The organism is Bradyrhizobium sp. ISRA464 (assembly GCF_029910095.1).
Lineage (GTDB): Bacteria > Pseudomonadota > Alphaproteobacteria > Rhizobiales > Xanthobacteraceae > Bradyrhizobium.
In genome coordinates, this window is the sequence record NZ_CP094526.1 from 1,027,442 (window position 1) to 1,084,452 (window position 57,011).

Below are 57,011 nucleotides of genomic sequence, written 5' to 3' on the forward strand. Positions count from 1 at the left end.
TCTACGACGAGCTGGTGTCGCCAGAGATTCTGGACCGGATCAGGCGCGATGCCGCGCGCATTCCGGTCGGCCGCCGTGTCGGCAAGCCCGGCATCGGCCAGGACGCCATCAACAAGCTGATGATCGAGGCTGCGAAGTCGGGCCAGCGCGCGGTGCGGCTGAAGGGCGGCGATCCCTTCGTGTTCGGCCGCGGCGGCGAGGAGATCGAGGCGCTGCGCGACGCCGGCATTGCCTTTTCCGTCGTTCCCGGCATCACGGCCGGCCTCGGCGCTGCTGCGCAGTTCGAGGCACCGCTGACCTATCGGCACGAGGCGCTGCGCATCACCTTTCTCACCGCGCACAAGGCGCGCGACGCTGAAGTCGTCGATTGGTCGGTGCTGACCGACAGGAAGATGACTGTCGTCGTCTACATGGGCACGACCGCGGCGCCCTCGATCCGCGCCGGCCTGCTCGCCGCAGGGCGCTCGCCGGAAACGCCGGTCGGCGTGTTCGCGCGCGTGACGCGCCCGGACGCCAAGGCCGCGGTCGGCACGCTCGCGCGGCTGCCCGAGCTGGTCAAGAAAATCGATGGCGGTCCCGCCATCCTCATCATTGGCGACGTGGTCGCGCATTCCGCGCCCTGGCGTCAATCCAACCTCAACCAAGTCATCACAGAACTGCTGGAAGCTGCCCAATGACCTCTCCGCTCGAACAAAAGAAAATCAGGATCACTGGGCCGTCGGTGGTGACCGCCAACCGCACCTGGGACGGCGCCGTGGTGTACCGCACCGCGCAGAAGGGCTGGTCGACCGATCTGCCCGACGCGGCGATCGTGAGCACGTCCGACGATGCACGTGCCCTGCTGGCCGACGCGGTGGCCGACGATGTCGGCGCGGTCGGCGCCTATATCGCGCCGGTCGAGCTCAAGGACGGCGGCAAGATCAAGCCCGGTAATCTCCGCGAACACATCCGCGCCAAGGGCGTCACCATCGACCTCCGGGTGCCGGCGTAAGGTTCATCGATCATGTATGCATATGACGAACTCGACCGCACGCTCATCAACGAGCGCGTTTCGGAATTCCGCGACCAGGTGAAGCGCCGCCTCTCCGGCGAGCTCACCGAGGACGAATTCAAGCTGCTGCGGCTGCAGAACGGCGTGTATTTGCAGCTGCATGCCTACATGTTCCGCGTCGCGATCCCCTACGGCACGCTGTCGTCGAAGCAGCTGCGCCGGCTCGCCCATGTCGCGCGCCGCTATGACCGCGGCTACGGCCACTTCACCACGCGGCAGAACATCCAGTTCAACTGGATCAAGCTCGCCGAGCTGCCGGATGCGCTCGCCGATCTCGCCGAGGTCGGCATCCATGCGATGCAGACCTCCGGCAACAACATGCGCAACGTCACCTCGGATCAGTGGGCCGGCGTCGCGCCGGGCGAGATCGAGGATCCCCGCATCTGGTCGGAGCTCTTGCGCCAGCACACCACGCTGCACCCGGAGTTCTCGTTCCTGCCGCGCAAGTTCAAGATCGCGATCACGGCCTCCGAGCATGACCGCGCCGCGATCAAGATTCACGATATCGGCCTGCGTCTGCACAAGAATGCCGACGGCGAGACCGGCTTCGAGGTGCTGGTCGGCGGCGGCCTCGGCCGCACGCCGTTCATCGCCAAGTCGATCAAGCCGTTCGTGCACGGCCGCGACATTCTGAGCTATGTCGAGGCGATCCTGCGCGTCTACAACCAGTACGGCCGCCGCGACAACATCTACAAGGCGCGCATCAAGATCCTGGTGCACGAGCTCGGCATCGAGAAGTTCGCGCGCGAGGTCGAGGAGGAATGGCAGCAGATGGGCGATGTCGGGCTCGCGCTCGATCGTGCCGCCATCGAGGAAGTCCGCTCCCGCTTCTCCTATCCGACCTACGAGAAGCTGCCGCACATGCCGGACGAGCTGAAGCGGGCCGCGGCTGATCCGCTGTTCGAGCGCTGGCGCAAGAATTCGGTGGCGCCGCACAAGGTGCAGGGCTATTCGATCGTGACGCTGTCGCTGAAGCCGGTCGGCGGCCCGCCCGGCGATGCCACCGCCGAGCAGATGGACGCGATCGCCGACCTCGCCGACAGATATTCGTTCGGAGAAATTCGCGTCGGCCACGAGCAGAACCTGGCGCTGCCGCATGTCGCCAAGCGCGACCTGCCGGCGCTGTTCAAGGCGCTCGACCGGCTCGGCCTCGCCACGCCGAACGTCAACCTCGTCACTGATATCATCGCCTGCCCCGGGCTGGATTACTGCTCGCTGGCGAACGCCCGCTCGATCCCGATCGCGCAGGAGCTGACGCGCCGCTTCGCCAACCATGACACCGCCGACCTGATCGGCCGGCTGCACATCAACATCTCCGGCTGCATCAATGCCTGCGGCCATCACCATGTCGGCCATATCGGCATTCTCGGCGTCGAGAAGAACGGCGAGGAATTCTACCAGATCACGATCGGCGGCCGCGCCGACGAGAACGCGCAGATGGGCACGCTGATCGGCCCGGCCGTTCCGTTCGCTGAAGTGGCTGACGTGATCGAAGACATTGTTGAAGCCTATCTCGCGCTGCGCGACCGTCCCGAGGAATTGTTCGTCGATACGGTGAAGCGTCTGGGCGTCGAGCCTTTCAGGGAGCGCGTCTATGCCACTCGTTAAGAACGGACGGATCACCACCGATCTCTTCGTCCATGTCGCCGACGGCGCCGAGCTGCCGGGCGACGGGGCGATTCTGGTCACGGCGGAGCGGTTCCTCACCGATCCGGAGGCGCTGCTGCGCCGCTCCGGCAAGACCGGCGTGGTCTGGCCGAACAACCGCGATCTCGACGAGCTGGTGCCGTATCTCGATCGTCTCGCGGCGGTCGCGCTGGTGTTCCCGACCTTCCGCGACGGCCGCGCCTACAGCCAGGCGCGCCTGTTGCGCGAGCGTCACGGCTATGACGGCGAGCTGCGCGCCACCGGCCAGGTGCTGCGCGACCAGTTCGTGTTCATGACACGCGCCGGCTTCGACGCCTTCGAGGTGAAGAAGGAGGCGGACGCCGATGCCTTCGCCGAGACCATGAAGCGTTATTCGGTGTTCTACCAGCCGACCGGCGATGGCCGCGTCACCGCGCTCAACCGCCGCATGCAGCTCCGCCACTCGGAGAGTGCTGGCCAGTGAGCATCGTCGCACCAGAGTTGACGTCGCCGCAGCCCGGCACGTTGCCATCAGCCGATGCGCTCAATCAAGCGCTGCGCGCGGCCTCGCCCGCCGAGGTGATCGCCACCGCGCTGAAGACAGTCGGCCGCGAGCACTTAGCGCTGGTGTCGTCGTTCGGCACCGAGTCCGCCGCGCTGCTCAAGGTGATGGCGGATGTCGATCCGTCGATCCCCGTTGTGTTCCTCGATACCGGCTGGCTGTTCGAGGAGACGCTCGCCTACCGCGACACGCTGATCGCAACGCTCGGCCTCACCGATGTGCGCTCGATCAAGCCGCTCGAAGAGACGCTGTCGCGCGAGGATCCCGACCGCGAGCTGTGGTTCACCGATCCCGACGCTTGCTGCCGGATCCGCAAGGTCGAGCCGTTGGCGCGGGCGTTGAAGCCGTTCTCGGCCTGGATCAATGGCCGCAAGCGGTTCCAGGGCGGTGCCCGTGCCGACATCCCGGTCGTCGAGGACGACGGCGCGCGGCTGAAGTTCAACCCGTTCGCCAACGTCTCGCGCGAGGAGATCGAGGCGATCTACACGCTCGGCAAGCTGCCACCGCATCCACTTGTCGCATCGGGTTATCTCTCGGTCGGGTGTATGCCTTGCAGCAGCCGGTCCGCACCCGGTGAGGATGCACGTGCCGGCCGCTGGCGTGGCCGGGCGAAGACGGAATGCGGCATCCATACGGCCAAGATTTCGTAGAGCATGATCCGGACCCGGAGGGCCGCGCTCGCGCAAAGTGTGAAGCGGTTTTGCCTCGCGACAAACACAAAGCGTTTGCGCGGAGATCATGCTCAAACGAAGCGTCACACGACAAAGACTTCGCAGCGCGACGGCTCCGTAGCACAGCTGCGCTGCGCGGCCGCAAACAATGAAAAGCGGTTTCGTTGACTTAGGGCCACTTCACCGCGAGTTATGTCCGGGCGTGTTCCCCGACATTCTCGGGTTGAATGGAGAGAGAAATGATCCGTCGTATCCTGCCGCTGGTTGTGGGATTGTTGTGGGCAAGCTCGGCCTTCGCCGCCGACTATTCGCTGCTCAACGTGTCCTATGATCCGACGCGTGAGCTCTACGTCGATTTCAACAAGGCGTTCGCCGCGGCGTATCACAAGGAAACCGGCAAGACCGTCGAGATCAAGCAGTCGCATGGCGGATCCGGCTCGCAGGCGCGTTCCGTGATCGACGGGTTGCAGGCGGATATCGTCACGCTGGCGCTCGCCTACGACATCGATGCGATTGCATCGAAGGGCCTTCTCGCCGCCGATTGGCAGAAGCGGCTGCCGCTCAACGCCTCACCCTACACCTCGACCATCGTGTTCCTGGTGCGCAAGGGCAATCCCAAAGGGATCAAGGATTGGGATGATTTGATCAAGCCCGGCGTTGCCGTGATTACGCCGAACCCGAAGACATCGGGCGGTGCGCGCTGGAACTATCTGGCCGCCTGGGGCTACGCACAGAAGAAATACGGATCAGTCGAGAAGGCGAAGAAGTTCGTCGCCGATCTCTACCAGAACGTTCCCGTGCTCGACACCGGTGCGCGCGGCTCGACGGTGACCTTCGTCGAGCGCGGCGTCGGCGACGTGCTGCTCGCATGGGAGAACGAAGCCTTCCTGGCGCAACGCGAATTCGGCCAGGACAAGTTCGAGATCGTGGCGCCGCCGCAGTCGATCCTCGCCGAGCCGCCGGTCGCCGTGGTCGATAAGGTTGCCGACAAGAAGGGCACGCGCGCCGTCGCCGAAGCCTATCTGAAGTATTGGTACACCAAGGAAGGCCAGGAGATCGCCGCCCGCAATTCCTATCGGCCGCGCGATCCCGAGATCGCCAAGGAGTACGAAAAATCCTTCGCCAAGGTTGAACTTTTCACCATCGACGACGTTTTCGGCGGTTGGACCAAGGCGCAGAAAGATCACTTCGCCGAGGGCGGCATCTTCGATCAGATCTACAAGAACTGATCGGCTGACCCGAAGCACTGGCCAACAGGGGGATTTGTGAGCATAGCGGTCGCACGGCGCAGCACCTTGCCGGGGTTCGGTCTCACCATGGGACTGACCCTGACATGGCTGTCCGTCATCATCCTGATCCCGCTGGCCGGCCTGTTCCTGAAAACTTTCGAGCTCAGCCTCGATCAGTTCTGGGGCATCATCACTAGCCGCCGCACCCTGAGCGCGTTGAAGATTTCGTTCGGTCTGTCGTTTGCCGCAGCCTGCGTCAATCTGGTGATGGGCACCATCATCGTCTGGGCGCTGGTGCGGTACCGCTTTCCGGGCCGGCGGCTGTTCGATGCCATCGTCGACATTCCGTTCGCTTTGCCGACAGCGGTTGCCGGCGTCGCGCTGACGCAGCTGTTCGCGCAGAAGGGCTGGCTCGGCGCGCCGCTCGCCGAGCTCGGCATCAAGGTCGCCTTCACACCGATCGGCATCTTCGTCGCGATGATCTTCATCGGCATCCCCTTCGTCGTGCGCACGGTGCAGCCGGTCTTGATCGATCTCGATCCCGAGATCGAGGAGGCCGCGGCAAGCCTCGGGGCCAACCGCTGGCACACCGTGTTCCGCGTCATCCTGCCGAGCCTGATCCCGGCGTTGCTCACCGGCTTCGCGCTCGCCTTTGCCCGCGCCATCGGTGAATATGGCTCGGTGATCTTCATCGCCGGCAATCTGCCCAATGTCTCCGAGATCGCGCCGCTTCTGATCGTGATCCGGCTGTCCGAATTCCGCTATGCCGACGCCACCGCGATCGCGGTCGTGATGCTGGTGGCCTCGTTAATGATCATCTTCCTGATCAACTGCCTGCAGCGTTGGGCGCAGGCCCGCATTCCCGTGCATTGAGGGACTCCGCGATGTCGTTGCAAGCGGGACTGGTCTCCTCGACGCCGCAGTTGCGGACCTACGCGCCCGCGACCGACGTCGGCGTGGCGGCTCCGGCGCCGCGCCTGGAGATTGCGCGCGCCCAGCCGGTCACCGCGCCGCGCAATCTGCGCACCGAGCCGGGACCGGTGCGCTTCATCATCATCGCGCTGGCGTTGACCTTCCTCAGCGTGTTCGTCGTGCTACCGCTGGTCGTTGTATTTGCCTCGGCTTTCTCGAAGGGCATCGGCGCCTATCTCGCCGCGCTGGCCGAGCCCGAGGCGCTGGCGGCGATCTGGCTGACGCTGCTGATCGCTGCGATCTCGGTCACGCTCAACCTCGTGTTCGGCGTGATCGCGGCCTGGGCGATCTCGAAATTCGAATTCACCGGCAAGACCTTCCTGATCACACTGATCGACCTGCCGTTCTCGGTCTCTCCCGTGATCTCGGGCCTCGTCTTCGTGCTGCTGTTCGGCGCGCAGGGCTACTTCGGCCCGTGGCTGCAGGCGCACGACGTCCATATCCTGTTCGCGGTGCCCGGCATTGCGCTGGCGACGGTGTTCGTCACCTTCCCGTTCGTGGCGCGCGCGCTGATCCCGCTGATGCAGGAGCAGGGCACGCAGGAAGAGGAGGCGGCGATCTCGCTCGGCGCATCGGGCCTGCAGACCTTCTTCCGTGTCACATTGCCCAACATCAAATGGGGCCTGCTCTACGGCGTCCTGCTCTGCAACGCGCGCGCGATGGGCGAATTCGGTGCGGTGTCGGTGGTCTCGGGTCACATTCGCGGCGAGACCAACACGATGCCGCTCCTGGTCGAGATTCTCTACAACGAATATCAGTTCGTATCGTCGTTCGCGATCGCGTCGCTGCTCGCGATGCTGGCGCTGATCACGCTGGTGGTGAAGACCATCCTCGAGCGGCGGCTGGATGAAGGTGAGGCGCCCGATGGCGATTGAAGTCAGGAACATCGTGAAGAGGTTCGGCAGCTTTGCCGCGCTCGACAATGTCGATCTCAAGGTTGCCGACGGCGAGCTGTTGGCGCTGCTCGGGCCCTCCGGCTCCGGCAAGACGACGCTGCTGCGGATCATCGCCGGGCTGGACTGGCCTGATACCGGCGAGGTCGCGATAGACGGCGAGAATGCGCTGACCCGCGGTGCCAGCGAGCGCCAGGTCGGCTTCGTGTTCCAGCACTACGCGCTGTTCCGCCACATGACGGTGTTCGAGAATGTCGCCTTCGGCTTGCGCGTGCAGCCGCGCGCGATCCGCAAGGACGAGGCGACGATCCGCGCCCGCGTCAAGGAGCTGCTCGATCTGGTGCAGCTCGATTGGCTCGCCAACCGCTATCCCAATCAATTGTCCGGCGGCCAGCGTCAGCGCATTGCACTGGCGCGCGCGCTCGCGATCGAGCCGCGGATCCTGCTGCTCGACGAACCCTTCGGCGCGCTCGATGCCAAGGTGCGCAAGGAGCTCAGGCAATGGCTGCGCTCGCTGCACAACGAGATCCATGTCACCTCGATCTTCGTCACGCACGATCAGGAGGAAGCGCTCGAGGTCGCCAACCGCGTGGTCGTGATGGACAGGGGCCGGATCGAGCAGATCGGCTCGCCCGGCGACGTCTATGACAATCCGGCGACCGCCTTCGTGCACGGCTTCATCGGCGAATCCATCGTGCTCCCGGTCGATGTCAGCGGCGACGCTGTGCGGCTGGATGGCCGCCCGCTGAACCTCCTGGCCCATGGTGTAGCGCCGGGCGCGGCGAGGCTGTTCGTCCGCCGCCATGACATGGCGATCGGTCCGGCGGGAGCCGGCGCGCTGGAAGGCGCCATCCGGCATGTCCGCTCATTCGGCCCGATCCAGCGCGCCGAGGTCACGCTGGCCGGGAGCGAGGGCAAGACCGTGATCGAGATCGACGCCCCCCGCGATCGCGAGCTCCAGGCCGGCGAAATCGTCTCGCTGCAGCCCCGCCGCTACCGGATCTTCGCGGCCCAGGGGTAGCCTCCATCGGACATCCGTAAGCCTGTAGCCCGGATGGAGCGAAGCGAAATCCGGGACGATCCAGCCGCGTGGCGTGGTCCCCGGATTGCGCTTCGCTCCATCCGGGCTACGGGCTTGCTCAAGATGATACACTCGTCATTCCGGGGCGATGCGCCAGCATCGAACCCGGAATCTTGAGATTCCCCGATGCGCAAATGCGCATCTGAGGTTCGCTTCGCGCCCCGGAATGACGGCAGCTCCTGGCTGAAAATGAGCCCCTGTTCACCATTCAGCCACGGTTGGCATGCAACAACGGCCCGCCAACCTTGGGGGGTTCTCAGTGAAACGGACGATCGTCGCCCTTTTCGGGCTTCTGGTGCTTGCCGGCTGCGCCGTTGAGACCAAGATCCCGGAAGAGCCAGCCATGTATATGAACATGGCTCAGCCCGGCGCGGTCCTGGACACCCAGGCAGCGGCTATCATGTTCTCCCAATACCGCCAGAACAACGGGCTCGGCACTGTCGTGGTGGATCCGGACCTGGTCAGGCTCGCGGAGCAGCAGTCGCAGGCGATGGCGGCGCGCAACAAGATGGATCACGACGTGAAGGCCCCGCTCGGCAAGCGGCTGGAGGCCGGGGGGTATCCCGCGACGGTCGCGGTTGAAAACATCTCCGCCGGCTACCACACGCTCGCGGAAGCGTTTTCGGGTTGGCGCGATTCACCGCCGCACAAGGCCAACATGCTGAAGAGCGGTGTCACAAAGATCGGCATTGCGGCGGTCTATGCTCCGAACACCAAATACAAGGTGTTCTGGACGCTCATTCTCGCGGCAACCTGATCTCGATAAATTCCGCGTGATCCAACGTCGCATCTGACCGATTGACGCCGCGGCGAACAGCCGCCACGGTGTGGCCGAAGTCATTCCCTGACCGAACGGTTTCGAATGAGCATATCGGACTCCGCGCCAGCCTCTGCGCCGGCGCATGCGCAGCGCGTGCTGGTTCTCCAGGGCGGCGGTGCGCTCGGCTCCTACCAGGCCGGCGCCTTCCAGGCGCTCTGTCACGCAGGCTTCGAGCCGGAATGGATCGCGGGCATCTCGATCGGCGCCATCAATGCCGCGATCATCGCCGGCAACGAGCCCAACAAGCGGGTGCCGCGCTTGAAGGAATTCTGGGAGATGGTGTCATCGCCGGTGCCCTGGAATCCAGTCTCGAACCATCAGCGCGCCCGCTCGCTGTTCAACGAGACCAGCGCCGCGATCATCGCGACCTTCGGCGTGCCGGGCTTCTTCACGCCGCGCATTCCGCCGGCGCCGCTGTGGCCGCCCGGCAGTTCGCAATCGCTGAGCTATTACGACACCGCGCCGCTGAAGAAGACGCTAGAGCGCCTGGTCGATTTCGATCGCATCAACGATCTGAAGACCCGCCTGTCGGTCGGCGCGGTCGGCGTCACCTCGGGCAACTTCCGCTACTTCGACAATTACGAGTTCAAGAAGCTGGGCAAGAAAATCGGCCCGGAGCACATCATGGCGTCCGGCGCGTTGCCCCCGGGCTTTCCCGCCGTCGTCATCGAAGGCGAGTATTACTGGGACGGCGGCATCGCCTCCAACACGCCGCTCGATTTCGTGCTCGACGAGGAGGTCAACCGCGATCTCCTGATCTTCCAGGTCGACCTGTTCAGCGCGCGGGGCCAGCTGCCGGAGACGTTGCTGGAAGCTGCCGAGCGCGAAAAGGACATCCGCTATTCCAGCCGGACGCGGATGAACACCGACAAGAACAAGCAGATCCACAACGCCCGCATGGCGGTGCGCGACCTGATCAGCAAGTTGCCGGACTACCTGAAGAACGATCCCTCGGTCGAGCTGTTGCGCAAGGCCTCGAAGGAGAACACCGTCACGGTGGTTCACCTGATCTACAAGAGCAAGAACTACGAGACCAATTCCAAGGACTACGACTTCTCCCATGTCGCCATGGTCGAGCACTGGAACGCCGGCGTCCGCGACGTCCATTTGTCGATGCGTCACAAAGAATGGCTAGAACGGCCGCAGTCCGGGGAAACGATGGTGACTTACGACCTCACGGGGGACGAACCCAAGCCCCCCGAAAGCAGATAGGAGCGAACAAGAATGGGTACGCTGACAGGCAAGACCGCCGTTGTGACAGGCTCGACCAGCGGCATCGGATTGGCTTATGCGCGCGCCTTCGCCGGCGCCGGCGCCAACATCGTCCTCAATGGCATGGGCGTTCCGGCCGACATCGAGAAGGAACGCTCCGGCATCGAGACCGATTTCAAGGTGAAGGCCGTGCATTCGCCGGCCGACATGACCAAGCCGGCGGAGATCGCCGAAATGGTCGCGCTCGGCGAGAGGACCTTCGGCTCGGTCGACATTCTCGTCAACAATGCCGGCATCCAGTTCGTCTCGCCGATCGAGGAGTTTCCGCCGGAGAAGTGGGAAGCGATCATCGCGATCAACCTGTCGTCCGCCTTCTACGGCATCCGCGCTGCGGTGCCCGGCATGAAGAAGCGCGGTTGGGGCCGCATCATCAACACCGCCTCGGCGCATTCGCTGGTGGCCTCGCCGTTCAAGTCGGCCTATGTATCGGCGAAACATGGCATCGCCGGCCTCACCAAGACGGTCGCGCTCGAGGTCGCGCAGCACAAGATCACCTGCAACTGCATCAGCCCCGGCTACGTCTGGACGCCGCTGGTCGAGCACCAGATCCCGGACACGATGAAGGCGCGCAACATGACCAAGGAGCAGGTCATCAAGGACGTGCTCTTGGCCGCGCAGCCGACCAAGGAGTTCGTGACCTCCGAGCAGGTCGCAGCCCTCGCGCTGTTCCTGTGCAGCGACGACGCCGCGCAGATCACCGGCGCCAACCTCTCGATCGACGGCGGCTGGACTGCGGAGTAGTCCTGCCGCGCAAATGGACGCGGGATTTGTGAGCTACACGGAGCCGGCTCTGATTGGATCAGGGCCGGCTTTCGCTTGTGGCCGGCGGAAAAGCTATGGCGCTGGCCGCGCCTTGCCGAAGGCCAGCACATGCAGTCCGAGGCGGGAGCGCACGACGTAGAACAGCAGGATTGTCTCGAATGTCAGCGACAGCGAGGTCGACGCCGCTGCGCCCATGCCGCCGTAGCGCGGCACCAGCGCGACGCACAGCCCGACATTCATCAGGAAGGCCACGGCATAGGCGGTCGCGCAGATACGCTGTTGGCCGAGCATGTTGAGCAGCCGCTCCACCGGCCCGATCGCCGAGCGGACGACGAGCCCGATCGCGGCGACCAGCATGATGTCGTAGCCACCCACGAAATTCCGGCCGAACAGCCACAATAGCGGCTTGCCGAACGTCAGGAGTGTGACCGTCGCGAGCAGCGAGGGCCAGAACGTCCAATTGATCGCATGCGCGACATAGGCCGACAGCCGGTCCTTGTCGCCGAGCGCGTGGTATTCGGCAAAGCGGTGCGCCGTCGTCGCCGACATCGCATAATGGATGAAGGAGACCAGCGCGAGCGTCTTCACCACGGCAAAGTAGATGCCGACCTCCTCGGAGGGGCGGAACTGCTGCAGCATCAGCACGTCGGTGTAGGACAGCAGCATATAGAAGCTTTCGACCAGCAGGATCGGCAGCGAGATCGCGAGCCAGCCCCTGACATCATAGGCCTTCTCGCCGGGTTCGATATGCGCGGCGAGGCGGCGGTTCAGCACGATCATCTGGCCGATCGCGGCGATGTACACCGCCGCCGCGCTCGCGGCCATCGCGACGGTTGCGCCGAGGTGGAGGCCGAGCGCCAGCGCCCCGGCGGTGAGGCCGATGATCAGTCCCTGGCGCACGACGAACTGCGGCATCAGGCCGAGCTGCATCCAGTCATGCGCACGCGAGATTCCGTCCTGCGTGTTGGCGACGACGAAGGGCGGCAGCGTCAGGCAGCCGATATAGAGCGGCACGATCGTATTGGCGTCGATCCAGGGCGACAGCAGCCGGATCAGACCCGCGAGCAGCAGCGCCACGACGGTGGACGCGCCAAGGGTCATCCAGCGGCTGCCGGCGAGGAAGCCGCGCAGCAGGGCGTGGTCGCCGCTGGTTCGGTACTCGGGGATGATCTTCTGCGCAGAGGCCGCGATACCGAAATCCATCGTGCTGCCGAGCAACAGCACCCAGGTCCAGACATAGACATAGATGCCGTAGTCCGAGCCGCTCATCCAGCGCGCCAGCAGGATCTGTGCGAGATAGGCAATGGCGGCGCTGATCACGCGGATGATGAAGATGGTTCCGGCAAGCCGCTTGGTGACGGAGGCCTCGTTGGTGCCGCCCAGCATGCGCGAGGTGACGCCGCGCAGACGTGCGATCGGGCCTGACGGCGCAGTGGTTGCGGGCTGGGTATCCATCACGGCCAAAGCAGGAAATTCCTGGAACGCCGCGAGGCGGCGGCAATGGCCCGATCTATCAACGAAACGTTAAGATTGGGTTGGGCGCGGGCACCCCGCGCCGCGGAAGGACCCCTCGGGTCAGTTCAAATTGATGTTGAACTCGTAGCTCTTGTCGCCGCCGACCAGGGTGAGCTTGAGCGCGGCGCCTTCCGGATTGGCGCCGGGGGGCAGGCCGTCGAGCGCGAAGGCAAAGCGCTTCACCCCGGGCGGGGAGTGCTCGACCAGCTTCGGCACCGGCAGTGTCCAGTCGGGCGTCGGCCCCTCGACGAACAGGCTGAGATCCTTGGTCTCGGGGGCCGTGACATCGACCAGCACGTTGTTCCCGTTCCGCTTGACGTCGCGGATCGTGATCGGGTTGGGATCGCCGATATTGGCGGGCTTCGGCACCGCGTTGAGGGCCTCCGACAGCGCGCCGTCCTCGGTGCTGGCGACGCTCGCGAACGCCAGCTCGGCCTTCGCTTCCACGGGTACGCAGAGCTTCTCGCACACCGCATAGTTGATGTCGGCGCGCAGCGTCAGCGGCTTGTCAGGATTCTTGGCGACGATGCGCAGCGGCAGCACCACCTGATGCTTGTAGCCGAGCGAGGTTCCGCCGGCGCCGTCGTCGAATTGCCGCGGTGCCGGCCACATCACGGTCACGGCCTCGACATTGTTCGACTTCGAGAAGTCGAACCTTGGCGGTACCCCGGAATCGCCGGGCGTCCGCCAATAGGTCTTCCAGCCGTCCTGGAGCTGGAAGGCGATGCCGCCGAGCAGCACCGCACCGCTGCGCGATCCCGCCAGCAGCCTGACCGCGGAATGCGCATCCTGCTGCCACGGCGAGGCGTCGTCGGCACGAACCTGCGTTGCCATGCATGCGACGGATAAAATTAAGGCGGCAAAGCCAAATGCGGCCCGTAATGGAACTATGACGATCATGAGACGTCTTTACCTGCAACTTTCGTTGCAAACCATTGAATTGCTTGTGATGCATTGCCGCGCCCGCCGCGGAGGTTGATTGACAGAACCGCCACCCAATATCAGGATGACGGATCAGCAGGAAAGGCCTCTGCCGATGAGCCCTGAAGGCAAAACACGCAAGACCGCCACGGGCAGAAGCGCCGGCATCGGTCACAACGCAGCCGATGATGGCTACCTTGATGGGCAGTTGCTGATCGCGATGCCGGTGATGAGCGACCCGCGCTTCGAACGCTCGGTGATCTACCTGTGCGCCCACTCGTCCGAGGGCGCCATGGGCATCATCGTCAACCGCCCGGCGGGCAGCATCGACTTCCCCGGGCTGTTGGTGCAGCTCGACATCATCAAGAAGGCGGACCAGATCAAGCTGCCCGAGAATGCCGAGATGATGAAGGTGATGAAGGGCGGCCCGGTCGACACCGGCCGCGGCTTCGTGCTCCATTCCAGCGACTTCTACATCCAGGATGCAACGCTGAACATCGACGACGGCATCTCGCTGACAGCGACCGTCGACATCCTCAAGGCGATCGCCAAGGGCGCCGGTCCGAGGCACGCGATCCTCGCGCTCGGCTATGCCGGCTGGGCGCCGGGTCAGCTCGAGAACGAGATCCAGCACAATGGCTGGCTGCACTGCGACGCCGATCCGGATCTGATCTTCGGCGACGATGTCGACGAGAAGTACGCGCGCGCGTTGCGCAAGATCGGCATCGATCTCGGCATGCTCTCGAACGACGCCGGGCACGCGTAGCTCGTACGCCGCTCTCTCCGTGTCATGCCCCGCGAAGGCGGGGCATTCAGTACGCCGCGGCCCGTCCGCAAACCACAAATGTCCTGGAATACTGGATCGCCCGGTCAAGCCGGGCGATGACGGCATGGATATTGCGGCGTCGGCGCGCTTATGCCGCCGCGTCCTGCGCCACCGTCGACGCCGTTCCTGCCACCGTGGCGCGGCGCATGTCGCGGGGTTGCGACTGGTCGTAGCGGCGGACGCGGTGCACGGTCTGCCGGTTGTCCCACATCACGAGGTCATGCACGGTCCATTTGTGCACATAGACGAACTCGGGCTGGGTGGCGTGCTCGGTGAGATCGCGCAGCAGCAGCCGCGCCTCCGGTACGCTCATGCCCTTAATCGCGCCGGCGTGGGATGAGAGGTACAGCGACTTGCGGCCGTGTACCGGATGCGTGCGCACCAGGCGCTGCAGCACCGGCTTGAACATCTCCTTCTCCTCGTCGGAGTAGTCGAGGAAGCCAAGCGAGCCGCGCGAATACATCAGCGAGTGCTCGCAGATCAGGTCCTCGATCTCCGCTTTGGTCTCGTCGTCGAGCGCGTCATAGGCGGCGCGCATGTCGGCGAATTCGGTGTTGCCGCCCTTCGGGTTCACCACGCGCGCTGACAAGAGCGAGAACTTAGCCGGTATGGCGCGGAACGAGCTGTCTGAATGCCACAGGCAGTTGCCGAGGTTAAACAAATGAGTGCGGTGATCCTTCGGCAGCGGCTTGCCGTCCTTGCCGAGATTGGACACGTCGTTGAGCCCGGAGGAGAGGCGATAGTCCTCCTTCTTGGTCACCGTGCCGCCGCGGGATTTTTCCCGCTCGCCGAAATTCAGCGCGAAGGCGAGTTGCTGCTCGTCTGATATGTCCTGGCCGTGGAACACCAGCACCGCGTACTTGTCCATGCCGGCCTCGATGTCGATCGCTTCTTGCTTCGTCAGCGGCTTGCGCAGATCGACGCCGGATACTTCGCCGACGAAATGCTTGTGAAGCTGCCGGATCAGGACCGTCATGGCGTATCTCCCCGTGCGTTGCGGGCGGTTTACCCGCTTTCGTTTGCGGGAAGGCTACTCCCGGCGCGCGGCCTGTCAACGCATCGTACCGCATGCGGGGTTGCGCAGATTTGTGTCTGCGATGCAGCGGAAGTGTCTTCCGGCGTTGAAGCGCCGGGCTCGCGCTCTGAGCTATGGCGCCCGCATCAAGCGTTCCTGGCCATCAGGCCACCGTCCACCGGAATGACCGCGCCGGTCAGGAAGGAGGCGGCGGGCAGGCACAGGCTCAGCGTCATATGCGCGACCTCTTCCGGATCGCCGTAGCGGGCGAGCGCGGTGCGGCGCTTGGCGTAGATCGTCTTGTGCTCCTCGGAGATGCGGTCGGTGATCCCGGTGCGGATCGGTCCTGGGCAGATGCAGTTCACGGTGATGCCTTCGCGCCCGAGCTCCACCGCGAGCGAGCGGGTCAGGCTGGTGACGCCGCCCTTTGCCGCAGAGTAGGGGCTGTGCAGCGCGGTCGCGCCGAGCGCTTCGGTCGAGGCGATGTTGACGATGCGCGGCGAAGCCGACTTGCGCAGATATGGCAGCGCGGCGCGGATGATGCGCGGATGCGCCGTCAGCATCACCGCGATGCCCTTCGCCCAGGCGTCCTCGTAAGCGGGATCGTCGATCGGCACGCGCACCGAGATGCCGGCATTGTTGACGATGATGTCGAGCCCGCCGAAATGCGCGGCAACGTCATTGACAACCTTCGTGATCGCGTCGCGGTCGGCAACGTCGAGCACCCAGGCTTTTGCCGAACCGCCCGCCGCGGTGATCTCGTTGGCCACGGCCTGCGTGCCTTCCGCCGTGAGGTCGGTGACCGCGACATTGGCGCCTTCATCGGCGAACACGCGTGCGGTGGCGCGGCCCATGCCGCTGGCGGCGCCGGTGACGAGGATGGTGAGGCCCTTCACCGAACGGCTGAGCTGCTTGAATTCGGACATGATCGTACTCGCGGAAGGATGCTTGATGCGTTGTGAGACCGACAAGGCTGGCACCGATCCGCAAATACGTCAAACCGGTGATCGGATCCGAGCGCGTCGGCAGCGCATTAACGCAAGTCCGCCGGGGGCTTTTCGAAAAGGATCATACTCAATCAAGAAAACAGCAAACGGGAGAGGAACGCGATGAACGAACTCGATTTCTCAGGCAAGCAGGTGTTGGTGGTCGGCGGCTCCAGCGGGATCGGCAACGGCATCGCGCAGGCGTTCCGCGCCAAGGGCGCGCGCGTCGCCGTCTGCGGCACGCGTGCGCAGGCGAGCGATTATGCCGCCGAGGACGGCTCGCAGCTCGAAGGCCTCGCCTATGCGCAGCTCGATGTCAGCAATCCGCAGGCGATCGACGCGTTCAAGCCGTCCTTCGACCGGCTCGACGTGCTGGTGCTGGCGCAAGGCGCGGTGATTTACCGCCGCGGGGAATTCGCGATGGATGGCTTCCGCAAGGTGATGGAGGTCAACCTGATGAGCCTGATGGCCTGCGCGACCAAATTCCATGACATGCTCAGCGCGAGCAACGGATCGCTGATCATCGTGAGCTCGACCGCGGCCTATCACTCCACCATGGGCAATCCGGCCTACAACGCCTCGAAGACCGGCGCGGTCGGGTTGACGCGCACGCTCGGCGAGGCGTGGGCCGAGGACGGCATCCGCGTCAACGGCATCGCGCCCGGCCTCGTCGACACCAAGATGACCAAGGTGACGACGGCAAATCCGAAGCGTCTCGAAGGTGCGCTCGAGCGCATTCCGCTGAAGCGCCTCGGCACGCCTGCCGACATGGCCGGCGCCGCGCTGTTTCTGGCCTCGCCGCTGGCGTCCTACATCGTCGGTCAGACCATCGTCGTCGACGGCGGGCTGATCCTCTAGAGTGCAATGAATTTGGATCGAATCGGTTCGGCCACCTCTCCCCGACGGGGAGAGGTCGATTTGCGCAGCAAATCGGGTGAGGGGCGCGGCTCCAACGAGAGACCGTAATCCCTCACCCGGCGCTACGCGCCGACCTCTCCCAAGGGAGAGGTGAACCGCCGCCGCTCCATCTCAACCTAATCTCGGGTTGGCAACGCGCAGCCCGCCACGACTGAGCTCACGCGTCAGAGTTCATCGGCGGATTTGCCTTCGACTCATCCGCCCTGCAATTTTCCATCAATCATACGGGTGCGCGTGTCGCGCGGCGTAACCGCCACACGCTTACTGCACGGGGTTGCGCGGCGGCACCGACGCGGATCGGCCGACATTGGCTGGCGGTCGCGGCGGCCGTGGCGGCGTCACCAGCGGGCGCTGCTGCGGTGCGCCGAAACCGAAGAACTCGCGGAACCAGGGCTGCGGCTGCGGCGGCGGTTGCGTCTGGGCCGGACGGAACACCCGCTTCGGCTTGTGCGGTGCCGTGATGATCGAGCCGTCGGGCGCGATCGCCGTGGTCGTGGGCGGCGGATTGGCTGGCGTCGCCGGTGCGGTCGGCGTGGTCGCGGCGACCGGCACGTCGCCCTTCGCCGGCTCGCGTTCGATCTCGCGCCGCGGCCAGATGAAATCGTCGGCGCGGCCGGCGGGCGGCGCCAGCGCCTCGCCCTTCACCAGCGTGCGCGCGGCGAGCGGATCGACGGCGGCGGGCCGCGAGCCCGGTCCGCCGAGCAATTGATCAGTGCCGACCGAGGAGGCGACCAGGGGCAGCACCGGTCCGGCCAGCGGACGCGGCGCGGGCTTGCCGGGTTCGGCGCTGGTGTCCGGCGTTGCAGGTTCGTTCGGCAGCGCGATCGGACCCGAGCGTGCGGCTAGCAGGCGGTTGATCTCGCGCTCGACATAATGGGCGAGCTTGCGCGCGCCGGCCTTGGTGAAGAACACGCCGTCATAGGTGCGCAGCACGCGGATCTGGCCTTCGAAGTCGGGGCCCTTCTGCAGGTAGCGGCCGGACTCGTCGACGAACCCGTCCCAGACGTCGACATAGGTGATGCCGGCCTTGCCGGCCGCGTCGCGATAGAGCGCGTCGAGGAACAGCATGTCCGAGGTGCCCTTCTGGCCGCGGATCGCGGGCAGGCCGACCCACAGCACCGGCACGCCCTTGCTCTTCAGCACGTTGATCATCTCCTCGATCTTCTTGCTGTAGAGCTCGACCCAGCGCTCGTCGCGGAATTCGTAAAGGCCGTTCGGCGAGCGCGCGGTCTTCGCGGGCACGGCCTGTGCTGCGTCGCTCTCATCGTCGGGCGACAATTCGGAGTCGGTCGGCTTGTCGTCAGGCTTGGCTGCGGAGTCCTGCTTGGCATCGCCGGGCTTCGCGTCCGGCTTGGCGCGTGCGTCTTTTTTCTCGTCCTTCTTGTCGGCCTTCTTCTCGGCGACAGGTTCGCGGATCGCGGTGCGGTCGCTGAGGCCGAGCATGACGACGATCGCATCGGGATTCTCGTTGGCGAGAATGCCCTTGGCGGCGGCGGCCCAGTCCGCGGGCTCGCCCTTGGGCTGATAGCGGATCAGGCCCGACACCGTCTTGTGCTTGCGGATCACGCCCATGTCGGGCTGGTCGGAATAGGCATCCTCGAGGCCGTAGGCGAGCCAGTCGGCCATGGCGTCGCCGAGCACCAGCACATTGCGCTCGGCCGCGGCCTCCCGCTTGGCCGGCGGCGGGGCGCGTGAGAAATCCTCGCGCGGCCGCTGCGGCTGGGCCTGTTGCGGCAGCTGGTGCTGGAACGGTGCGAAGAAGTCCGACCCGAACCAGCCGCCGCGGTGTTGCGGGGCCGGGCGCTGGGGCGGTCCGCCGAAGCCCGGGAAGTTGAAGAACTGGGCCGAGGCGGGGGCGGCGAGGCCGAGCAACAGCACGATCGCGACCGTCAGCGCGACCAGCGGGCCGGCTTCGGTGAAGATGCGCAAAAAGGATCTCGGCTTCGGCATTTGAATTTCGGTCGCGATCAGCTGGAAGTGCCAGCATATTAGCGGAATCGGGCCGCAAGCGGGCAGCTTTTCCACCACCATAAATCGGGCCTGTCCGGCCGCCGTCAAGGCGCGGGGCGGATGGCTGATTTCAGGGTTACTTTTGGAGGCGGGGAAAGTCCGAAGGTGTCGCCGCGACGATGGTGCACTCCCTCTCCCTCTTCCGGGGGAGGGCTGAGGTGGGGTGTTGCCGCAAACGGGGCTTTCGAAAGGGTCTTTGAGCGGAGAAAGCCCCCACCCGCCGTGCTCTTCGAGCACGGCGACCTCCCCCGCACGCGGGAGAGGTGGAGAGCGCCCGTGAACCGAGCGATAGGACGGATCACCGCCCCCGCAGCCGGTCCAGCACCTCGGAGGTGGCAAACCCGTCGGCGGGCGCCCCGATCGACACCTGGAAGCCGCGCAGGGCCTCGCGGGTCAGGCCGCCGATCTGGCCGTCGGGGGTGCCCTTGTAGAAGCCCCGTTGGGCGAGGAGCTGCTGCAATTCCAGCCGTTCGGCGCGCGACAGCACCCGTTCCTGGCGCGGCCAGGGCTGCACGAAAGGCGGTCCGCCGCGCAGGCGATCGGCAAAGTGGCCGATGGCGAGCGCATAGGCTTCCGCCGGGTTGTACTTCATGATCACGCGGAAGTTCTGCAGCATCAGGAAGCCCGGGCCCTCGGCACCGGCCGGCGCCAGCAGATAGGCCTTTTCGGAGGGCCGCGGGAACGGATGGTTGTTGGCGCGCTTCAGGCCGAGACGCGCCCATTGCGATAGCGGCATCGCCTTGGCGCGGTCGGCCAGCATGTAGTTGAAGCCCTGGGGAACCACGACCTCGTAGCCCCAGCTCGCGCCGCTCTGCCAGCCGTCCTTCTTCAGGTTGTTGGCGGTCGAGGCGATCAGGTCGGCCGGATTGTCGACGACGTCGCGGCGGCCGTCACCGTCGGCGTCGACGGCGTAACGCTTGAAGGCGGTCGGCATAAACTGGGTCGGGCCGAAGGCGCCGGCCCAGGAGCCGCGCATCTGCTCTGGCCTGAGATCGCCGCGGTTCAGGATCTCCAGCGCCGAGAGAAACTCGTCCTTGAAATAGGCCTGGCGGCGGCCGATGCAGGCCAGTGTCGCGGTCGACTGCACCACGCTGCGGTCGCCCATCTGGGTCGAGTAGTTCGACTCGATGCCCCAGATCGCCGCGATGATGTAGCGGTCGACGCCGTAGGCCCGCTCGGCTGCATCGAACTGCGGCTTGTACTTCGCGAGGATCTCGCGGCCCTTGGCGAGCCTGGCGTCGCTCACGAGAATGTCGAGATAGTCCCAGATCGCCTTGGTGAACTCCGGCTGCGAATCCAGGAGGTCCATGATGCGCAGGTCGGGCTGCAGGCCCGCCGTGAAGCGCTCGTAATTCTCCTGGCTGATGTTTCGCCGTGCGGCATCTGGCCACATCTGCGCGATGCAGTTCGGAAAATTCGCCGCCGCCTCACGGATCGCGGCGGCAGTCATCAGCGGATGGCCCGAGGCGCCGTCTTCCCCGCTCCAGGGCGGCGCGGCGCCGTCCGGTCCCGTCGCGGCTTGCGGCGGCTGGTTCGCTCTCGAGAAGATGCTGTCGATCAGGTCAGTCAGTCCGTTGCTCGCCGATTGGGCAAGGGCGCTGCCGGGGATCAGCAGCGACAGCGCGATCGTGATCGCGCCGATCCGGTTGGTTCTCGATGTTCCCGTCGACCGCATAGTGATGCGCCTGCCCAAAAAACTGCCGTTTCAGAAGGCCCTGTCACGGTTTCCAATCGCTTAACAAAGGCGAGATTTTGATGCCGCTGCATCTCGCCGGCTGGAACGGCGGAAATATGCCGCACTCATACATCTGCCTTTCATCTGCCTTTGTTCGCGGCTGCAAACGAGCTACCAAGGGCTGATTGCCCTCCCACCCGTTTGAAGGCTTCCGATAGTCCCATGAAAATCCGTAAAGCCGTCTTCCCCGTCGCCGGTCTCGGTACCCGCGTGCTGCCCGCCACCAAGGCGATGCCGAAGGAGATGTTGACCATCGTCGACAAGCCTTTGATTCAGTACGTCGTCGACGAAGCCAGGGAAGCCGGCATCGAGCACTTCGTGTTCGTGACCGGTCGCAACAAGGGCGTGATCGAAGACCATTTCGATCGCATGTTCGAGCTCGACACCACGCTCGCGCAGCGCGGCAAGAAGGCCGAGCAGGAGATCCTGGCGCAGAACCAGCCCGAAGCCGGTGCGATGAGCTTTACCCGGCAACAGGCCCCGCTGGGCCTTGGCCATGCGGTGTGGTGTGCGCGCGACATCGTCGGCAACGAGCCGTTCGCCGTGGTGCTGCCCGACGAGCTGGTGCTGAACACCCCGGGCTGCCTCAAGCAGATGATCGAGGCGGCAGCCAAGCTCGGCGAGAAATCGAATGTGCTCGCGGTCGAGGCAGTGCCCGATCATCTGACCCATCAGTACGGCATCTGCGGCGTCGGCAAGCGCACCGGCAAGATCTTCGAGGTCGACGGCATGGTGGAGAAGCCGCCGAAGGGCACGGCACCCTCCAACCTCTCGATCACCGGCCGCTACATCCTGCAGCCGGAGATCTTCGATATCCTGGCGACGCAGGAGCGCGGCGCCGGCGGCGAAATCCAGCTCACCGATGCCATGATCGGACTTGCGAAGACGCAGAAGTTCTACGGCGTCGAGTTCGAGGGCGAGCGTCACGATTGCGGCTCGAAGGCCGGCTTCCTGCGCGCCAACATCGCCTTCGGCCTCAAGCGCGACGATCTGCGCGAGGGCCTGCGCGCCGACATGAAGAAGTATCTCGAGAAGTGACGCTTGAGGCGCTGTCGTTGTGAACGGGGGGTGAGGTGAGCACGCTGCTTGGGTTCCCTCCCCCTTGTGTGTGTTCAGACAAGGGCGGTGGCGGAGTTGCGGAGCATCATCTCCGCATCATCTGTCACATCCGCATCACCGCTTGCCGGTCGATCTTGCCGGTGCCGGTCTTCGGCAGCTCGTCGACGAACTTCACCTCGCGCGGATATTTGTAGGGCAACAGCTTCGTCTTGACGTAATCCTGCAGCCGCCGCGTCGCTTCGTTGGTGTCGAAGCCGGCTTGGTTCATCACCACCACCGCCTTCAGCGTCATGCGGCGGTCCGGCAATTCGGCGGCATAGACGGCGCATTCGCGGACGTCGGGATGGTCGGCGAGGCAGAGCTCGACCTCGAGCGGATAGACCCACTGGCCGGAGATCTTGACCAGGTCGTCAGCGCGGCCGCGGAAGAAGTGGAAGCCGTCGCTGTCGCGCATGAAGCGGTCGCCGGTGTAGATCCAGCCGTCCTCGCGCACGGTCTCGGCGGTCTTGTCCGGCCGGTTCCAGTAGAGCGGGGTCGCGGAATCGCCGCGCACCCACAGGATGCCTTCCTCGTTGTCGCCGATCTCGCGGCCGTCGCTGTCGCGCAGCATGATCTCGTAACCGGGCACGCGCAGGCCGGCGGCGCCGAGCTTTTTCTTCTCCGCGCGATTGCAGAGATAGATGTGCAGCACCTCGGTGGAGCCGAGGCCCTCGATGATCTCGAGCCCGGTGAGCCGCTTCCAGCCGTTGAAGACATCGGCCGACAGCACCTCCGCGGCCGAGATCGCCATCCGCAGCGAGGAGAAGTCGGTTCGCTCGGCGGCCTCGGCCTTGGTCAAGGAGATGTAGAGTGTCGGCAGACCGAAGAACACGGTCGGGCGATAGGTCTCGATCGCGGCAAAGATCGCCGCCGGCTTCGGCTGGCCCGGCAGCAGCAGCGTGGCGGCGCCGACCGAGAACGGGAAGGTGATCGAGTTGCCGAAGCCATAGGCGAAGAAGATCTTCGGCACCGAAAAGCAGATGTCGTCAGGCGAAAGCTTCAGCACGTTGCGCGCGAAGGCGAGCTCGCTATAGGCCATGTCGTGCTGCAGATGCACGATGCCCTTGGGGCGGCCGGTCGAGCCTGACGAGTACATCCAGAACGCCATCTCGTTGCGATGGGTGTCGGCTTCATCGAGCTCGCCGGGAAATCCCGGCAGCCATTCGCTGGCGTTGCGCGCCTCTGCCACGGCATGGTCGCCGGCTGTGCCGTTGACCACGATCAGCGTGCGCAGCGGCGTGTCCTTGCAGGCCTCCGTATTGAATCGCGAGCAGAACTCGGCATCGGTGACCGCGACCTGCGCGCCGGCGTCGGACAGGTAGAATTGCAGCAGCTCCGGCGTCGTCAGCGTGTTGATCAAAAGCGGCACGAAACCGGCGCGCACCGCGCCGAAGAACGCGGCCGGGTAGGCCGGCGTGTCGTCGAGGAACAGCAGGATGCGATCGCCGCGCTTCAGTCCCAGCGACCGGAAGCCATGGCCCCAGCGCGCGGCCTCGGCGCAAAGCTCGCGATAGGTCCGCGTGCCGGCCGGGCCGGTCAGCGCCATGCGCTCGGCATTGCCGTTCGCGAGATTGTCGAACAGGATGCGGCTTGCATTGTAGCGCTCCGGGATCGTGAAGCCGATCTCGCGCGCGCCGGGATTCTCTGGAGGAACCTGGTCGGCAATCTCGGTCATGATTGTTCCTTCTCAGCTTCGTAGCGTGCCATGAAGGCCGGCGACATTGTGCGCAACCGCGCGTCGTCGATCCGGCCTGAGCGGGTGATGTAGCTGTAGGCGAAATCCATCAGCCCGAGCTTCATGTGCTCGGGGAAACGCTCGTACCAGTCGGCGCTGGTGCGTGCAGCGGTCACGAGCTTCTTCACGATCGGCTTGCGCTCGCTCTCGTAGCGCGCGAGCGCCGACGGGATCCCGTTTTCTCCTTCCAGCGCCTTGGTCAGCGCGATCGCATCCTCGATCGCGAGCCGGGTACCCGAACCGATCGAGAAGTGCGCCGAATGCAGCGCATCGCCGATCAGCACCATGTTTCCGTGCGACCAGCGCTCGTTCCAGATCCACGGGAAGTTGCGCCATACCGATTTGTTCGAGATCAGCCGGTGGCCGTCCAGGGTTGCGGCGAACACTTGCTCGCAGATCGCCTGCGATTCCTCGATCGTCCTGTCGGCAAAACCGTAGGCCGCCCAGGTCGCCGCGTCGCACTCGACCAGGAAGGTGCTCATATCCTTTGCATAGCGATAGTGATGGGCGTTGAAGCTGCCGCGCTCCGTTGCCACGAAGGTCTGCGACAGCGTCGCGAAGGTCTTCGTCGTGCCGTACCAGGCGAACTTGTTGGTCGAATGCGACACCGACGCGCCGAACGCGCTCTCGAAGCTGCGGCGGACCATCGAGTTCAGCCCGTCGGCGGCGACGATCAGATCGTAGCCTTCGAGCTGGTCGACCGATTGCACGACCGTGTCGAAGCGCGGCGTAACGCCGACGCTGCGCACCCGCTGCTGCAGGATCGTCAAAAGCGCGAGCCGGCCGATCGAGGAAAAGCCGACGCCGTCGATCTCGACGCTTTCGCCGCGCAGATTGAGCGTGATGTTCTTCCAGCTCTCCATCTGCGGCGCGATGACATCGACCGTCTCGGGGTCGTCGGCGCGCAGGAAGTCCAGCGCCTGCTCGGAGAACACCACGCCGAAGCCCCAGGTCGCGTCGGCGGCGTTCTGTTCGAACAGGTCGATCTCGGCGTCCGGGTGACGCTTCTTCCAGAGATAGGCGAAGTAAAGCCCGCCGGGCCCTCCGCCGATCACGGCGATCCGCAACGTTAGCCTCCCAGATTGACAGTGTACTTACTATTTGGAGCGAGACTAGCCGCCCTCCGGCGGGAACGCCAGAGGGAAAATTGTCGTCCCTCATGGTCGGGAGCGCCAACGGGTCCGCGCAAGGCGCGGCCCGATGACAGGCTCCGTACGTCTCTGGACGATGCTTCGCATCGCCAGGCGAACCAGGCCTGTCTGTGGCCTACGTGCTTCGAGACGCGCGTTCCGCGCTCAGGATGACCGGATTGAGAGCACTTGTGCTACACCTTCACCATGCGCTTGCCGCGGTTTTCGCCGGCGAGCAGCCCGATCAGCGCCTGCGGCGTGTTCTCGAGACCGTCGATCACGTCTTCCTGCACCTTCAGCTTGCCCGACGCGACCCAGGACTGCAGGTCGGCGAGCGCGGCGTCGCGCTGGTCCATGTAGTCCATCACGATGAAGCCTTGCATGATCAGCCGCTTCACCACGATCAGGCCGGGCACGCCGCGCGGGCCGTGCGCGGAGGGGACGCCGTCATATTGCGAGATCGCGCCGCAGCAGGCGATCCGGCCGCGGTTGTTCATCTGCGACAGGCAGGCTTCCAGGATGTCGCCGCCGACATTGTCGAAATAGACGTCGATGCCCTTCGGCGCCGCTGCACGCAGCGCCTTGTAAGTAGCGCCGTCCTTGTAGTCGACCGCGGCGTCGAAGCCGAGCTCGCTGGTCAGCCAGTGGCATTTGTCCTTGCCGCCGGCGATGCCGACGACGCGGCAGCCCTTGATCTTCGCGATCTGGCCGACGATCGAGCCGACCGATCCGGCGGCCGCAGACACCACCACGGTCTCGCCTTCCCTGGGCTTGCCGACATGGAGCAGGCCGAAATAGGCGGTCAGTCCCGCGACGCCAAAGACGCTGAGCAGATGCGTCATCGGTTCGAGCTTCGGCATCTTCGACAGATGCTTGGCAGGCACCGCGGCATAATCCTGCCAGCCGGTGTCGCCGAACACGATGTCGCCCTGCTTCAGGCCGGGGTCCTTCGACGACACCACCTCGGCGATGCTGCCGCCGGCCATCACGGTGTTGGCTTCGACCGCCGCGCGGTAGGTGGCGCCGTGCATCCAGGCGCGATTGGCGGCGTCGAGCGAGATGTAGTGCGTGCGCACCAGCGCCTCGCCGTCCTTCGGCTCGGGGATCGCGCCCTTGGTCAGACGAAAATGCTCGGGACCAAGTTTTCCGGTCGGCTTTTCGACCAGCAGGATCTGGCGATTGACGGTGTTGTTCATGGTGGTGTCTCCCCTCGCATTGGTCGTTCTTAAGGCAAGTGATTGCGCGGCAGCCGCGTCGTTGCACGCATCGTGCGCCGCGTGAACGCTAGTCCGCACGCCGGCATTCCACAACGTGAACATTTCGGCAAAGTCCCGCCAAACGCGAAGCGTGTTGTGGGCATCCTCGTTATGGTCGGCTTTATCGTGATCGGGCCGCGCTACAGCCATCTGTTGCGGCTGATCCGCGAGCCCCTGATGATCGCGTTCTCGACCGCCTCGTCGGAGGCGGCCTATCCGAAGACGCTGGAGGGGCTGAACCGGTTCGGCGCCTCGTCGCGGATCTCGTCCTTCGTGCTGCCGCTCGGCTACTCGTTCAACCCAGTCCAACCGGCCGATCGGCTACAGCCTCGAACTGTGCGACGCCATCGTCGACGAGATCGGGGTCGAGGTCGACGACGCCAACCTCAAGGTCGAGTACGTCAAGGTCACCTCCGACGACCGCATTCCGGCGGTCGTCGACAACAAGATCGATCTCGAATGCGGATCGACCACGGCGAACGCCGAGCGGTCCAAGCAGGTGGCGTTTTCGCCGCTGATGTTCGTGGCCGGCACCAAGCTGATGGTGCCGAAGGCCTCCAGCGTCACCCAGGTCGCCGACCTCAAGGGCAAGACCGTGGTGGTGACCAAGGGCACCACCAACGAGCAGGCGATGCACAATGTCGACGCCAGGCAGTCGCTCGGGCTCAGGATCGTCACCGCCGAGGATCACGAGCAGTCCTACCAGATGCTGGCGGACGGCAAGGCCGACGCGTTCGCGACCGACGACATCCTGCTCTACGGCCTGATCGCGCGGCACAAGTCGCAGGACAGGTTCCGCGTCACCGGCGACTATTTGTCCTACGATCCCTACGGCATCATGTACCGCAAGGGCGAGCCGCAGATGAAGGACGTGGTCGAGCGCGCATTCCGCAAGCTCGCCACCAACCACGACATCATCCCGCTCTACAACAAGTGGTTCGTCGCCCGCCTGCCGACCGGCGAGAAGCTCAACGTCGCGCTCTCGCCGCAGCTCGAAGAGGCCTTCAAGGTGCTCGACGAGAACGAGTGACTTGTCACGAACGAGCGTCCTGAACTCCACCTCTCCCACAAGGGAGAGGCGAAGTGGGATACGCGGCGACCGCGTGCGGAAATTACGCAAACGCCTCGTCCATCGCGGCCCAGTACGCGGCCTCGACCAGCTCCGGATGCCGCCTGCCCAGCGCTTCCATCTTCACCCCGGAATTGACCTCGAGGATCTGCCACGCGCCATCGGCGTGCACGACGTCGATCGAGGCGAAGCGGATGCGAAGCGCCTGTGCCGCCTTGATCGCAAGCGCAATGCAGGCTTCGCGTGTCGCGCCGTCCGCCAGCAGCACCGGGGCGGCACCGGAATCGAGATTGTGCCGCCAGTTGAGAATGCGCCGCTCGCCGGCAGGCGGGACGGCGTCGAGCTCGGCGGCATCGAAGTCGTCGGCCATTGTCTCGAGCTGCTCGGTCGGCACGGTGCGCCGCGCCAGCTCGCGCAGCGAATGGACGCCGTCGCCCGTCACCTGCGGGCGCATCTTGCTGTAGACGATCAGCGCGCGGTCATCGAGCAGCACGACGCGCACTTCGTCGGCGATCTCGACATAGGGCGAGATCGCAAGACTCGGGTGCTCGGCAAGGATGCGCGCGACAGCCTGCTCCAGTTGCGCCCTGGTCGTGACGCGGACGACCAGCTCGCCCGATGTGCCTTCATTCGGCTTGACCACGAGGCCGCGCGGATGGGCATCGAGAAGCCGCAGCATCGCCTCCATCGATCCCGATCCCGGGATATGCGGGCTCAGCCTCGCGCAGAGAAACAAAGTGTGCGGGATCGCGGCGACGCCGGCCGTTGCCAACACCTCGGCGCAGGCCGCCTTGTCGTTGGCGATCTGATGCGCAACCGCGCTGTTCAGCCCGACGTCGTAGCCGATCGCAAGCCGCCGCTCCGCGCCCCGCTGCATGATGACCAGCCAGCCGCCGGACCTGATCTCGATCGCGATATTGTGCGCGAGACAATATTTTTTGATAGTTTCCAGAAAAAGACGCTGGCTGATGAGGACCACTGAATCATTTTCCCTTCGCCGCGGTTTTCGTAGCAATTATTTGCCAGATCGGCGGAGATCTCAGCAAGTAAATTGCGTCTATTACGGCGGGTTAACGCTGTCGTGGCTGAACCCCATCCGCGAAATCGAGCGACTGCCATCCTGAGATCGCAATTGCACGCCACGTGATCTTGACTATCTGATGCATCGGCGCAATGGAAACGCGAGATATTCAATGATTTCGGCCACTTCCGAGTCGTCGCGGGCAGCCTGAAAATCAAGCCATTCTAAATCTGGTCAATCGAGAAAACGAAAACACATGAGCGCGTTCTATCGAGAGAAAGTTCTTTCCGTTCGCCACTGGACCGATACGCTTTTCAGCTTCCGAGCCACCCGCGATTCCGGTTTCCGTTTCCAGAATGGCCAGTTCGCCATGATCGGCCTCGAGGTCGACGGCCGGCCGCTGCTGCGTGCCTATTCGATGGCGAGCGCCAATCACGAGGAAGAGCTCGAGTTCTTCTCGATCAAGGTGCAGGACGGCCCGCTCACCTCGAAGCTGCAGAAGATCCGCGAGGGCGACATCATCCTGGTCGGCCGCAAGGCGACCGGTACGCTGATCACCGACAATCTGATCCCCGGCAAGCGGCTGATGTTGCTGTCGACCGGCACCGGCCTCGCGCCGTTCGCCAGCCTGATCAAGGACCCCGAGGTCTATGATCGCTACGACTCGATCGTGCTGGTGCACGGCTGCCGCCAGGTTTCCGAGCTCGCCTATGGCGAGGAGCTGGTCGCCAAGCTGCGCGAGGACGAGCTGTTCGGGCCGCTGCTCTCGGAGAAGCTCCTGTACTATCCGACCGTGACGCGCGAGCCGTTCCGCAACCGCGGCCGCATCACCGACCTTATCACCTCCAACCAGCTCTTCGCCGACCTGCATCAGGGCCCGCTCGACATCGAGACCGACCGCATCATGATGTGCGGCAGCCCGGCGATGCTGGAAGACCTCAAGCAGCTGTTCGAGACCCGCGGTTTCAAGGAAGGCAGCGGCAACACGCCCGGCCACTTCGTGATCGAGAAGGCGTTCGTCGAGCGCTGATCTTGTTGGCCCGGCGCGGGCTGGGACATGCCGATGCTATTGTTTATTGGCGAAGGCTGGAACTGCATCAGGCTCCAGCCCTTTTCATTTCGCACAGCGCGTCCGCGTGTGCGCTTCGCCTCTCCCGCTTGCGGGGGAGGCCGACGCGCGTAGCGCGGCGGGTGGGGGCTCTCTCCACTCGCAGATTCCGACTCGTGGCGATACCCCCACCCCGACCCTCCCCCGCTCATTCCTCCACTGCTATAAATCCCGGCCAACGCCGCGCGGCCGGTTGCCGACGCGGCGGTCAGGGAGAGCAGCACCTTGTCCATCACCGATCCGGATGCACCGAAGACCGCCTTTGTATTTGCCGGCGGCGGCAGTTTTGGCGCGATCCAGGTCGGCATGCTGCAGTCGCTGGCGGCGCATGGCGTCATCGCCGACATGGTGGTCGGCTCCAGTGTCGGGGCGCTGAACGGCGCCTTCTATGCCGGTGACCCGACGCTTTCGGGTGTCGAGCGGCTGGCCGCGATCTGGCGCGGCCTGCAGCGGCACGACGTGTTTCCGATGAGCTGGAAGACGCTGCTCGGCTTCCTGTGGCGACGCGACTTCCTGATTTCCCACGACGGCATCCGCAAGCTGATCGACGATCACATCCCGTTCCGCAATCTCGAGGATGCGCGGATGCCGGTCCACATCGTGACCACCGACATCATCTCGGGTGACAGCGTGGTGCTGTCGGAAGGCTCGACCGCGGAGGCGATCATCGCGTCAACCGCGATTCCCGGCGCTTTCACGCCGGTCCATTATCGCGATCATTTCCTGGCTGATGGCGCCATCTCCAGCAACACGCCGGTCCGCGTCGCGGTGAGGCAGGGCGCCAAGCGGCTGATCGTGCTGCCGACCGGGCATGCCTGCGCCAACCAGGCGCCGCCGGTCGGCGCGGTCGCCAATGCGCTGCATGAGCTGACGCTCCTGATCGCGCGTCAGCTCGTCAATGAGCTGGAAAACATCGGCCCCGATGTCGAGTATTTCGTCGTGCCGCCGCTCTGTCCCCTGGTCGGGTCGCCCTATGATTTCTCCCGGACATCGGATCATATCGCGCGGGCGATCGATACCACCGATGCGTGGCTCGCGAGCGACGCCCTGAAGCAGGGGCGCATTCCGCACGAATTGCGGCCGCACGACCATTGAGGTCGCGCTGACTTCCATTTGCCTCTCCGCCGGCGTGGCGCGCCTTCGTTGCATTGCAAAAATACGAGCTCAATTTAAGCGATACGACAGGGATACCGCCCATTCGGGCGGTTGTCATATCTGTGACTGCTCGGCGCTATAACCGTGTAGGACTTGTTCCGCGAGTTGGATTAGGCTCACGGCCGACAAGGTAGCCTTGCCCATTGGCTGAGGGGTTCTATGGAAACGCTGCTGCTGCCGTTTTCGCCGCGCTTCATCGTGCTGACGACCTGCGCCGTGGTGACGGCGCTCCTGCTGACGATAGGCGTCTTCGATCACAATCCGAAGATCTGGAACGTGGTCATGGTCCCGCTCCTGATCTTCGGTGCGCTGACATTGCTCGGCATCCGCGACCTCGTGCAGAAGAACCACGCGGTGCTGCGCAACTATCCGATCTCGGCGCACGTGCGCTTCCTGCTCGAGGAAATCCGCCCGGAGATGCGGCAGTATTTCTTCGAGAGCGAGAAGGACGGCATGCCGTTCTCCCGCGACACCCGCGCGGTGGTCTATCAGCGCGCCAAGGCCGTGCTCGACAAGCGGCCGTTCGGCACCCAGGAGGACGTCTACCGCGAGGGCTATGAGTGGATGCACCATTCGGTGGCACCGAAGCCGCGCGCCGACCAGAAATTCCGCATCACCATCGGCGGTCCCGACTGCACCAAGCCGTATTCGGCCTCGGTGTTCAACATCTCGGCGATGAGCTTCGGCGCGCTGAGCCCGAACGCGGTGCGGGCGCTGAACGCCGGCGCCAAGAAGGGCGGTTTCGCGCACGACACCGGCGAGGGCGGCGTCAGCCCGTATCACCGCGAGATGGGCGGCGACATCATCTGGGAGATCGGCTCCGGCTATTTCGGCTGCCGCAACCGCGACGGCACCTTCAACCCCGACGAATTCGCGCGCGTCGCGAGCGAAGACCAGATCAAGATGGTCGAGCTCAAGATCAGCCAGGGCGCCAAGCCCGGCCATGGCGGCGTGCTGCCGGCCGCAAAGGTCTCCGAGGAGATCTCCAAGATCAGGGGCGTGCCGCTCGGCGAAGACTGCATCTCGCCGGCCTATCACAAGGCGTTCTCGACGCCGCTGCAGATGATGGAGTTCATCGCGAAGATGCGACAGCTGTCCGGCGGCAAGCCGGCCGGCTTCAAGCTGTGCATCGGCCATCCCTGGGAATTCCTGGCGATCTGCAAGGCGATGAAGGAGAGCGGACTCTATCCCGACTTCATCGTGGTCGACGGCAATGAAGGCGGCACCGGCGCCGCGCCGCTCGAGTTCATGGATCATCTGGGCATGCCGATGCGCGAGGGCGTCAATTTCGTCCACAACGCGCTGATCGGCATCAACGCGCGCGACCGCATCAAGATCGGCGCCTCCGGCAAGATCGCGACCGCCTTCGACATGGCGCGGGCGATGGCGATCGGGGCCGACTGGTGCAATTCCGCGCGCGGCTTCATGTTCGCGCTCGGCTGCATCCAGTCCTTGAGCTGTCACACCGACCGCTGCCCGACCGGCGTCACCTCGCAGGATCCGATCCGCAACCGCGCGCTGTACGTGCCGGACAAGATCGAGCGCGTGTACAATTATCATCACTCGACCCTGCACGCGCTGACCGAGCTGCTCGCCGCCGCCGGCCTCGAACACACCCAGGAGCTGCGGCCGATCCACTTCTCGCAGCGGAGCTCGACCACCGAGGTCTGCTCCTTTGCCGAGCTTTATCCGGCACTGCGGCCCGGCGAGTTGCTGGAAGGCACGCAGGACCGCCGCTTCCGCGACGCCTGGGCGATGGCGCGCGCGGATTCGTTCCAGCCGGCAGGCTAGCTGCGCTATGCCGCGACGGGCGCGCCGAACCATCTGGTCAGCGCGTCTCTGAGTCTCGGCTGAGCCGGGCGCCTCCCGCCCAGGCGACATACCCGTCAGGCCGGATCAGCACGGCGGTGGGAGCGACTCGGTCACGCGCGCGGGTAAAGGCCCCGGATTTCGCTGCGCTTCATCCGGGCTACGTCAGCATCAGAACTCGCCGTGCACCCGGCCCGAGAAGATGTGCACCGGGCCGCGGTCGGCGTTGTAGGCAGGATTGGCGATGAACTGGTAGTCCGCGGTCAGCGTCAGGTGCTTGTTCACCGAGTAGGCGTAATAGCTCTCGAAGATGCCTTCGTTGCGGTAGTTGAGCGCGCCGTCGCCAATCAGCAGGCCGAGGCCGCCGGCGGCGAGGAAATCGCGATGCGAGGCGGAGAGTCCGTTGATCGCGCCGCCGATGCCGATCGTGTCGTCCGGCCGTCCCCAGTAGCTGCCTTTCACCGACACGCCGCCCGAAAGGCTGCGGTCGACATCGGTGAATGAGAGGATCTCGTTTCGGCCGTCGTTCCAGCTCACGCGGCCGAACAGGCCGATGTCCTTGGCGATCTGCTGCTCGGCGTTGACGTAGAAGCCGTATTTCAGATTGTCCTTGCGGATACCAGCCATCACGTTGTTGATGTCGAGCGCCGGGTCGGTGGCTTCGACCGCGAGCGCCTGGCTGTAATTGCCGGTGTTGCCGCGGTTGCCGAACACGCCGACGCGCAGCTTGCCCGGCTGGTCGAAGATCGAGTAGCGCCCCTCGAACTCGACGAGGGCGCCGCCGGTCTTGAAGGTCAGGATGTCGCTGTTCGGCGCATCCGGCACCTGGAACAGGCCCGCGCGCACGGCCCAGTCCTTGCGGTTGAGCTCGACCACGGCGCCGCGTGTATAGCCGGGCAGGTCGGCGGGGAAATCATAGGCGGCGGACGTCCACATCGCCCAGTTCATGAAATCGGCGCGCGGATCCTTGGCATAGGAGTTGCCGTCGAAGAAGTCGCCGACCGCAAAGCGTCCGACGATCACCGTCAGCCGATCGGTGTCGCGCTTGCCGGCCACCTGGTTGGGGCCGTCGGGGACATCTTCCTGCTCGCCGCCGAAGCCGAATGTCTGCTTGAAGTAGTAGCGCTGCGGCCGGATCCTCGGATACGCGGAGCCGGCCTTCTGGGCCTCGCCGTTCGGGAAGCCGGCAAGGCCGAGCGTGCCGTTGAGGCCGAAGCCCTGCGCGGTCTCCGGGTTGAAGTAGAGCTCGCCACCCTCCCAGAGCCGCACGCCGAGGAACGCCGTCGTGGTCCAGGTCTGCTGCACCTGTCCGCCCGGCGGCAAGCTGTTGGTGCCGCTATAGGCGGCGCGGAAGGTCGGGTAGCCCTGTCCAATCAGCGTCGTCTGCGCATGGATCGACCAATTGTCCGACTCCGGCAGCAGCGGCTTGGTCGGCGTTGCCGACCAGGGGGAGTCGCCCAACTGGTAGTTCAGGCCGAATTTCAGCAGATGGAGGCGCGGGTCGATGGTGACGCCGGGCATGCCGAAGTCGGCAAGACCAAGGGTCCGGCGCGACAGGTCGATATAGTCGTATTCGACCTTGGCGGTCCAATTGCCGCTCAACGCAAACTCGGCGCCGGCGCCGACGGCCCACCCGGTCTGGTACTGGCCCGGCTCGGACACGACCTCGCCCGCCGCGTCGTTCACCCTGGCCTGGGTGCGTCCCCAAGCGAGGCCGCCGGTGACATAAGGCATCCAGCCGCCGAAGGCGTAACCGATGCGGCTGCGCAGGGTGCCGACATAGTCGATCGAGCTGTTGAAGGGGCCCGGCGTCCGCCGCGGCAGGTCGGGAGGACTCACGAAAGTCGCGTCGGCCTCGACGCCAAGCACGAAGCGGTTGGCGAACTCGTGATTGTATCCGACCTGGAAGCCGCCGGTCCCGCCGGTGATCGTGTGCGGAAAGAACACGCCCTGCAGCGCAAGCGGATTGGTGCCGGGACCGAGACTGCCGTCGCCATAGCCGACATGGGCGCCGGCGTAAAAGCCGGTCCAGGCGTAAACCGTACTCATGGCCGGCGACTTGACGGCCACGTCGGCCGCCGCCGCGGGCGTGCCGAAAGCGGCGGCGCCGAGCGCCGCGCCGGCGGCGATCTGGACGCGGACGAAGCGGACGCAGGTCATGACGCGGCGTTGCCCCGCGAGCGGTTGGAGGTATTGCCTGCCATCACTGCAGATTTGGCAGCCGCTCGCCACCCGAGATTTGAAGTCATCGCCCGCCGTCGTCCCCGGTCCGATCTGTGTTGGTCCATGCAAGGCCAGATCGGCAATCCTGACATCAGCCTTATTGCAAATCGTTCGCAATTGCAACTGAGAGTCGCCAACTACCTCCTCGATTTGCACGGCACTATGACGGCCATGCAACAGCGGAGGCCAGCAGCACGGCCGCGCCCCCATCGCCGGCTGCGCGGCCGAGGGCGTCCCGGTCACGCCCCCACCGTGGCCAGCTGGACAATGCGGAGCAGCACGAGGCCGGCGGCGACGACCAGATAGCCACGCAGCACGATCATCCAGATCCGGCTCAGCGCGCCGAGACGGGCTTTCGGAAGCTGATCGAGCGGCGGCATCCGCCAGCTGTTGCGGCTAAGCCGCAGCTGGTACGGCTTGAAGCGGAACACCGCGTTGCGGCGCGACGACATCTCATACAGCTTGACGGCTGCGGTGAGTACCAGCGCCAACAGGCTCCCGCCGATCAGGATTCCCAGGATCCACTCCTCGCCGAGGTCGGGGAACAGCACCGCGGCGGTCAGGATTACCGACAGCATCACCAGCGCGGCGATCACCGCCCCCGTGAACAGGTTTAGCCTTGTCGAGTTCACCCAGGGGCCAAGGATGTGGCGGTCGTTGCAGAGCAGGAGCAGGAACACGGTGGCGCTCGGCAGCAGCACACCGGCCAGCGTCTGCACCGCGTTGGTGAGCAACCCGAGTGGCGTGCCCGGCGTCAGCACCAGCACGGCGGCGAGTACGATCAGACCGCAATAGACGCCGTAGACGCTCTTGGCGTCCCACGGCTTGCGATGCAGCGAATGCTTGACCGCGAACACGTCGCCGATCGCGTAGGCCGTTGCGAGCGAGACGGCCGCCGCGCCGATGATGCAGGCGTCGAGCAGCGCGAGGGCAAACAGCACCGCCGGAAGCCTGCCGGCGTATTTCTCGAGCCCGACCGCTATCCCCAGCGCGTCGGTGTAGTTGCCGAACTCGGGCCGTCCCGCGAAGATTTCCGCGCAGAACGAGATCATGGCGACCGCACCGACGACGACAAGCACGATGCCGATGCAGAGGTCCATGCGCTCGTAGCGGATGAAGCGCGGCGTGATCCGCTTGTCGACGATGTAGCTCTGCTGAAAGAACAGCTGCCACGGCGCCACCGTGGTGCCGACGATGGCGACGATCAGCAGCATCACCTCGCTGAGTTTGGCGCCTTCGGGCATCTTCGGAACGAGGAAGTCGGTCGCGATCTGCCCCATCGGCGGATGCACCATCAACACCACCGGCACCAGCAGAAGGCTGCCCGCGACCAGCGCGATACTGAATCGCTCGAAGCGGCGGAAATTTCCAGTCGAGACCGCAATCATCACGATCGCCGCCGATGCCAGCACGCCCCAGAACCGCGACAGGCCGAGATAGCTCAGCGCGAGCGTGATGCCGATGAACTCGGTGACGATCGTCAACGCGTTCAACAGCAGTAGGTCGATGACGCTGAAGGCGCCCCAGAACTTGCCGAAGCGCTCGAAGATCAGCCGCGCATGGCCGACGCCGGTGACGGCGCAAGGCCGCACCACCATCTCCTGGTTGACGTAGAGCACCGGGATCAGGAGCATCAACGTCCACAACAGGGTGGTGCCGTAGTTCTGCCCGGCCTGGGTGTAGGTGCCGAACGCGCCGGCGTCGTTGTCGCCGACCATGACGATCAGGCCGGGGCCGACGATCGCCAGCAGCGTCTTCAGCCGTGCGAGGAAGGTCGCGCGCGGCGCAACGTCGTCCCTGGCGATGCTGCCGAGCGCGCCGTGGATGTCGCCGAGATGGGCCTGGTCCAGGACGGCGGTCCGGATCGCCGGTGTCCTGGTTTCGCGGTCGTTCAAGTCATTGACGGCGGCCATGACTCATTCCCTGTTCATTTGCGTGGTTTGCTATTTCGCAGGGCCGGAAAGCGGATGACGTCGTCTGCGTTCGGCGCGGGCAGGGGCCTTGCGGCAGCTGACGACGCGCCCGGCCTGTCGTGGGGACGTCCTCCGGCCTGCCGGAGGAGGCGTCTCTGTCGACGGGATAATAGATCTGTCTCGAAGTGTCTGGCTGTCTCTGTCATGCCTGCTCCGATCGTCTCCGCGCTGCCTGTCGGGCACGGCGCGAGGGACGCGGAGCGGCTTTATGCGCGCGCGCAACCTCCGCTGCCGTGAGCAGCGGCTAATCCAAACGTGATGTCGTTCCTCGAAGGGAGCCCCGTTGCCGCGCCGGGATGGCGCGCAACGGGACAACTAGGTCCTTCGTCCATGTCAGTCTCTTCGTTTGAGCATGATCTCCGCGCAAACGCGTTCCGCGTTTGTCGCGACGGAAAACCGGTCTCCACTTTTTCCGGATCATGCTCTAGGCACTCGCCGTTGTCTTCAACGCGGCGGGGTGCGCGATTGTTGCGCGCGGGCCGGAACCCCGGTCCGCGCGTCGCTGTCGATCGAGATCATCGATGAATGAGCCGATGGTGTCTTCGACGGTCCATCGGCATTCCAGGCGGCCGTCGATCAGGACCCAATAACATGCCGGCGCCGAGGTTGGACGGCGGCGCCGGCCCTCCGGGCGGCGAAAACCCGGGAGGTTGTCGTTGGCATAGGGAACCGTCCACGGCGTCATCTGCCGCGGCTCGAATGGCCGAAATTTTGCGAGCTTTTCGAACATCGCTCACCTCCACATCCGCTGGTCGTGCGGCAGGCCGGTGAGGAGCGGGCGGTCAGCTAAGGCGCGACCACCTATCCACGCAGCGGGAGCCTGCGCGATCAGTCTTGCTGTCGTGCGGCGGCAGGAGTCCCGTCATCGTCGGGGTACTGTCGCCTGAGTTGCTACTGCCCATTTGCCTTCTTTGCTGGCTCGTGGTCGGGACGGATGCCCCGGTGCGGAACGGCTGTTCCGACAATCCGCCACTACGCCCCATGCAGGGGGCTGTCAAGCCGATTTCTCTATCCTCCGGGGAGGATCGTGATTATCCTCCGGGGAGGATAGGAGAACCGCATGTCCGACGACCACCCGCACGCCGCAATTGCCCGGCGCCTGAAGCGCGCCAACGGCCATCTCGAGACCATCGTCGAGATGATCGAGCAGGGCCGCCCGTGCGCGCAGATCGCCCAGCAATTGCAGGCCGTGGAGAGCGCGATCGAGAGCGCCAAGAAGGCGCTGATCCACGATCATATCGGCCACAGCCTCGAAGACACGCTGAAGGCCGCGGGCCCGAAGGGCCGCGCCGTGCTGAAGGATTTCAAGCTGATCGCGAAGTATCTCTGACCGTCCGCGTGCGGAGGTCGGCGCAAAGTGGCTGCCTGCGGCGGCTGGTTCCGTCCGATCGCCGGCCGGTCGCGCTACGGGGCCGGCCAGCGGGGCGCGGCGGCCAGCGCGCTCATGTCGAATTTATCGACGTCTTCCAGCAGCTCGCAGAACGCGCGCGCGCCGTGGTCGAGCAGCGCCTCGCCCTTCTCGGCGGAGGCCTTGGTGGCATCGCCGATCGCGCCGCTCGGATGCAGGTCCTGCGCCTGCCAGGCGAATGGCGCCGGCCGCTGCGTGGACAGATGGCGGTGATCCTTTTCGATTCGTACGCTTGCAGGACGGAAGTTCGCGATCGCCTCCGTCCGAACATGCTGCGGATATCGGGCGAGCATGATCGAGGTCTCGACCGCCCCGCCATGGATGCCGTGACGCAGCTCGCTGGCCTCGAACAATCCGTCTGGCACGCCGAAGCGCGACCAGCTCGTGGTGACCGCGAGCATCCCGTGCCGCGCGCGCAGATCCTGCGCCACCAGCGACATCGCGGCGGAATTACCGCCATGGCTGGTCACCATCACGAGCTTTTTCACGCCGGCGCGCGCCACGCTCTCGCCGAGCGCCGTCCAGGTGCTGAGCGCGACCTCGTTCGACAGCGTCAGCGTTGCCGGAAAATCGATGTGCTCGGTCGAGATGCCGACCGGCTGCAGCGGCAGGAACGTCACCGGCGCGGCCGCCGGCAACAGCTCGCGGACCCGCGCAAGGTAGGCCTCGCCGATCATGACGTCGGTTCCAACAGGCAGATGCGGCCCGTGCTGTTCGGTCGCGGCCAGCGGCAGCACCGCGATCCAGCGCGAAGGCGCGGCTTTGCCGATGTCGGGCCAGTGGATGGCGGTCCAGTCGCGGGGCGGAAGTTGAGAAGTCATCAAGCGAAGCGTTTCATTGGATGAATTTGCAGGGTAGTTTGTCCATCTTTCGCGGGGATGCGAACCATGCCTCCGGGGTGTTCTACGCGCCTCGGGCGCGGCTCGATCCCTGGGGCGCGGTCCACGTCCTTCGCCCTCCATCATGGGCCAGAATGATCGACGGAGTCCAACCATGAACCCGGCCTTTTTGCCGCGAGCGTTAACTATAGGCCTGCTTGCCGTCCTCGCGGCGCTGACCCCGACGCGCGCGCAGACCCTGGACAAGGTTTCGTTCGGGACCAATTGGGTCGCCGAGGGCGAGCATGGCGGGTTCTTCCAGGCGGTGGCCGACGGCACCTACAAGAAATACGGCCTCGACGTCACCATCGTGCCCGGCGGCCCCAACGAGAACAACCGCATGTTGCTGATCGCGGGCAAGCTCGACTTCTTCATGAGCGCGAACTCGCTGCAGACCTTCGACGCCGTCACCAACAAGGTGCCGCTCGTCGCGGTCGCCGCCATCTTCCAGAAGGACCCGCAGGTCTTCCTGACCCATCCCGAGGCCAAGGTCGGCAAGATCGAGGACCTGAAGCCGCTGACGCTGCTGGTTTCGAAGGAGGGCATCGCCAGCTACTTCCAATGGATGAAGTCCAAATACGGCTTCAGCGAAAGCAAGGTGAAGCCCTATACCTCCAACGCGCAGCCCTTCCTCGTCAACAAGCAGGTCGCGATGGAGGGTTACGTCACCTCGGAGCCCTACGCGGTGGAGAAGACGGCCGGCTTCAAGCCGAACGTCCTCTTGATCGCCGATTACGGCTTCAGCGCCTATTCGACCCTGATCGAGACCCGCCGCGACCTCGTCGACAAGAAGCCGGATCTCGTGCAGCGCTTCGTCGATGCCTCGATCGTCGGCTGGTATCATTATCTCTACGGCGACAACTCGGCCGGCAATGCGATGATCAAGAAGCTCAATCCGGAAATGACCGACGAGCTGCTGGCCTATTCGGTTGCCCAGATGAAGGAGCACGGCATCGTCGATTCCGGAGACACCTTGAAGAACGGCATCGGTGCCATGACCGATGAGCGGATGGCGAGCTTCTTCGAGGCGATGGCCGCCGCCGGCGTGGTCAAGAGCACGATCGACTATCGCCAGGGCTACACGCTGCGCTTCGTCAACAAGGCGGTCGGCGTCGAGCTCAGGCCGAAGAACTGAGCGGGCCGGAAGGTTGAGACGCGCGTGATGGCGGAGCCTGCGTTGCCCGGAGCTGACGGCGGTGCCGCGGGCCCCGCCGTTCGCCTGCGTGGCGTCACCAAGACCTATGACAGCGGTGTGACGGCGCTCGGACCGCTCGATCTCGACGTCAGGCGGGGCGAGTTCGTCTCGCTGCTTGGGCCCTCGGGTTGCGGCAAATCCACCGCGCTGCGCCTGATCGCGGGGCTATCAGCGCCCAGCGCGGGCACGGTCGAGCTGTCGCATCAGGACGCAGAACGGCGCGGCGGTCACCCGATCGGCTTCGTGTTCCAGGAGCCGACGCTGATGCCCTGGGCCACGGTGCGCGACAATGTCCGCCTGCCGCTGAAGCTTGCGCATGCGGCGGGCGCCGATGCCGAGCGGCGCGTCGATCAAGCGCTTGCGCAGGTCGGGCTTTCGGAATTCGCTCAGGCCTATCCGCGCGAATTGTCCGGCGGCATGAAGATGCGGGTGTCGCTGGCGCGCGCGCTGGTGACCGATCCGGACATCCTGCTGATGGACGAGCCGTTCGCGGCACTGGACGAGATCACGCGCTTCCGTCTCAACAACGATCTGTTGTCGCTGTGGCGCAACCTGCACAAGACCGTCATCTTCGTGACGCATTCGGTGTTCGAGTCGGTCTATCTCTCGCAGCGCGTGATCGTGATGACCGCGCGTCCCGGCCGCATCGGCGCGCAGTTTCGCATCGCTGCAGCAGAGCCGCGCGGCGAGGAGTTCCGCACCTCGGCCGAATATGCCGCCTTCTGCCGCGAGGTCTCGAAGGCGCTGGCGCCGTCTTATGCCGGGCAGGCGGGCGCATGAAATCGCCGCAAGATATCGTCCGTGTCCTGCTGCCTGCCGTGGTGTTCGCCGCCGGCCTCGTGCTCTGGGAGGTGATCGTCCGCGTCGGCGACATCCAGCCCTATGTCCTGCCGAGCCCGCTCTTGGTGCTGAAGACGCTGGTCAGCGACTGGCCGATCCTGTCGCAATCGCTCGGCGTCACGCTGCTCACCACGCTCGAAGGCTTCATCGCGGCAGCGATCGGCGGCGTCGCGCTGGCGCTGTTGTTCAACCAGTCGAAATGGCTGGAATATTCGCTGTTTCCCTATGCGGTCATCCTGCAGGTCACGCCGGTCATCGCGATCGCGCCGCTGCTCTTGATCTATCTGCAGCAGCAGACCGCGGTCATCGTCTGCGCCTGGATTGTCGCGTTCTTCCCGGTGCTGTCGAACACCACGCTCGGGCTGAACTCGGTCGATCGCAACCTCGCCGGACTGTTTCAGCTCTATGGCGCGTCACGACTGCAAAAGCTCATGTTCCTGCAGCTGCCCGCGGCGCTGCCCTATATCCTCGGCGGCTTACGCATCGCGGGTGGGCTGTCGCTGATCGGCGCCGTGGTCGCCGAGATCGCGGCCGGCAGCGCCGGCGCCGGTTCGGGCCTCGCGTTCCGCATCGCTGAGTCAGGTTACCGCCTGAATATTCCCCGCATGTTCGCAGCACTGCTGCTGCTGTCGCTGGCCGGGATTGTCATCTATGGGTTGCTGGCGTTAATTTCATACCTCTTGCTGCGACGCTGGCACGAAAGTGCGCTTGGAAAGGAAAGCTGATGGCCCCGATGTCTTCCGAAAAGATCGATCTGCTGGTTTATGGACCGATCCGGCCAATCCTCGAGAACGGCTTTCCCGATCAATATGTGCTGCACCGGGCGGAAAGCCGCGGCGACCTTGAGCGCCTGACGGCTGAGGTCGCGGGCAAGATCCGTGGCATCGCCGTCACCTATCACACGATGGCGACCGACAAGACCGCGATGGCGCGCTTCCCCAGGCTCGAGATCGTGGCGAGCTTCGGCGTCGGCTACGATCACGTCGATTCCGCCTATGCGCGCGATCACAATATCGTGGTCACCAACACGCCCGACGTGCTGACCGAGGAAGTCGCCGACGTCGCGATGGGGCTGCTGATCGCGACCTTGCGCGAATTCGTCAAGGCCGACCGCTACGTGCGCTCCGGCCTGTGGCAGACCCAGAACTATCCGCTCAGTGTCGGCTCGCTGCGCGACCGCAAGGTCGGCATCGTCGGCATGGGCCGGATCGGTCAGGCGGTCGCCCGCCGGCTCGAAGCCTCGCGCGTGCCGGTGTCCTATCATTCGCGCAAACCCGCCGCCGACGTCTCCTACACGCATTATCCCGACCTGATCGAGATGGCGAAGGCGGTCGACACGTTGATCGTGATCGTGCCCGGCGGCGCCGCGACCGCGAAGATGATCAACGCCGATGTGCTCAACGCGCTCGGGCCCCGGGGCGTGCTGATCAACGTCGCGCGCGGCTCCGTGGTCGACGAGCCGGCGCTGGTCGCGGCTTTGAAATCGGGCACCATTCTCGCCGCCGGCCTCGACGTGTTCGCGGCCGAGCCGAACGTGCCGGACGAGCTGAAGGCGATGCAGAACGTGGTGCTGCTGCCGCACATCGGCTCGGCCTCCGTGGTCACGCGCAACGCGATGGATCAGCTCGTGGTCGACAACATCAGGAACTGGTTCGCCGGCAAGCCGCCGCTGACGCCGGTGGCCGAAACCCCGGTGAAGGGCCGCTGATGTCGCTCGTCCGCTTCAGTGTCGTGCTCGCCCTGCTGCTGGCCGGAATCCTGCCGGCGCGGGCGCAGGACGTCACGACCTTGAAGAAGGACATGATCGGGCAGTGGGAGCTTGCCACCACCGACCGCAGCAAGACCTGCGTCGTGACGCTCACGAACGATACGACGCCGCAAGGCTTCAAGCTCGAGCTCGAGCCGTCCTGCGCCGCGGCGCTGCCCTTCACCAAGGATATCGTCGGCTGGAGCATCAAGGGGCTCGGCGACATCGTGCGGCTGCAGAACGCAACCGGCGAGGCCGTGATCGATTTCTCCGAGGTCGAGACCGGCATTTTCGAAGGGCTGCGCACCAATGAGGGCGTCTACATCCTGCAAAACCTCGCCGCCGCCCGCTCGCTCGCCAAGTCGATGGACCAGATGATCGGCGACTGGTCGATGGTCCGCGGCAATGGTCAGGCGATCTGCGGCCTGACGCTGACCAACAACGATGCCGGCAACGACAATTTCCAGGTCTTCCTGAAGCCGAAATGCGATTCCGCCGTCGCGGCCTTCAACCCGACGCAGTGGCGGCTCGACCACGGTCAGATCATCCTGATGTCGGCCAAGGGCGAGACCTGGCAGTTCGAGGCCGACGACAACGCGCAATGGCGCCGGGTTCCCGACAGCGCCGATCCGCTGATCATGCTGCGGGAGCAGTAGACGGCACCGTCATGGCCGGGCTTGTCCCGGCCATCCACGTCTTCCTTTTACGCGGCAGCCCAGACGTGAATGCCCGGGACAAGCCCGGGCATGACGAGTTCGCAGCATTGGGCAGTTCCGCCGAACCGACCCTCGATGCCCCAAAAATAATTCCCTACCCCATGTCGATCCGGCGCGTCCCGGATCGTCGTCCCCTGTAGCGAGCCGGTCGTGCGGCGATCATCGCCGCTTCTCGCCCAACAGGAGTTTTCCGATGCGCTTCATGTATATCGTCACCTCCTCGCAGCCCCCTCGGCCGCCGACGCCGGCCTTGATGGAGGCGATGGGCAAGCTCGCCGAGCGGGAGATCAAGGCGGGCCGCATGATCGATAACGGCGGGCTGTTGCCGGTTGCGATGGGCGCCCAGGTTCGTATCACGGACGGCAAGCTCAACGTCATCGACGGGCCTTTCGTCGAGACCAAGGAGATGATCGGCGGCTACGCGATCTTCGAGCTCCGCAACAAGGAGGAGGCGGTCGCGGCGGCCGTGGAGTTCATGCAGCTCCACAAGGAGCATATGCCGGGCTGGGACGGGACCTGCGAGGTTCGTCCGTTTGCGACCATGGGCGCCGACGGCGGCTGTCAGATCGACGCGCCGGCCGGCGCTTAATGCGCCGCGCGATGTTCTCAGGTCGACGGCGATGACGGCCGCCGACATCCAGGCCACCATCCTCGCCATGTGGCGCATCGAGCAGCCGCGGCTGATCACCAGCCTGTCGCGGATGCTGCGCGATGTGCCGCTCGCCGAGGATCTGACCCAGGAAGCCTTGATCGCGGCGCTCGAGCACTGGCCGGCCGGCGGCGTCCCGGAAAAGCCGGGCGCCTGGCTGATGGCAACCGCGAAGCGGCGCGCGCTCGATCATCTGCGTCACGTCAGCATGCTCACCCAGAAGCACGGCATGCTGGCGCACGATCTGGCGCGGGAGCAGGAAGCCATGCCCGATTTCGATGCCGCGCTCGACGACGACATCGGCGACGAGTTGCTGCGGCTGATCTTCACCGCCTGCCATCCCCTGCTGTCGCGCGAGGCGCGTGCGGCGCTGGCGCTGCGGATGATCTGCGGCCTCACCACCGAAGAGATCGCGCGCGCGTTCCTGCAGACGGAAACGGCCATCGCCCAGCGCATCGTGCGTGCCAAGCGCACGTTGTCGGACTCCGGCCTCGGCTATGAGACGCCGCGCGGCGAGGCGCTGTCCGAGCGGCTCGCCTCCGTGCTCGAGGTGGTCTACCTCATCTTCAACGAGGGCTATGCGGCCGCGCGTGGCGAGGAATGGCTGCGGCCGCAGCTCTGCAACGAGGCGCTGCGCATGGGCCGCGTGCTGACCGCGATCGCGCCGCGGGAGCCGGAGGCGCACGGGCTGCTCGCGCTGATGGAGCTCAACGCCTCGCGGATGGCGGCGCGCACCGATGCGGCCGGCGATCCGATCCTCTTGATGGAGCAGAACCGCACGTTATGGGACCGCCTGCAGATCCGCCGCGGGCAACTGGCACTGGCGCGCGCCCGCGAGCTCGGTGGTGCCGGCGGCTTCTATGCGCTGCAGGCCGCGATCGTCGCCTGCCATGCCGAAGCCGATACGCCCGAGGCGACCGACTGGCCGCGCATCGCCGCGCTCTACGGCGATCTCGCCGCGTTGGTGCGGTCGCCCGTGATCGAGCTCAATCGCGCGGTTGCGATCGGCATGGCGGAAGGGCCGCAGGCCGCGCTTGCAATCGTCGACGGCCTCGCCCGTGAGCCGGCGCTGAAATCCTATCACCTGCTGCCGAGCGTGCGCGGCGACCTGCTGCAGAAGCTCGGCCGCCACGACGAGGCGCGCGCGGCGTTCGAAGCGGCCGCCAGCCTTGCCGGCAACACCCGCGAGCGCGATCTCCTGCTGCGTCGCGCGGCGGCCGCGCGCGTGTCGCCGGACGCGCCGGCCATTGACGCGTCCGCGATTGTGTCATGATCGGCGCGGGCCTGCGCGAGCCGCCGGACAAGCTGCTGCTGTTCGAGAAGATCCTCAATCTGGTGCACCGGCTCGCCCCGGATGCCCATACCTGCTTCAACACCAGCCCGGCCGATAGCGCCGCGGCCGTGCAGCGCTGGGTCAAGCCGTCCGGCGTCACCCCATAAAGGCTGATGATGCGCCGGAGGCGTCCGCGGTTCATCCGCCATGCGGCAGATTATCCTTGGCGGTCAGCGCGATCGGCCCTATGTCTGCCGAGCGTGGTTGGTTGATGCGCCGCTTCGAACCGCTGCCTCTTCGGTGTGCTGTTTGGCGGCGTCTTGCAGTTTGGACCAGTTGACGGGACATGAATCGAAAAGAGCGACGTGCGGCCAACAAGCGACGCGACGAGTCCGGAAAGAGGCCAAGCGCGCTCGCCTTCGGCTCGGCGGTCGTCGGTATTGCCGACCTCGCGGCTGAGGCAAGCCGTCTGCGCGGCATGGGCCGCGTCAACGAAGCGCAGGAGATCTGCCGTCAAATTCTCGCGCGCGAGCCGGCGCATGTGCAGAGCCTGAACCTTCTCGGCCTGATGGCGCAGGCCTCCGGTGACCATCGGGCCGCAGTGAAGATGTTCGCGAAAGCGATTGCTGCGGACGAGCTGAACGCCGCGTGCCATTACAATGCCGGCAACTCGTACCAGGCGTTGGGCAGTCGCGCCAAGGCGGTCGCGCATTTCAGCAAGGCGCTGGCGCTCGGCATGGACGCGAAGGCCGTCGGCTTCATCCTGCAGAGCCCTGTCATCGCCACCTATGGTGCGCGGATCGCCGGCAAGTGGCCGCTGGCGGTCACGAACGTCGAATTGTTCGGCACTGAGGGCGTCACTCCGCTTGCAAATGACCTTTTCCTCCGCTGTGCGATGGAAGCGACGACGCTGGCAAGTGTGCAACTCGAGCTGTTGCTGGGCCAGGCCCGCGCCGAGCTGCTGCGGCTTGCGGGCGAGCAGGGCGACGACAATGGCAAGATCGACGATGATATCGTCGCCTTCGCCTGCGCGCTCGCCCGGCAGTGCTTCATCAACGAATATGTCTATGATCAGGCCGAAGCGGAAAGCGCACTTGCGAGCGGACTGCGCGATCGATTGCTGCAGGACCTGGCATCAGGGGCCGCCATTGCGCCGCTCGCGCTGGCGGTGGTTGCGGCCTATGTCCCGCTTCATGCCATGCCGATGGCGGACGCGCTGCTGCGCCGCGACTGGCCTGCAACCGTGGCCGGCCTGTTACGGGTGCAGCTCCGCGAGCCGCTCGAGGAAGCAGGCGAGCGCGCCGCCATTGCGACGCTCACCCCTGTCAAGGACAGCGTGTCGATCGAGGTGATGCGTCAATACGAGGAAAATCCCTATCCGCGCTGGACCATCAATCCGCTGCACGCATTCGCGGCGGATCAGGCGCGGGGAAGGATCGTCCCGACGGCGGAACGGCAGGCCGAACTGGATATTCTGATCGCGGGTTGCGGGACCGGCTCGCACGCGATTCAGATCGCGCAAGTCTATCCGAACGCCCGTTTGCTCGCGGTCGACGTCAGCCTGCCCAGTCTCGCCTACGCGCGCCGAAAGACACGGGAGTTGGGCTTGCGCAACATCGACTATGCGCAAGCGGATATTCTGGAATTAGGTGCGATCGATCGCACGTTCGATCAGATCGAGTCGGTCGGCGTGCTGCATCATCTCGCCGAGCCGACGGCCGGGTGGCGCGTGCTGGTCTCACTGCTGCGGCCGGGCGGCAGGATGCGCATCGGCTTGTACAGCAATCTGGCGCGCCGCGTGATCGTGGAGGCCCGCGCCCGCATCGCGGCGCGCGGTTATCGCGCCACGCCCGACGACATCAGACGGTGTCGCCAGGACATCATCCGCGAGGCGGACGACTGGAAGCCGCTGATCGGCGCGAAGGATTTCTACAGCATGAGCGGCTGCCGCGACCTGCTGTTCAACGTCATGGAGCATCGCTTCACGATCCCCGAGATCGCGGCATTCCTGAACCACAACGGTCTGTCCTTCCTGGGCTTCGAACCCTTTGACGATACGACGGTGATCGAAAAATTTCACAAGCAGTTTCCGGGCGCGGTCGATGAGACCAATCTGGATCAGTGGCACCGCTTCGAAGCCGATCATCCGGAGACGTTCTGGGACATGTACGTCTTCACGGCGGGCAGGAACGCGCAGTGAAGCTTTGGAAATAGCTGAGGGTCCATCTGGACCATCGGAACGTCAGCTCGACGGAGTAGAGCGGGCATCCTTCAGCTCTATCGTCATCGACCGCTTTTGGCCCTTCCGAGACGTGTGGGGTCGGCCGAACGTTCGATGCGGGAGGTGACAACATCAGGCGGGTGGGGCAGCGTCGGCGGCAGGCGGCGGTCGGCCGCATCCGAACGTCCGCGGCTGTCCGGGACAGCTTCACCTGTTCCAGCGGTCATCCAACTGGGGTCGTCCTATCCAGGCCCTGTTCAGGCACCGGGTTGTCCAGCCCAGTTGCGGCGTTCCCTGCAGTCGCGCTTGAGCTTCCTGGTAGGGGCCGACGTAACGAAGCTGGGTCGGTATTTTGGGATAGATGCGTCGTATGCGCGCAACGGCACGCTCTGCGGCCTTCCTGTCGCGTTCGTCAAAGGCAAATCCGAAGCCGGTGCGCAATCGGTCCGGCAGCAGCTCGGCACTCAGGGTTTGATACCAGCGCGGCGGCCGCAACCATGGTCGTCCACCGGCCAAGATCTGTCGGGCCACCTCGCGCGCGGCGGTGCTGACGGACAATGTATCCGATTGCATCATCGCCGCGGTGTAGGCCGCGAATGAATCCCAATCCGCCGGCAAGTCGCTCGACGTCAGCCCGAACAATGCCCCAAACAGCCGGCTTTCGGCCCAATAGCGCTCGCGCTCTTCGACCGAGAACGGAGGCAGGATCAGGTCGTGGACGGCCAGAGCGGTGTCGACGAGGGTCGCGTGAACCCAGCGCAACGCTGCGACCTCGTTGGCGCGGTAGGGCGAGCCGCTCGCGAACGGACCGATTGCTTCGGGCAGGCGGCCGACGATCATGGTATGGCGGTGGTGCAGGTGCCGGGCAGCGGCAAGGGCCGCATCGAGCGAGCCGAACACCGTCGTAAACACAACGTCAAAGGTTCGATGGAAGCGACCGATCGGATCCGCGAAGGTCCGCGAGTGCTCGGCCACGGCGGCGGCGACCCAGGGATGCGCCAGCTGAAGCAGCAAGGCACGACCGGCGCCCAAGAAGGTGATGGCTTCTCGGTCGATCCGCCAGGTCATCGAGCCTGGACCAAAAATGCCCTCGATCGGTCCGGCGGCCCGAGCCCGGACGAAATCAAGAGCAAGCTCGAGGTCGCTTTCAGAGACCAAATGCGCACCTTCCGAAACAGACGGGGGTATTCCGCTAGTCTGTGCAGCCTATCGCAATTCAGCAAGCCAGAGCTCTCTCAACGTTGTCGCATGATGTCCACCCGCGCGGAACACGGCGGCCTGACATTTGGTCGTACCCCATGCGGGTAAGACTGAGCCGGGTGCAGCGGCTGCTGCGGCGCCGTTTGCTGAAGAAACCGCCCCGCCGCCGCCGTCTTTCATGCTCCCTCCCGAAAGCGTATTGTTTCGATCGAACGAGCTCACTCTGCAGCGCTGTCGTTCAGAGTATCTTGTTCTTCGATTCAAGAAACTCTCGAAACGAAACACGGGGAACGCTCATGACCGGCACAAGGCTGAAACATTACGGCTGGGGACGGGAAGGCGAAGGCATGAGCGCGGAAGAGCGAGCGTTTGTCCTCGGCCGTTACCATGCCAAGTTTGGCGCCGGCGAATTCGACACGGTCACTGTTCCCGGCCTTGAAGAGCTGTCCTTGCGGGAGCCGCGCGTGGTGCCGCCAGCTTCGCTCACGCCGTTTTGCACGACCGAACGTTACGACCGCGCCGCGCACACTTACGGCAAGTCCTATCCGGATTACGTCAGGGCCATGCTCGGCGATTACGATTGCGCGCCCGATGTCGTGGCCTATCCACGCAACGAGTCGGAGATATCGGCTGTCATGGACTGGGCGGGGTCCGTCGGCGCTTCGCTGACGCCGTTCGGAGGCGGATCGAGCGTGTGCGGGGGCGTCGAGCCGCAGGCCGATGGCCTCAAGCACAAGGCGGCCGTCACGCTCGACCTGCGCAATCTCTCCAAGGTCGTCGAAGTCGATCCGGTCTCGCGCGCCGCATTGATCGACGCCGGCACCTATGGTCCATCGCTGGAAAACCAGCTCAAGCCGCACGGCGTCACGTTGCGGCATTTTCCGCAGAGTTTTGAATATTCGACCCTGGGCGGCTGGATCGCGACGCGATCGGGCGGCCACTTCGCCAGTCTCTACACCCATATCGACGATTTCGTCGAAAGCCTGCGTGTCGTGACGCCGGTTGGCGTCGTGGAGACGCGCCGGCTTCCCGGTTCGGGTGCGGGGCCGAGCCCCGACCGCATGTTCATCGGCTCGGAAGGAATTTTAGGCGTGATCTCGCGCGCATGGATGCGATTGCAGCCGCGTCCAAAATTCCGCGCCGGCGCATCGGTTCGCTTTCCCACTTTCTTCGATGCCGCGCGCGCGGTGCGTGCGGTCGCGCAAGCCGGCCTCTATCCCTCCAATTGCCGCATCCTGGACCCGCAGGAGGCGATCAACACCGGTGCGGCCGACGGCAGCTCCGCCATCATGGTGCTGGCATTCGAATCGGGCGATCATCCCCTGGACGCCTGGTTCAAGCGTGCGCTCGAATGCTGCGCCGACCATCGCGGGACACCGGAGCCCGCAGAGGCCGGCGACGCGCATCTCGAAGGCGCGGCAGGCATCTGGCGCAACGCGTTCATTCGCATGCCCTATGCGCGCGAATTCTTGACACCCGCTGCTATCATCAACGATACGTTCGAGACCGCCATCACCTGGGATCGGTTCGAAAGCTTTCACGATCAGGTCAAGGCGGAAACCGAACGCGCGATTCTGCAAGCGACCGGGGTGAAGGGTGAAGTCACCTGTCGCTTCACCCACGTCTACCCGGACGGGCCGGCGCCCTACTTCTCCTTCCACGCGCGCGGTCGGCACGGTGCGCTGCTCGCGCAGTGGCAGGCCATCAAGGACGCGGCGAGCGACGCGCTGATCGCGGCAGGCGGCACCATCACGCATCACCATGCCGTCGGCCGCGATCACCGGCGCTGGTACGACCGGCAGCGGCCACAGCTTTTTGCCGCCGCGTTGCGGGCCGCCAAGCGCGAACTGGATCCCCGCGGCATGCTCAACCCGGGCGTCCTGATCGATCCTTAGGTGCGTGCCGTTGATGCACGTGTGGTGATCCCAGGTTCAGGGTGGAGACCTGTGGCGAGAGAATTGGAAGGCAAAATTGCCGCTGTTTGCGCGGAAATCATGCTCAAGCAAGAAGCTAAAGCGCGATGATGATTGATCCCAATCTCATCGCGCTTTAGGGGGCATCCGCATTCGGAAGGCGCGGGGAGGAGGCGCACCCTCGCAGCTGCGGGCCATGATCGCCGTCTCTCATGCGAGAGTCAGTCGCGTTCGAAGATCTTGGCGCCGGGATAGACACGCCTGGCGTAAGCAACAACCAACTCCCGATCCTGGGTCTCAAGGAATGGTGTTCGGATCTTGCACGACCCGACGATGAGGTGCCACAGGCCGTTGAGCTTCTGAATGAAGACATTCATGTGAGTGTTCCTCGAAGATCCCGCATTTCAGCAACACTTGTTTGACGCGACCGTCTTGCGATTCGTTCATCGGAGCAGTGATCCTGATCACAGAGCTCGGAACCTGGCTCGCGCTCCTGCGGACGTTTGCGCGTCCGGTCGGAGTAGCAGCAAACATAACAATCCCCCGCGGTCGCTCAATTGTACGAGCGTTAGCCCAGGCCATGAAAAGGGATGAAAGGAGCTATACGAAGGTATGGCGATGTCTGTGCCGGAGGTACAGCGCGTTGCGCGCAGGAAACGCTGATCGTCAGGACTGCGAGACCACAGGACATCCCATCGGCCCTCATGGACTTCCGAGGGACCCCAAAGCAGACATTGGGGCTGACAACGAGGGTTGCCTAAAGGCGACAAGCGGAAAACTGGCTGACTTTTCCGGTGTCGATTCCAGATATTTCCGGAATTTTACACTCTCTGTTTCGAGCCGTGGCGATAAACGTTCGTTAGGCCGACGGGCTGATGTTTGTGGCGACCGGGCAGCAGGCTTGTCATGCGTCACGGAGGCATTTTTATCGAGAGCCGCCATGTTCTTGCTCGACGACACCCAGTTCGCGACCCTGCACACGCTCCCATTTCTTGTCGGCCTCGCACTGCCGGGGTGGCGTTCGCTTATCATTACGAGCTGCGCCGCTCTCGCCTTCGCGACATACGCGAATGCGACGGCAGGCGGCGGGCTCGCGTCGCTCTTCGGTCTGCTCTTCATCTTCACCGCTGTCGGGGCCCATGCTGCGGATTGCTCACGCGCGCAGCGACGCCGTTGAGCCGGCATCCTTACCGGTTCATGGCAGTCGCCGTGGTCGGCTTTACACGGCCAAGACCCAAAGGCGACCTCGGGTTCAACGCGTCCGCAATCGCACTTCCGTCAGCAATATTGTCCTTCTTGCGAGTGCGGTGCGTGGAGCTTTATCAAGCTTACTCAGCTAGTTCAAAACCGTCCGATACTCGAAGTAGGTAAGGACGCGCGACTCGGCCTCGATTCTTGACTGTGCCAGACCCGATCTTGATGTAGTGTTGCGCTCCAACATCCAAAGAAGCGGGTAGTCAACCCCCCAGGGTATCAACTCAGGGAGGACGCGGTATGACAGAGCCGGCAGCCTATCACCCGACAACGCGGCGGGGATTTCTCAAGCTCGCGGCCACGGGCACCGCTGCGGCGCTGAGCCGGCCCCTACCGGCGGGCGCTGCAGAGAAGACCATCACGATCCTGCACGAAAGCTCGTTCATCAAGCCGTTTGACGACTATGTGGTGAACACGCTCGCCCCAGCTTACGAGAAAGAGACCGGCATCAAGATCAATTACGAGGTGACCAGTGTCGGCAGCTTGCCGACACGGATCAGCACGATTGCCGAGACCGGGTCGGGCGCCGACATCACGATGAATGGCCTGCTCCAGGTGATCCAGTTCGGCGACAAATATCTCGACGTTGGCGACATTGCCGAGGACATCGGTAAGGCGCAGGGCGGCTGGTACGACGCCGGTAGGGAGGCCGTTCTGGTTGAGGGCAAATGGAAGGCAATCCCCTTCGCCAATATCGGCCAATTGATGAACTGGCGCACCGACTGGTTCGCCGAGGTTGGAGTCAAGAAGTTCCCGGAGACCTGGGAAGAGCTCTACGAGGTCGGCAAGAAGCTGAAAGCCAAGGACCATCCCTTCGGCTTCGAGCTCGGCCACGGCTTCGGCGACAACCACGGCTGGCTCTACCCGCTGCTGTGGTCCTACGGCGGCGCCGAGGTGGCGCCTGACGGCAAGACAGTGGTCATCGATTCGGACGAGACCGCACGCGCCGTGGATTTCAGCCGCAAGTTCTTCAAGGACACGATGCTCGACGACGTGCTCGGCTGGACCGACGTGAGCAACAACAAGGCGTGGATGGCGGAGCAGATCTCCTGCACCAACAATGCCGAAAGCATCCTGTGGTTCGCCAAGCGCGAGTTTCCCGAAATCGGCAAGGTCACTGACCAGGCGATGAACCCCGCGGGGCCAAAGGGGCGCTTCCACCTGCTCGACTCGATCAGCCATTCGATCTTCAGCTTCTCACCGGTCCGGGAGGAGGCGCGCGCCTTTATGCGCTGGCTGATGACGCCGAAGCAGCTGGGTGGCTGGTACGCGATCGCGGATTCCTATTACCAGCCGCTGCTGCACGGCTACGACAATGCGCCGATGTGGAGCGTCGAGCCTCGCAACTTGCCCTACCGCGATTCGCTCGGAAGCGCCCATCTGCCGGGTTGGCCTGCTCCGGCGAGCCGGCATATGGCCGAAAGCGTCGCCAAATACGTGGTCGTCGACATGTTTGCGAGGGCATGTGCCGGAACGTCGACCAAGGAGGTCATAAAAGATGCAGAGGCCCAGCTGAAGGGAATCTATCGCGCGGCCTGAGAAAGGAATCTATCGCTCGGCCTGACACATGACGATTGCGTCTGAGCGTCTCCCCGTGCTTACCAAAGCGGCGCGCCGGCGCGCGCCGCCATCGGCTCTGCTCGACCGCCAAAGCGTATTCAGTTGGTTGATGATGGCCCTGCCGCTCGCCTTCCTCGCGGCGCTCGTGGGCTATCCGTTCGTCTACGGCATCCTGTTGAGCCTGGAGGATCGGCCGGTCGCGCACGCCGGTACCTTCATCGGGCTGAAGAATTTCGTAACCGACCTGCATGATGCGATCTTCTGGCAGGTGGCGATCAACACGTTCGTCTATACCGGCGCCGCGACGCTATTGAAGATGGCCGGCGGGCTCGGCCTGGCGCTGGCCATGAACCAGCACTTCCGCATGAAGAACCTGGTGCGGGCGCTATTGCTCTTGCCGTTCATCGTTCCGACCGTACTGAGCACCGTCGCCTGGCTGTGGATGCTCGACCCGGCCTTCAGTGTCGTCAACCGGCTGCTGGTAGCTCTGGGCTGGCCCAAGCCGGGCCCATCGTGGCTCGGCGATCCGACGCTCGCGATGGTCTCGATCATCATCATCAACACCTGGCGCGGGCTGCCCTTCTACGGAATCACATTGCTCGCCGGCCTTCAGACGGTGCCCTCCGAACTTTACGAGGCGGCCGCCATCGATGGCGCAGGCGGTTGGGAGCGGTTCCGCTTTATTACCTTGCCGCTGCTGAGGCCCATCATCCTGATCGTCACCCTGTTCTCGGTCATCTTCACGTTCGCCGATTTTCAGCTCGTCTACGTGCTGACCCATGGCGGGCCGCAGAACGCCACGCAACTGTTTGCGACCTACGCGTTCGATATCGCGATGGGCGCAGGCCAGCTGGGGCTTGGAGCCTCGGTGGCGCTGGCGATGTTGCCGGCACTGGCATTGCTAATCGTGGCGCTGACCATCTACCTGAGGAGGGAGTGATGGTAACCGGCCATGGACGCATCGAGCAGGCGTTGCGGGTGTGGGTGCCGGTCGGCTTCTTTCTCGTGGTCGCGCTATTTCCGTTCTATTGGATGGCGATCACGTCGATCAAGCCGAACGCCGAGCTCTACAACAAGAACGTGATGCCGTTGATCGTGCATGCGCCCACGCTCAAGCACTACATCGACCTTTTGACCAAGTCGAGCTTCCTGTTATGGACGTGGAACACAATGCTGGTGGCGGTTGTGGCGACGGCGATCTCGCTGATCCTCGGCACCATGCTCGCCTATCCGCTGGCGCGCATGCGCTTTGCGGGCGCGTCGCTGATCGCGATGACCATTGCGGCGATCTATCTCGTGCCACAGCCCCTGCTGTTCATCCCGCTCGCCGACGTGATCAACCGGCTCGACCTCGGCAACACGCTCACCTCGGTGATCCTGACTTACCCCACCATGCTGGTGCCGTTCTGCGCCTGGCTGTTGCTCGGTTATTTCAAGACCGTTCCGAAGGAGCTCGAGGAGGCGGCCCGAATCGACGGCGCCAGCCGGCTTCAGACGATGTGGAAGATCTTCCTGCCGCTGTGCACGCCGGGGTTCATCTCCGCTGGCATCTTCGCTTTCACGCTCTCGCAGAACGAGTTTCTCTACGCCTTGATCTTTCTGACCAAGACTTCGGTGCGCACCGTGCCGGTCGGCGTCATCGCCGAGTTGATCCGCGGCGACGTGTTCTACTGGGGCCAGCTGATGGCCGGCGCCCTGCTCGGGTCGATCCCGGTGGCGCTGATCTACTCGTTCTTCGTCGAGCACTACGTCGCTGGCCTCACCGCCGGTTCGGTCAAGGCATGAACGGGCAGATCTCTCCTGATTGCTGACTAAAGTCTCCACTGAAGCAACCAATCGCTCATCGGCGTGCAGAAGCAATCCGTCTAAAAAACACCTTAGCTTCGCGAGCTCAGATCTTGTAGTCTCATTGAGTTATCTGGTTGTAACCCAACTCGGAAAAGAGGGGTAAAATCCTTAGTGTCACATCCTAGGAGGAGCAACATGAGCCCACACCTCCCCGAGGAACTTTCCACCAAGATCGACCGGAGTCCCTTCGCGATCATAGGCAACACGATGCCGCCCCGAGATCCTGATGAAGAGGACGAGGACGCAGAGGAAGAGGACGAAGAAGAGAGCGGCGACGACGAACCGCCGGTCGTGCGCGAGCCGGACGAAGACTAAGCAACATGCTTTTGGGATTGGCATAGCTTGAATTTCGGAAATAGTTGGCACATTCGGCGGGCGTAAATTCTCCGGAGGATTTGGCCAGGCCAAGCTTGTGGCGCAGTGAACCTTGGCTAAATGCGAGCCTATCTCCCAAAAGTAGAGCTGGTGCTTTGCTAAACCCGACGCGAATAGACTCCCGCGCAGTGGCTTTGCGCAACAAGAACGTCCGGAATTGGGCCCAAAGCCGACATGCTTCCATGTCGGCTTCAACGTCACCGCTCGAGGGTACAGCAGACGTGACGGGTTAATGAAGTGCACGCCCGGGTCGGTCCGTTTCCTGCCCTCGTCGGCACCGCGAGCTGCCAAAAGGCCCAATCACTGATTTGCCCGACGAGACTGGGCAAGAATGGCAACTAAGGGGCTGGGGCGGCTCGGAAAGCACTGACGACGAGCGACAGCGAGATTTTGGCGCGGAAGGGCCGCAAAGCAAGCCGAATGGCGCGCAGAGTGGCCGCAAGGAGGTTTGCGCCGGCAATGCGCGTCTTTTCTGCAAGGTACGCGACGAAGCGGTCGAAGCCGAGAATGCTGAGCACGCGGGTGAAGTTGTAGCAAAGCGCCATCAGGCTCCATTCGCCGCGGACCTTGTCGAAGCCGCGCACGAGAAAGTGCTGATAGCCGGCGCGGCATTTGAGTGTTCCGAAAGGGTGCTCGACGATGGCGGAACGGCGGCGCATCAATGTGGCAGCCTCGGCGCTTTGCATCCTCATGCGGTGACGTTCGAGAACGTCCTCGTGTTCCCAGCGCGCGATGCTCCGGTAAGGCGCCTTCGGGGCAAGACACCGCGCGCTCAGGGGACATGCTGCGCAGGCCGCCTTGCGCGCCAGGTAGCGGATCTCGATGCGGCCGCTCGTGTTCGTCCAGCGCCCTTCCGTCGGGCGCAGCAGCTCGCCGGCCGGGCAACGGTAGGCATCGGCGTTCGCATCGTAACTGAAGTCCTTGCGGCTGAGGCGGCCTTCCTTGAGCTTGCCATTGCCCTCGTGCAGCGGCACATAGGCAACAATGCCGTCATCCTCGCAGGCCTTCAGGTCCTCGCTGGTGGAATAGCCGGCATCGGCCGCCACCTGCAGAGTCTCGACGTCGAGGGCCTCTTTTGCCGCCTTTGCCATCTCATGAAGATGGCCCGCGTCGTTGCGGTTGACGACCTCGCTGGCAACGATGAGCGTGTGCTTGTCGTCAACGACGCTCTGCACGTTGTAACCCGCAATGGTCTGGTCGCCCTTGCTCAGAAGCCTTGCGTCGGGATCGGTCTTCGAGAGTTGCCCCTTGTCGCTTGTCTCCAGGTTCTTGAGGTCGGCTTGCGCGCGCTCGCGCCGGGCCATCAGCTCCTTCACCTTCTCGCCGACATCGCCGCTGCCCTTGCTGCCATCTCCCGGACCGGCACATCGCTTGGCTTCCTCGGCATCGTTGGCTTCAAGGGCCTTGCCATAAGCCTCGATCTCCTTGTCCAACGCGGCGATCTGTTTGGCCAGCTTCCCTTGCGTGAAGATGCTGCCCTTGCTGGCGTTAC

General features: G+C 64.6%; 51 protein-coding genes and 3 pseudogenes (2 of these 54 running past the window's edge). 36 read left to right on the forward strand and 18 right to left on the reverse strand.

Annotated elements, in window-relative coordinates; genetic code table 11:
* The 12 genes from cysG to MTX19_RS04845 all read left to right on the forward strand — a co-directional run.
* A protein-coding gene (gene cysG / locus MTX19_RS04790; RefSeq protein ID WP_280982643.1) for a siroheme synthase CysG crosses the window boundary here: on the forward strand, positions 1-677 show its 3' portion. 760 nt of this gene lie to the left of the window's left edge; only the last 677 of its 1,437 coding nucleotides appear in the window; the start codon falls outside the window, past its left edge; the stop codon is at positions 675-677.
* Entirely contained in the window at positions 674-991 is a 318-nt protein-coding gene (locus tag MTX19_RS04795; RefSeq protein WP_280982644.1) for a DUF2849 domain-containing protein, read from the forward strand. Before cysG ends, MTX19_RS04795 begins: the two co-directional genes overlap by 4 nt.
* Positions 992-1,003: 12 nt before the next feature.
* Positions 1,004-2,659, forward strand: coding sequence for a nitrite/sulfite reductase (locus tag MTX19_RS04800; RefSeq protein WP_280982645.1), 1,656 nt, complete (start codon positions 1,004-1,006; stop codon positions 2,657-2,659).
* Complete coding sequence (locus tag MTX19_RS04805; RefSeq protein ID WP_280982646.1) at positions 2,646-3,161, forward strand: DUF934 domain-containing protein; 516 nt, start codon at positions 2,646-2,648, stop codon at positions 3,159-3,161. Before MTX19_RS04800 ends, MTX19_RS04805 begins: the two co-directional genes overlap by 14 nt.
* A complete protein-coding gene (locus MTX19_RS04810) occupies positions 3,158-3,889 on the forward strand; it encodes a phosphoadenylyl-sulfate reductase (protein WP_280982647.1) in 732 nt (243 codons plus the stop codon). The genes MTX19_RS04805 and MTX19_RS04810 overlap by 4 nt, the downstream gene beginning before the upstream one ends.
* 260 nt (positions 3,890-4,149) lie before the next feature.
* Positions 4,150-5,139, forward strand: a complete 990-nt coding sequence (locus tag MTX19_RS04815; protein WP_280982648.1) for a sulfate ABC transporter substrate-binding protein — start codon at positions 4,150-4,152, stop codon at positions 5,137-5,139.
* Positions 5,140-5,175: 36 nt separating this feature from the next.
* Positions 5,176-6,012 carry a sulfate ABC transporter permease subunit CysT gene (cysT, locus tag MTX19_RS04820; RefSeq protein WP_280982649.1) on the forward strand — a complete coding sequence of 279 codons (837 nt, stop codon included), beginning with the start codon at positions 5,176-5,178 and terminating at the stop codon, positions 6,010-6,012.
* 11 nt (positions 6,013-6,023) lie between these two features.
* Positions 6,024-6,986, forward strand: coding sequence for a sulfate ABC transporter permease subunit CysW (cysW, locus tag MTX19_RS04825; protein WP_280982650.1), 963 nt, complete (start codon positions 6,024-6,026; stop codon positions 6,984-6,986).
* The gene (locus MTX19_RS04830; protein WP_280982651.1) at positions 6,976-8,025 is read left to right on the forward strand and encodes a sulfate ABC transporter ATP-binding protein; all 1,050 of its coding nucleotides are present in this window, start codon (positions 6,976-6,978) and stop codon (positions 8,023-8,025) included. The genes cysW and MTX19_RS04830 overlap by 11 nt, the downstream gene beginning before the upstream one ends.
* Positions 8,026-8,344: 319 nt before the next feature.
* Positions 8,345-8,842, forward strand: a complete 498-nt coding sequence (locus tag MTX19_RS04835) for a CAP domain-containing protein (protein ID WP_280985860.1) — start codon at positions 8,345-8,347, stop codon at positions 8,840-8,842.
* A gap of 105 nt (positions 8,843-8,947) precedes the next feature.
* On the forward strand, positions 8,948-10,117 hold the full coding sequence (locus tag MTX19_RS04840) for a DUF3734 domain-containing protein (protein WP_280985861.1): 1,170 nt from the start codon (positions 8,948-8,950) through the stop codon (positions 10,115-10,117).
* Between the two features lie 12 nt (positions 10,118-10,129).
* On the forward strand, positions 10,130-10,918 hold the full coding sequence (locus MTX19_RS04845; protein WP_280982653.1) for a 3-hydroxybutyrate dehydrogenase: 789 nt from the start codon (positions 10,130-10,132) through the stop codon (positions 10,916-10,918).
* Between the two features lie 93 nt (positions 10,919-11,011).
* Here MTX19_RS04845 and MTX19_RS04850 read toward each other — a convergent pair whose 3' ends face one another.
* Together MTX19_RS04850 and MTX19_RS04855 are read right to left on the reverse strand one after the other, a co-directional pair.
* Positions 11,012-12,403 (reverse strand): oligosaccharide flippase family protein, encoded by a 1,392-nt coding sequence (locus tag MTX19_RS04850; RefSeq protein WP_280982654.1) that lies wholly within the window; start codon positions 12,401-12,403, stop codon positions 11,012-11,014.
* A 111-nt stretch (positions 12,404-12,514) separates the two neighbouring features.
* Positions 12,515-13,354: a protein-disulfide reductase DsbD domain-containing protein gene (locus tag MTX19_RS04855; protein WP_280982655.1), complete on the reverse strand. Its 840-nt coding sequence runs from the start codon at positions 13,352-13,354 to the stop codon at positions 12,515-12,517.
* Positions 13,355-13,490: 136 nt separating this feature from the next.
* On the opposite strand from MTX19_RS04855, the gene MTX19_RS04860 reads away from it, so the two are divergent.
* Positions 13,491-14,141, forward strand: a complete 651-nt coding sequence (locus MTX19_RS04860; protein WP_280974189.1) for a YqgE/AlgH family protein — start codon at positions 13,491-13,493, stop codon at positions 14,139-14,141.
* A gap of 148 nt (positions 14,142-14,289) precedes the next feature.
* Here MTX19_RS04860 and MTX19_RS04865 read toward each other — a convergent pair whose 3' ends face one another.
* Both MTX19_RS04865 and MTX19_RS04870 read right to left on the reverse strand, forming a co-directional pair.
* Complete coding sequence (locus tag MTX19_RS04865) at positions 14,290-15,177, reverse strand: TauD/TfdA family dioxygenase (RefSeq protein WP_280982656.1); 888 nt, start codon at positions 15,175-15,177, stop codon at positions 14,290-14,292.
* A 185-nt stretch (positions 15,178-15,362) separates the two neighbouring features.
* Positions 15,363-16,142, reverse strand: coding sequence for an SDR family NAD(P)-dependent oxidoreductase (locus MTX19_RS04870; protein ID WP_280982657.1), 780 nt, complete (start codon positions 16,140-16,142; stop codon positions 15,363-15,365).
* 183 nt (positions 16,143-16,325) lie between these two features.
* On the opposite strand from MTX19_RS04870, the gene MTX19_RS04875 reads away from it, so the two are divergent.
* Complete coding sequence (locus MTX19_RS04875; RefSeq protein ID WP_280982658.1) at positions 16,326-17,060, forward strand: SDR family oxidoreductase; 735 nt, start codon at positions 16,326-16,328, stop codon at positions 17,058-17,060.
* Positions 17,061-17,381: 321 nt separating this feature from the next.
* Here the strand turns inward: MTX19_RS04875 and MTX19_RS04880 are convergent, their stop codons facing one another.
* Positions 17,382-19,070: an SGNH family hydrolase gene (locus MTX19_RS04880; protein ID WP_280985862.1), complete on the reverse strand. Its 1,689-nt coding sequence runs from the start codon at positions 19,068-19,070 to the stop codon at positions 17,382-17,384.
* 358 nt (positions 19,071-19,428) lie between these two features.
* Positions 19,429-20,805, reverse strand: a complete 1,377-nt coding sequence (locus MTX19_RS04885) for a lytic murein transglycosylase (RefSeq protein WP_280982659.1) — start codon at positions 20,803-20,805, stop codon at positions 19,429-19,431.
* 222 nt (positions 20,806-21,027) lie between these two features.
* On the opposite strand from MTX19_RS04885, the gene galU reads away from it, so the two are divergent.
* Positions 21,028-21,903 (forward strand): UTP--glucose-1-phosphate uridylyltransferase GalU, encoded by an 876-nt coding sequence (gene galU, locus MTX19_RS04890; protein ID WP_280974183.1) that lies wholly within the window; start codon positions 21,028-21,030, stop codon positions 21,901-21,903.
* Between the two features lie 124 nt (positions 21,904-22,027).
* Here galU and MTX19_RS04895 read toward each other — a convergent pair whose 3' ends face one another.
* The 3 genes from MTX19_RS04895 to MTX19_RS04905 form a co-directional block, all read right to left on the reverse strand.
* Positions 22,028-23,641 carry a benzoate-CoA ligase family protein gene (locus MTX19_RS04895; protein WP_280984696.1) on the reverse strand — a complete coding sequence of 538 codons (1,614 nt, stop codon included), beginning with the start codon at positions 23,639-23,641 and terminating at the stop codon, positions 22,028-22,030.
* Positions 23,635-24,765 carry an FAD-dependent monooxygenase gene (locus MTX19_RS04900; RefSeq protein WP_280982660.1) on the reverse strand — a complete coding sequence of 377 codons (1,131 nt, stop codon included), beginning with the start codon at positions 24,763-24,765 and terminating at the stop codon, positions 23,635-23,637. Before MTX19_RS04900 ends, MTX19_RS04895 begins: the two co-directional genes overlap by 7 nt.
* 257 nt (positions 24,766-25,022) lie before the next feature.
* Positions 25,023-26,024 (reverse strand): NADP-dependent oxidoreductase, encoded by a 1,002-nt coding sequence (locus MTX19_RS04905; RefSeq protein ID WP_280982661.1) that lies wholly within the window; start codon positions 26,022-26,024, stop codon positions 25,023-25,025.
* Between the two features lie 162 nt (positions 26,025-26,186).
* On the opposite strand from MTX19_RS04905, the pseudogene MTX19_RS04910 reads away from it, so the two are divergent.
* Together MTX19_RS04910 and MTX19_RS04915 are read left to right on the forward strand one after the other, a co-directional pair.
* Positions 26,187-26,384, forward strand: a pseudogene (locus MTX19_RS04910) (cation:dicarboxylase symporter family transporter); the annotation flags it as partial.
* A 1-nt stretch (position 26,385) separates the two neighbouring features.
* A pseudogene (locus tag MTX19_RS04915) lies at positions 26,386-27,114 on the forward strand (amino acid ABC transporter substrate-binding protein); the annotation flags it as partial.
* 82 nt (positions 27,115-27,196) lie between these two features.
* Here MTX19_RS04915 and MTX19_RS04920 read toward each other — a convergent pair.
* Positions 27,197-28,132, reverse strand: a complete 936-nt coding sequence (locus tag MTX19_RS04920) for a RimK-like protein (RefSeq protein ID WP_280982662.1) — start codon at positions 28,130-28,132, stop codon at positions 27,197-27,199.
* Between the two features lie 298 nt (positions 28,133-28,430).
* Between MTX19_RS04920 and MTX19_RS04925 the strand changes: the two genes are divergently transcribed.
* From MTX19_RS04925 to MTX19_RS04935, 3 genes are all read left to right on the forward strand, one after another.
* Complete coding sequence (locus tag MTX19_RS04925; RefSeq protein ID WP_280982663.1) at positions 28,431-29,204, forward strand: ferredoxin--NADP reductase; 774 nt, start codon at positions 28,431-28,433, stop codon at positions 29,202-29,204.
* Between the two features lie 303 nt (positions 29,205-29,507).
* On the forward strand, positions 29,508-30,377 hold the full coding sequence (locus tag MTX19_RS04930) for a patatin-like phospholipase family protein (protein WP_280985863.1): 870 nt from the start codon (positions 29,508-29,510) through the stop codon (positions 30,375-30,377).
* 219 nt (positions 30,378-30,596) lie between these two features.
* The gene (locus tag MTX19_RS04935; protein WP_280974178.1) at positions 30,597-32,228 is read left to right on the forward strand and encodes an FMN-binding glutamate synthase family protein; all 1,632 of its coding nucleotides are present in this window, start codon (positions 30,597-30,599) and stop codon (positions 32,226-32,228) included.
* 37 nt (positions 32,229-32,265) lie between these two features.
* Here the strand turns inward: MTX19_RS04935 and MTX19_RS39200 are convergent, their stop codons facing one another.
* The 4 genes from MTX19_RS39200 to MTX19_RS04950 form a co-directional block, all read right to left on the reverse strand.
* On the reverse strand, positions 32,266-32,340 hold the full coding sequence (locus MTX19_RS39200; RefSeq protein ID WP_348638309.1) for a hypothetical protein: 75 nt from the start codon (positions 32,338-32,340) through the stop codon (positions 32,266-32,268).
* Positions 32,341-32,417: 77 nt separating this feature from the next.
* Entirely contained in the window at positions 32,418-34,406 is a 1,989-nt protein-coding gene (locus MTX19_RS04940) for a carbohydrate porin (protein ID WP_280982665.1), read from the reverse strand.
* A gap of 302 nt (positions 34,407-34,708) precedes the next feature.
* Positions 34,709-36,382 carry an Nramp family divalent metal transporter gene (locus tag MTX19_RS04945; RefSeq protein WP_280982666.1) on the reverse strand — a complete coding sequence of 558 codons (1,674 nt, stop codon included), beginning with the start codon at positions 36,380-36,382 and terminating at the stop codon, positions 34,709-34,711.
* A gap of 484 nt (positions 36,383-36,866) precedes the next feature.
* Complete coding sequence (locus MTX19_RS04950; protein WP_280982667.1) at positions 36,867-37,172, reverse strand: hypothetical protein; 306 nt, start codon at positions 37,170-37,172, stop codon at positions 36,867-36,869.
* Between the two features lie 330 nt (positions 37,173-37,502).
* Between MTX19_RS04950 and MTX19_RS04955 the strand changes: the two genes are divergently transcribed.
* A complete protein-coding gene (locus tag MTX19_RS04955; RefSeq protein ID WP_280974174.1) occupies positions 37,503-37,772 on the forward strand; it encodes a metal-sensing transcriptional repressor in 270 nt (89 codons plus the stop codon).
* Between the two features lie 74 nt (positions 37,773-37,846).
* On the opposite strand, the gene MTX19_RS04960 is transcribed toward MTX19_RS04955, so the two are convergent.
* Positions 37,847-38,671 (reverse strand): creatininase family protein, encoded by an 825-nt coding sequence (locus MTX19_RS04960; protein ID WP_280982668.1) that lies wholly within the window; start codon positions 38,669-38,671, stop codon positions 37,847-37,849.
* Between the two features lie 172 nt (positions 38,672-38,843).
* Between MTX19_RS04960 and MTX19_RS04965 the strand changes: the two genes are divergently transcribed.
* From MTX19_RS04965 to MTX19_RS05005, 9 genes and pseudogenes are all read left to right on the forward strand, one after another.
* On the forward strand, positions 38,844-39,863 hold the full coding sequence (locus tag MTX19_RS04965) for an ABC transporter substrate-binding protein (protein ID WP_280982669.1): 1,020 nt from the start codon (positions 38,844-38,846) through the stop codon (positions 39,861-39,863).
* Between the two features lie 27 nt (positions 39,864-39,890).
* Positions 39,891-40,703: an ABC transporter ATP-binding protein gene (locus MTX19_RS04970; protein ID WP_280982670.1), complete on the forward strand. Its 813-nt coding sequence runs from the start codon at positions 39,891-39,893 to the stop codon at positions 40,701-40,703.
* Complete coding sequence (locus tag MTX19_RS04975) at positions 40,700-41,488, forward strand: ABC transporter permease (protein ID WP_280982671.1); 789 nt, start codon at positions 40,700-40,702, stop codon at positions 41,486-41,488. Before MTX19_RS04970 ends, MTX19_RS04975 begins: the two co-directional genes overlap by 4 nt.
* Positions 41,488-42,471: a 2-hydroxyacid dehydrogenase gene (locus tag MTX19_RS04980; protein WP_280982672.1), complete on the forward strand. Its 984-nt coding sequence runs from the start codon at positions 41,488-41,490 to the stop codon at positions 42,469-42,471. The genes MTX19_RS04975 and MTX19_RS04980 overlap by 1 nt, the downstream gene beginning before the upstream one ends.
* Complete coding sequence (locus tag MTX19_RS04985; RefSeq protein ID WP_280985864.1) at positions 42,471-43,166, forward strand: protease inhibitor Inh/omp19 family protein; 696 nt, start codon at positions 42,471-42,473, stop codon at positions 43,164-43,166. Before MTX19_RS04980 ends, MTX19_RS04985 begins: the two co-directional genes overlap by 1 nt.
* 253 nt (positions 43,167-43,419) lie before the next feature.
* On the forward strand, positions 43,420-43,815 hold the full coding sequence (locus tag MTX19_RS04990) for a YciI family protein (protein WP_280982673.1): 396 nt from the start codon (positions 43,420-43,422) through the stop codon (positions 43,813-43,815).
* 31 nt (positions 43,816-43,846) lie between these two features.
* Positions 43,847-45,148, forward strand: coding sequence for an RNA polymerase sigma factor (locus MTX19_RS04995; protein ID WP_280982674.1), 1,302 nt, complete (start codon positions 43,847-43,849; stop codon positions 45,146-45,148).
* Positions 45,136-45,315: pseudogene (locus tag MTX19_RS05000) on the forward strand (hypothetical protein); the annotation flags it as partial. The gene MTX19_RS04995 and the pseudogene MTX19_RS05000, both read left to right, overlap by 13 nt.
* Before the next feature lie 179 nt (positions 45,316-45,494).
* Positions 45,495-47,348, forward strand: coding sequence for a methyltransferase domain-containing protein (locus MTX19_RS05005; RefSeq protein ID WP_280982675.1), 1,854 nt, complete (start codon positions 45,495-45,497; stop codon positions 47,346-47,348).
* 228 nt (positions 47,349-47,576) lie between these two features.
* On the opposite strand, the gene MTX19_RS05010 is transcribed toward MTX19_RS05005, so the two are convergent.
* Positions 47,577-48,527: an oxygenase MpaB family protein gene (locus MTX19_RS05010; RefSeq protein WP_280982676.1), complete on the reverse strand. Its 951-nt coding sequence runs from the start codon at positions 48,525-48,527 to the stop codon at positions 47,577-47,579.
* Positions 48,528-48,865: 338 nt separating this feature from the next.
* On the opposite strand from MTX19_RS05010, the gene MTX19_RS05015 reads away from it, so the two are divergent.
* Complete coding sequence (locus tag MTX19_RS05015; protein WP_280985865.1) at positions 48,866-50,464, forward strand: FAD-binding oxidoreductase; 1,599 nt, start codon at positions 48,866-48,868, stop codon at positions 50,462-50,464.
* Positions 50,465-50,703: 239 nt separating this feature from the next.
* Here the strand turns inward: MTX19_RS05015 and MTX19_RS05020 are convergent, their stop codons facing one another.
* Positions 50,704-50,859: a hypothetical protein gene (locus MTX19_RS05020; RefSeq protein WP_280974164.1), complete on the reverse strand. Its 156-nt coding sequence runs from the start codon at positions 50,857-50,859 to the stop codon at positions 50,704-50,706.
* A 563-nt stretch (positions 50,860-51,422) separates the two neighbouring features.
* Between MTX19_RS05020 and MTX19_RS05025 the strand changes: the two genes are divergently transcribed.
* From MTX19_RS05025 to MTX19_RS05045, 5 genes are all read left to right on the forward strand, one after another.
* Positions 51,423-51,659 carry a hypothetical protein gene (locus MTX19_RS05025; RefSeq protein WP_280982678.1) on the forward strand — a complete coding sequence of 79 codons (237 nt, stop codon included), beginning with the start codon at positions 51,423-51,425 and terminating at the stop codon, positions 51,657-51,659.
* 317 nt (positions 51,660-51,976) lie between these two features.
* Positions 51,977-53,275 carry an ABC transporter substrate-binding protein gene (locus MTX19_RS05030; RefSeq protein WP_280982679.1) on the forward strand — a complete coding sequence of 433 codons (1,299 nt, stop codon included), beginning with the start codon at positions 51,977-51,979 and terminating at the stop codon, positions 53,273-53,275.
* A gap of 55 nt (positions 53,276-53,330) precedes the next feature.
* Positions 53,331-54,236, forward strand: a complete 906-nt coding sequence (locus tag MTX19_RS05035) for a sugar ABC transporter permease (protein WP_280982680.1) — start codon at positions 53,331-53,333, stop codon at positions 54,234-54,236.
* Entirely contained in the window at positions 54,236-55,081 is an 846-nt protein-coding gene (locus MTX19_RS05040; protein ID WP_280982681.1) for a carbohydrate ABC transporter permease, read from the forward strand. The genes MTX19_RS05035 and MTX19_RS05040 overlap by 1 nt, the downstream gene beginning before the upstream one ends.
* A gap of 198 nt (positions 55,082-55,279) precedes the next feature.
* On the forward strand, positions 55,280-55,459 hold the full coding sequence (locus tag MTX19_RS05045; RefSeq protein ID WP_280982682.1) for a hypothetical protein: 180 nt from the start codon (positions 55,280-55,282) through the stop codon (positions 55,457-55,459).
* 398 nt (positions 55,460-55,857) lie between these two features.
* Here MTX19_RS05045 and MTX19_RS05050 read toward each other — a convergent pair whose 3' ends face one another.
* A protein-coding gene (locus MTX19_RS05050) for an IS1182 family transposase (RefSeq protein ID WP_280978673.1) crosses the window boundary here: on the reverse strand, positions 55,858-57,011 show its 3' portion. The gene runs 457 nt beyond the window's last position; only the last 1,154 of its 1,611 coding nucleotides appear in the window; the start codon falls outside the window, past its right edge; its stop codon occupies positions 55,858-55,860.

What these genes read in the sequence shown, in the direction of transcription:
- MTX19_RS05025 (WP_280982678.1), top strand. Translation starts at nt 51,423, where the DNA reads ATGTTCTTGCTCGACGACACCCAGTTCGCGACCCTGCACACGCTCCCA.
- MTX19_RS04860 (WP_280974189.1), top strand. Translation starts at nt 13,491, where the DNA reads ATGAGCCCTGAAGGCAAAACACGCAAGACCGCCACGGGCAGAAGCGCC.
- MTX19_RS04985 (WP_280985864.1), top strand. Translation starts at nt 42,471, where the DNA reads ATGTCGCTCGTCCGCTTCAGTGTCGTGCTCGCCCTGCTGCTGGCCGGA.
- MTX19_RS04855 (WP_280982655.1), bottom strand. Translation starts at nt 13,354, where the DNA reads ATGATCGTCATAGTTCCATTACGGGCCGCATTTGGCTTTGCCGCCTTA.
- MTX19_RS04960 (WP_280982668.1), bottom strand. Translation starts at nt 38,671, where the DNA reads ATGACTTCTCAACTTCCGCCCCGCGACTGGACCGCCATCCACTGGCCC.
- MTX19_RS04995 (WP_280982674.1), top strand. Translation starts at nt 43,847, where the DNA reads ATGACGGCCGCCGACATCCAGGCCACCATCCTCGCCATGTGGCGCATC.
- MTX19_RS04845 (WP_280982653.1), top strand. Translation starts at nt 10,130, where the DNA reads ATGGGTACGCTGACAGGCAAGACCGCCGTTGTGACAGGCTCGACCAGC.
- MTX19_RS04955 (WP_280974174.1), top strand. Translation starts at nt 37,503, where the DNA reads ATGTCCGACGACCACCCGCACGCCGCAATTGCCCGGCGCCTGAAGCGC.
- MTX19_RS04905 (WP_280982661.1), bottom strand. Translation starts at nt 26,024, where the DNA reads ATGAACAACACCGTCAATCGCCAGATCCTGCTGGTCGAAAAGCCGACC.
- MTX19_RS04830 (WP_280982651.1), top strand. Translation starts at nt 6,976, where the DNA reads ATGGCGATTGAAGTCAGGAACATCGTGAAGAGGTTCGGCAGCTTTGCC.
- MTX19_RS04965 (WP_280982669.1), top strand. Translation starts at nt 38,844, where the DNA reads ATGAACCCGGCCTTTTTGCCGCGAGCGTTAACTATAGGCCTGCTTGCC.
- cysW (WP_280982650.1), top strand. Translation starts at nt 6,024, where the DNA reads ATGTCGTTGCAAGCGGGACTGGTCTCCTCGACGCCGCAGTTGCGGACC.
- MTX19_RS04940 (WP_280982665.1), bottom strand. Translation starts at nt 34,406, where the DNA reads ATGACCTGCGTCCGCTTCGTCCGCGTCCAGATCGCCGCCGGCGCGGCG.
- MTX19_RS05015 (WP_280985865.1), top strand. Translation starts at nt 48,866, where the DNA reads ATGACCGGCACAAGGCTGAAACATTACGGCTGGGGACGGGAAGGCGAA.
- MTX19_RS04970 (WP_280982670.1), top strand. Translation starts at nt 39,891, where the DNA reads ATGGCGGAGCCTGCGTTGCCCGGAGCTGACGGCGGTGCCGCGGGCCCC.
- MTX19_RS05005 (WP_280982675.1), top strand. Translation starts at nt 45,495, where the DNA reads ATGAATCGAAAAGAGCGACGTGCGGCCAACAAGCGACGCGACGAGTCC.
- MTX19_RS04870 (WP_280982657.1), bottom strand. Translation starts at nt 16,142, where the DNA reads ATGTCCGAATTCAAGCAGCTCAGCCGTTCGGTGAAGGGCCTCACCATC.
- MTX19_RS04875 (WP_280982658.1), top strand. Translation starts at nt 16,326, where the DNA reads ATGAACGAACTCGATTTCTCAGGCAAGCAGGTGTTGGTGGTCGGCGGC.
- MTX19_RS04975 (WP_280982671.1), top strand. Translation starts at nt 40,700, where the DNA reads ATGAAATCGCCGCAAGATATCGTCCGTGTCCTGCTGCCTGCCGTGGTG.
- MTX19_RS04990 (WP_280982673.1), top strand. Translation starts at nt 43,420, where the DNA reads ATGCGCTTCATGTATATCGTCACCTCCTCGCAGCCCCCTCGGCCGCCG.
- MTX19_RS04950 (WP_280982667.1), bottom strand. Translation starts at nt 37,172, where the DNA reads ATGTTCGAAAAGCTCGCAAAATTTCGGCCATTCGAGCCGCGGCAGATG.
- MTX19_RS04805 (WP_280982646.1), top strand. Translation starts at nt 2,646, where the DNA reads ATGCCACTCGTTAAGAACGGACGGATCACCACCGATCTCTTCGTCCAT.
- MTX19_RS04865 (WP_280982656.1), bottom strand. Translation starts at nt 15,177, where the DNA reads ATGACGGTCCTGATCCGGCAGCTTCACAAGCATTTCGTCGGCGAAGTA.
- MTX19_RS04945 (WP_280982666.1), bottom strand. Translation starts at nt 36,382, where the DNA reads ATGGCCGCCGTCAATGACTTGAACGACCGCGAAACCAGGACACCGGCG.
- MTX19_RS04840 (WP_280985861.1), top strand. Translation starts at nt 8,948, where the DNA reads ATGAGCATATCGGACTCCGCGCCAGCCTCTGCGCCGGCGCATGCGCAG.
- MTX19_RS04880 (WP_280985862.1), bottom strand. Translation starts at nt 19,070, where the DNA reads ATGCCGAAGCCGAGATCCTTTTTGCGCATCTTCACCGAAGCCGGCCCG.
- MTX19_RS05040 (WP_280982681.1), top strand. Translation starts at nt 54,236, where the DNA reads ATGGTAACCGGCCATGGACGCATCGAGCAGGCGTTGCGGGTGTGGGTG.
- MTX19_RS05030 (WP_280982679.1), top strand. Translation starts at nt 51,977, where the DNA reads ATGACAGAGCCGGCAGCCTATCACCCGACAACGCGGCGGGGATTTCTC.
- MTX19_RS04935 (WP_280974178.1), top strand. Translation starts at nt 30,597, where the DNA reads ATGGAAACGCTGCTGCTGCCGTTTTCGCCGCGCTTCATCGTGCTGACG.
- MTX19_RS05020 (WP_280974164.1), bottom strand. Translation starts at nt 50,859, where the DNA reads ATGAATGTCTTCATTCAGAAGCTCAACGGCCTGTGGCACCTCATCGTC.
- MTX19_RS04800 (WP_280982645.1), top strand. Translation starts at nt 1,004, where the DNA reads ATGTATGCATATGACGAACTCGACCGCACGCTCATCAACGAGCGCGTT.
- MTX19_RS04795 (WP_280982644.1), top strand. Translation starts at nt 674, where the DNA reads ATGACCTCTCCGCTCGAACAAAAGAAAATCAGGATCACTGGGCCGTCG.
- MTX19_RS04885 (WP_280982659.1), bottom strand. Translation starts at nt 20,805, where the DNA reads ATGCGGTCGACGGGAACATCGAGAACCAACCGGATCGGCGCGATCACG.
- galU (WP_280974183.1), top strand. Translation starts at nt 21,028, where the DNA reads ATGAAAATCCGTAAAGCCGTCTTCCCCGTCGCCGGTCTCGGTACCCGC.
- MTX19_RS04980 (WP_280982672.1), top strand. Translation starts at nt 41,488, where the DNA reads ATGGCCCCGATGTCTTCCGAAAAGATCGATCTGCTGGTTTATGGACCG.
- MTX19_RS05045 (WP_280982682.1), top strand. Translation starts at nt 55,280, where the DNA reads ATGAGCCCACACCTCCCCGAGGAACTTTCCACCAAGATCGACCGGAGT.
- MTX19_RS04925 (WP_280982663.1), top strand. Translation starts at nt 28,431, where the DNA reads ATGAGCGCGTTCTATCGAGAGAAAGTTCTTTCCGTTCGCCACTGGACC.
- MTX19_RS04815 (WP_280982648.1), top strand. Translation starts at nt 4,150, where the DNA reads ATGATCCGTCGTATCCTGCCGCTGGTTGTGGGATTGTTGTGGGCAAGC.